The sequence below is a fragment of the Micromonospora sp. NPDC047620 genome, assembly GCF_043205005.1.
Lineage (GTDB): Bacteria > Actinomycetota > Actinomycetes > Mycobacteriales > Micromonosporaceae > Micromonospora.
On record NZ_JBIDDG010000002.1, the window covers coordinates 112,153 to 167,856 of the forward strand.

The 55,704-nt window shown below is 72.5% G+C and carries 53 protein-coding genes and 1 pseudogene (2 of these 54 cut by a window edge); 30 read left to right on the forward strand and 24 right to left on the reverse strand.

Annotated elements, in window-relative coordinates; translation table 11 throughout:
- On the reverse strand, positions 1-608 hold the 5' portion of the coding sequence (locus tag ACGF5C_RS02805; protein ID WP_350704163.1) for an ABC transporter ATP-binding protein. 448 nt of this gene lie to the left of the window's left edge; only the first 608 of its 1,056 coding nucleotides appear in the window; it begins with the start codon at positions 606-608; the stop codon falls past the left edge of the window.
- A 277-nt stretch (positions 609-885) separates the two neighbouring features.
- Between ACGF5C_RS02805 and ACGF5C_RS02810 the strand changes: the two genes are divergently transcribed.
- The 6 genes from ACGF5C_RS02810 (at position 886) to ACGF5C_RS02835 (ending at position 8,703) form a co-directional block, all read left to right on the forward strand.
- A complete protein-coding gene (locus ACGF5C_RS02810; protein WP_393296115.1) occupies positions 886-1,434 on the forward strand; it encodes a Uma2 family endonuclease in 549 nt (182 codons plus the stop codon).
- A gap of 33 nt (positions 1,435-1,467) precedes the next feature.
- Positions 1,468-2,904, forward strand: a complete 1,437-nt coding sequence (locus tag ACGF5C_RS02815) for a TldD/PmbA family protein (protein ID WP_393296117.1) — start codon at positions 1,468-1,470, stop codon at positions 2,902-2,904.
- 124 nt (positions 2,905-3,028) lie between these two features.
- Positions 3,029-4,483, forward strand: a complete 1,455-nt coding sequence (locus tag ACGF5C_RS02820; RefSeq protein WP_393296119.1) for a metallopeptidase TldD-related protein — start codon at positions 3,029-3,031, stop codon at positions 4,481-4,483.
- A gap of 357 nt (positions 4,484-4,840) precedes the next feature.
- Entirely contained in the window at positions 4,841-5,641 is an 801-nt protein-coding gene (locus ACGF5C_RS02825) for a hypothetical protein (protein ID WP_393296121.1), read from the forward strand.
- Positions 5,642-5,653: 12 nt separating this feature from the next.
- Positions 5,654-7,606 carry a fumarate reductase/succinate dehydrogenase flavoprotein subunit gene (locus ACGF5C_RS02830; protein ID WP_393296123.1) on the forward strand — a complete coding sequence of 651 codons (1,953 nt, stop codon included), beginning with the start codon at positions 5,654-5,656 and terminating at the stop codon, positions 7,604-7,606.
- Positions 7,606-8,703, forward strand: a complete 1,098-nt coding sequence (locus ACGF5C_RS02835) for a succinate dehydrogenase/fumarate reductase iron-sulfur subunit (protein ID WP_393296125.1) — start codon at positions 7,606-7,608, stop codon at positions 8,701-8,703. The genes ACGF5C_RS02830 and ACGF5C_RS02835 overlap by 1 nt, the downstream gene beginning before the upstream one ends.
- A gap of 76 nt (positions 8,704-8,779) precedes the next feature.
- On the opposite strand, the gene ACGF5C_RS02840 is transcribed toward ACGF5C_RS02835, so the two are convergent.
- Positions 8,780-9,220, reverse strand: coding sequence for a (deoxy)nucleoside triphosphate pyrophosphohydrolase (locus tag ACGF5C_RS02840; protein WP_393296127.1), 441 nt, complete (start codon positions 9,218-9,220; stop codon positions 8,780-8,782).
- 183 nt (positions 9,221-9,403) lie between these two features.
- Here ACGF5C_RS02840 and ACGF5C_RS02845 point away from each other — a divergent pair, with 183 nt between their 5' ends.
- On the forward strand, positions 9,404-9,709 hold the full coding sequence (locus tag ACGF5C_RS02845; RefSeq protein WP_393296129.1) for a 4a-hydroxytetrahydrobiopterin dehydratase: 306 nt from the start codon (positions 9,404-9,406) through the stop codon (positions 9,707-9,709).
- Between the two features lie 12 nt (positions 9,710-9,721).
- Here the strand turns inward: ACGF5C_RS02845 and ACGF5C_RS02850 are convergent, their stop codons facing one another.
- Together ACGF5C_RS02850 and ACGF5C_RS02855 are read right to left on the reverse strand one after the other, a co-directional pair.
- On the reverse strand, positions 9,722-10,114 hold the full coding sequence (locus ACGF5C_RS02850; protein WP_393296131.1) for a VOC family protein: 393 nt from the start codon (positions 10,112-10,114) through the stop codon (positions 9,722-9,724).
- Positions 10,111-10,302 (reverse strand): hypothetical protein, encoded by a 192-nt coding sequence (locus ACGF5C_RS02855; protein WP_393296133.1) that lies wholly within the window; start codon positions 10,300-10,302, stop codon positions 10,111-10,113. The genes ACGF5C_RS02850 and ACGF5C_RS02855 overlap by 4 nt, the downstream gene beginning before the upstream one ends.
- 87 nt (positions 10,303-10,389) lie before the next feature.
- On the opposite strand from ACGF5C_RS02855, the gene ACGF5C_RS02860 reads away from it, so the two are divergent.
- From ACGF5C_RS02860 to ACGF5C_RS02870, 3 genes are all read left to right on the forward strand, one after another.
- Positions 10,390-11,274, forward strand: coding sequence for a LysR family transcriptional regulator (locus ACGF5C_RS02860; protein ID WP_393296485.1), 885 nt, complete (start codon positions 10,390-10,392; stop codon positions 11,272-11,274).
- 79 nt (positions 11,275-11,353) lie between these two features.
- A complete protein-coding gene (locus ACGF5C_RS02865) occupies positions 11,354-12,091 on the forward strand; it encodes a class I SAM-dependent methyltransferase (RefSeq protein ID WP_393296135.1) in 738 nt (245 codons plus the stop codon).
- Between the two features lie 35 nt (positions 12,092-12,126).
- The gene (locus ACGF5C_RS02870; RefSeq protein WP_393296137.1) at positions 12,127-12,489 is read left to right on the forward strand and encodes a PH domain-containing protein; all 363 of its coding nucleotides are present in this window, start codon (positions 12,127-12,129) and stop codon (positions 12,487-12,489) included.
- Between the two features lie 64 nt (positions 12,490-12,553).
- On the opposite strand, the gene ACGF5C_RS02875 is transcribed toward ACGF5C_RS02870, so the two are convergent.
- The gene (locus ACGF5C_RS02875; protein ID WP_393296139.1) at positions 12,554-13,354 is read right to left on the reverse strand and encodes a hypothetical protein; all 801 of its coding nucleotides are present in this window, start codon (positions 13,352-13,354) and stop codon (positions 12,554-12,556) included.
- 318 nt (positions 13,355-13,672) lie between these two features.
- On the opposite strand from ACGF5C_RS02875, the gene ACGF5C_RS02880 reads away from it, so the two are divergent.
- A complete protein-coding gene (locus tag ACGF5C_RS02880; protein WP_393296141.1) occupies positions 13,673-14,188 on the forward strand; it encodes an NUDIX domain-containing protein in 516 nt (171 codons plus the stop codon).
- Here ACGF5C_RS02880 and ACGF5C_RS02885 read toward each other — a convergent pair.
- From ACGF5C_RS02885 to ACGF5C_RS02905, 5 genes are all read right to left on the reverse strand, one after another.
- On the reverse strand, positions 14,182-14,412 hold the full coding sequence (locus tag ACGF5C_RS02885; protein ID WP_393296143.1) for a hypothetical protein: 231 nt from the start codon (positions 14,410-14,412) through the stop codon (positions 14,182-14,184). The two genes, ACGF5C_RS02880 and ACGF5C_RS02885, sit on opposite strands and share 7 nt — an antisense overlap.
- A gap of 65 nt (positions 14,413-14,477) precedes the next feature.
- Positions 14,478-15,014, reverse strand: a complete 537-nt coding sequence (locus ACGF5C_RS02890) for a pyridoxamine 5'-phosphate oxidase family protein (protein WP_393296145.1) — start codon at positions 15,012-15,014, stop codon at positions 14,478-14,480.
- Between the two features lie 8 nt (positions 15,015-15,022).
- Positions 15,023-16,027: a hypothetical protein gene (locus tag ACGF5C_RS02895; RefSeq protein ID WP_393296147.1), complete on the reverse strand. Its 1,005-nt coding sequence runs from the start codon at positions 16,025-16,027 to the stop codon at positions 15,023-15,025.
- Positions 16,024-16,584, reverse strand: coding sequence for a DUF3995 domain-containing protein (locus ACGF5C_RS02900; RefSeq protein ID WP_393296149.1), 561 nt, complete (start codon positions 16,582-16,584; stop codon positions 16,024-16,026). Before ACGF5C_RS02900 ends, ACGF5C_RS02895 begins: the two co-directional genes overlap by 4 nt.
- The gene (locus ACGF5C_RS02905; protein WP_393296151.1) at positions 16,571-17,032 is read right to left on the reverse strand and encodes a hypothetical protein; all 462 of its coding nucleotides are present in this window, start codon (positions 17,030-17,032) and stop codon (positions 16,571-16,573) included. The genes ACGF5C_RS02900 and ACGF5C_RS02905 overlap by 14 nt, the downstream gene beginning before the upstream one ends.
- A gap of 784 nt (positions 17,033-17,816) precedes the next feature.
- Here ACGF5C_RS02905 and ACGF5C_RS02910 point away from each other — a divergent pair.
- Together ACGF5C_RS02910 and ACGF5C_RS02915 are read left to right on the forward strand one after the other, a co-directional pair.
- Positions 17,817-18,182, forward strand: a complete 366-nt coding sequence (locus tag ACGF5C_RS02910) for a hypothetical protein (protein WP_393296153.1) — start codon at positions 17,817-17,819, stop codon at positions 18,180-18,182.
- A 413-nt stretch (positions 18,183-18,595) separates the two neighbouring features.
- A complete protein-coding gene (locus ACGF5C_RS02915; RefSeq protein ID WP_393296155.1) occupies positions 18,596-19,021 on the forward strand; it encodes a DUF6924 domain-containing protein in 426 nt (141 codons plus the stop codon).
- A 569-nt stretch (positions 19,022-19,590) separates the two neighbouring features.
- On the opposite strand, the gene ychF is transcribed toward ACGF5C_RS02915, so the two are convergent.
- The gene (gene ychF, locus ACGF5C_RS02920) at positions 19,591-20,676 is read right to left on the reverse strand and encodes a redox-regulated ATPase YchF (protein ID WP_350703927.1); all 1,086 of its coding nucleotides are present in this window, start codon (positions 20,674-20,676) and stop codon (positions 19,591-19,593) included.
- Between the two features lie 134 nt (positions 20,677-20,810).
- Between ychF and ACGF5C_RS02925 the strand changes: the two genes are divergently transcribed.
- Complete coding sequence (locus ACGF5C_RS02925; RefSeq protein ID WP_357694370.1) at positions 20,811-21,371, forward strand: exonuclease; 561 nt, start codon at positions 20,811-20,813, stop codon at positions 21,369-21,371.
- Between the two features lie 3 nt (positions 21,372-21,374).
- On the opposite strand, the gene ACGF5C_RS02930 is transcribed toward ACGF5C_RS02925, so the two are convergent.
- Together ACGF5C_RS02930 and ACGF5C_RS02935 are read right to left on the reverse strand one after the other, a co-directional pair.
- Complete coding sequence (locus ACGF5C_RS02930; protein ID WP_393296158.1) at positions 21,375-22,109, reverse strand: Type 1 glutamine amidotransferase-like domain-containing protein; 735 nt, start codon at positions 22,107-22,109, stop codon at positions 21,375-21,377.
- 80 nt (positions 22,110-22,189) lie between these two features.
- Positions 22,190-22,672: a hypothetical protein gene (locus tag ACGF5C_RS02935; RefSeq protein WP_393296160.1), complete on the reverse strand. Its 483-nt coding sequence runs from the start codon at positions 22,670-22,672 to the stop codon at positions 22,190-22,192.
- A gap of 142 nt (positions 22,673-22,814) precedes the next feature.
- Here ACGF5C_RS02935 and ACGF5C_RS02940 point away from each other — a divergent pair, with 142 nt between their 5' ends.
- From ACGF5C_RS02940 to ACGF5C_RS02960, 5 genes and pseudogenes are all read left to right on the forward strand, one after another.
- Positions 22,815-24,275 carry an AlkA N-terminal domain-containing protein gene (locus ACGF5C_RS02940; protein ID WP_393296162.1) on the forward strand — a complete coding sequence of 487 codons (1,461 nt, stop codon included), beginning with the start codon at positions 22,815-22,817 and terminating at the stop codon, positions 24,273-24,275.
- Positions 24,272-24,772, forward strand: a complete 501-nt coding sequence (locus tag ACGF5C_RS02945; protein ID WP_393296164.1) for a methylated-DNA--[protein]-cysteine S-methyltransferase — start codon at positions 24,272-24,274, stop codon at positions 24,770-24,772. The genes ACGF5C_RS02940 and ACGF5C_RS02945 overlap by 4 nt, the downstream gene beginning before the upstream one ends.
- A 48-nt stretch (positions 24,773-24,820) precedes the next feature.
- Positions 24,821-26,604, forward strand: a pseudogene (locus ACGF5C_RS02950) (ABC transporter ATP-binding protein).
- Complete coding sequence (locus ACGF5C_RS02955; RefSeq protein WP_393296166.1) at positions 26,601-28,469, forward strand: ABC transporter ATP-binding protein; 1,869 nt, start codon at positions 26,601-26,603, stop codon at positions 28,467-28,469. The pseudogene ACGF5C_RS02950 and the gene ACGF5C_RS02955 overlap by 4 nt, the downstream one beginning before the upstream one ends.
- A gap of 130 nt (positions 28,470-28,599) precedes the next feature.
- The gene (locus tag ACGF5C_RS02960; protein WP_393296168.1) at positions 28,600-30,174 is read left to right on the forward strand and encodes a trypsin-like serine protease; all 1,575 of its coding nucleotides are present in this window, start codon (positions 28,600-28,602) and stop codon (positions 30,172-30,174) included.
- Between the two features lie 64 nt (positions 30,175-30,238).
- On the opposite strand, the gene ACGF5C_RS02965 is transcribed toward ACGF5C_RS02960, so the two are convergent.
- The gene (locus ACGF5C_RS02965) at positions 30,239-30,898 is read right to left on the reverse strand and encodes a nitroreductase family protein (protein WP_393296170.1); all 660 of its coding nucleotides are present in this window, start codon (positions 30,896-30,898) and stop codon (positions 30,239-30,241) included.
- 56 nt (positions 30,899-30,954) lie between these two features.
- On the opposite strand from ACGF5C_RS02965, the gene valS reads away from it, so the two are divergent.
- Positions 30,955-33,519: a valine--tRNA ligase gene (gene valS, locus ACGF5C_RS02970; protein WP_393296172.1), complete on the forward strand. Its 2,565-nt coding sequence runs from the start codon at positions 30,955-30,957 to the stop codon at positions 33,517-33,519.
- 35 nt (positions 33,520-33,554) lie between these two features.
- On the opposite strand, the gene ACGF5C_RS02975 is transcribed toward valS, so the two are convergent.
- The 5 genes from ACGF5C_RS02975 to ACGF5C_RS02995 all read right to left on the reverse strand — a co-directional run bounded on the left by ACGF5C_RS02975 (position 33,555) and on the right by ACGF5C_RS02995 (position 37,750).
- Positions 33,555-34,181, reverse strand: coding sequence for a hypothetical protein (locus ACGF5C_RS02975; protein ID WP_393296174.1), 627 nt, complete (start codon positions 34,179-34,181; stop codon positions 33,555-33,557).
- Positions 34,182-34,295: 114 nt separating this feature from the next.
- Positions 34,296-35,006: an ABC transporter permease gene (locus ACGF5C_RS02980; RefSeq protein WP_393296176.1), complete on the reverse strand. Its 711-nt coding sequence runs from the start codon at positions 35,004-35,006 to the stop codon at positions 34,296-34,298.
- Between the two features lie 2 nt (positions 35,007-35,008).
- Positions 35,009-35,968: an ABC transporter ATP-binding protein gene (locus ACGF5C_RS02985; RefSeq protein WP_393296178.1), complete on the reverse strand. Its 960-nt coding sequence runs from the start codon at positions 35,966-35,968 to the stop codon at positions 35,009-35,011.
- On the reverse strand, positions 35,965-36,843 hold the full coding sequence (locus ACGF5C_RS02990) for an ABC transporter permease (RefSeq protein WP_393296180.1): 879 nt from the start codon (positions 36,841-36,843) through the stop codon (positions 35,965-35,967). The genes ACGF5C_RS02985 and ACGF5C_RS02990 overlap by 4 nt, the downstream gene beginning before the upstream one ends.
- On the reverse strand, positions 36,836-37,750 hold the full coding sequence (locus tag ACGF5C_RS02995) for an ABC transporter ATP-binding protein (RefSeq protein WP_350703954.1): 915 nt from the start codon (positions 37,748-37,750) through the stop codon (positions 36,836-36,838). The genes ACGF5C_RS02990 and ACGF5C_RS02995 overlap by 8 nt, the downstream gene beginning before the upstream one ends.
- A gap of 223 nt (positions 37,751-37,973) precedes the next feature.
- On the opposite strand from ACGF5C_RS02995, the gene ACGF5C_RS03000 reads away from it, so the two are divergent.
- From ACGF5C_RS03000 to galT, 4 genes are all read left to right on the forward strand, one after another.
- Positions 37,974-39,476 (forward strand): glycosyltransferase family 2 protein, encoded by a 1,503-nt coding sequence (locus tag ACGF5C_RS03000; RefSeq protein WP_393296182.1) that lies wholly within the window; start codon positions 37,974-37,976, stop codon positions 39,474-39,476.
- Positions 39,477-39,614: 138 nt separating this feature from the next.
- The gene (gene cysC / locus ACGF5C_RS03005; RefSeq protein WP_393296184.1) at positions 39,615-41,144 is read left to right on the forward strand and encodes an adenylyl-sulfate kinase; all 1,530 of its coding nucleotides are present in this window, start codon (positions 39,615-39,617) and stop codon (positions 41,142-41,144) included.
- 129 nt (positions 41,145-41,273) lie between these two features.
- Positions 41,274-42,095, forward strand: a complete 822-nt coding sequence (locus ACGF5C_RS03010; RefSeq protein ID WP_393296186.1) for a DeoR/GlpR family DNA-binding transcription regulator — start codon at positions 41,274-41,276, stop codon at positions 42,093-42,095.
- Entirely contained in the window at positions 42,092-43,219 is a 1,128-nt protein-coding gene (gene galT / locus ACGF5C_RS03015) for a galactose-1-phosphate uridylyltransferase (protein ID WP_393296188.1), read from the forward strand. The genes ACGF5C_RS03010 and galT overlap by 4 nt, the downstream gene beginning before the upstream one ends.
- Before the next feature lie 347 nt (positions 43,220-43,566).
- Here galT and ACGF5C_RS03020 read toward each other — a convergent pair whose 3' ends face one another.
- The 3 genes from ACGF5C_RS03020 to ACGF5C_RS03030 form a co-directional block, all read right to left on the reverse strand.
- Entirely contained in the window at positions 43,567-44,109 is a 543-nt protein-coding gene (locus ACGF5C_RS03020) for a DapH/DapD/GlmU-related protein (RefSeq protein WP_393296190.1), read from the reverse strand.
- 73 nt (positions 44,110-44,182) lie between these two features.
- Complete coding sequence (locus tag ACGF5C_RS03025) at positions 44,183-45,169, reverse strand: LysR family transcriptional regulator (protein WP_393296192.1); 987 nt, start codon at positions 45,167-45,169, stop codon at positions 44,183-44,185.
- Positions 45,170-45,411: 242 nt separating this feature from the next.
- A complete protein-coding gene (locus ACGF5C_RS03030) occupies positions 45,412-46,629 on the reverse strand; it encodes an NADP-dependent isocitrate dehydrogenase (protein WP_393296194.1) in 1,218 nt (405 codons plus the stop codon).
- A gap of 138 nt (positions 46,630-46,767) precedes the next feature.
- Here ACGF5C_RS03030 and ACGF5C_RS03035 point away from each other — a divergent pair, with 138 nt between their 5' ends.
- Positions 46,768-47,574, forward strand: coding sequence for an MBL fold metallo-hydrolase (locus ACGF5C_RS03035; protein ID WP_393296196.1), 807 nt, complete (start codon positions 46,768-46,770; stop codon positions 47,572-47,574).
- Positions 47,575-47,633: 59 nt separating this feature from the next.
- On the opposite strand, the gene mdh is transcribed toward ACGF5C_RS03035, so the two are convergent.
- Positions 47,634-48,584 (reverse strand): malate dehydrogenase, encoded by a 951-nt coding sequence (gene mdh / locus ACGF5C_RS03040; protein WP_350703967.1) that lies wholly within the window; start codon positions 48,582-48,584, stop codon positions 47,634-47,636.
- A 185-nt stretch (positions 48,585-48,769) separates the two neighbouring features.
- The gene (locus ACGF5C_RS03045; RefSeq protein ID WP_350703969.1) at positions 48,770-49,630 is read right to left on the reverse strand and encodes a bifunctional methylenetetrahydrofolate dehydrogenase/methenyltetrahydrofolate cyclohydrolase; all 861 of its coding nucleotides are present in this window, start codon (positions 49,628-49,630) and stop codon (positions 48,770-48,772) included.
- A 430-nt stretch (positions 49,631-50,060) separates the two neighbouring features.
- Between ACGF5C_RS03045 and ACGF5C_RS03050 the strand changes: the two genes are divergently transcribed.
- From ACGF5C_RS03050 to ACGF5C_RS03070, 5 genes are all read left to right on the forward strand, one after another.
- A complete protein-coding gene (locus ACGF5C_RS03050; protein WP_363701144.1) occupies positions 50,061-51,665 on the forward strand; it encodes an ABC transporter substrate-binding protein in 1,605 nt (534 codons plus the stop codon).
- Between the two features lie 85 nt (positions 51,666-51,750).
- Positions 51,751-52,689, forward strand: a complete 939-nt coding sequence (locus tag ACGF5C_RS03055; protein ID WP_393296199.1) for an ABC transporter permease — start codon at positions 51,751-51,753, stop codon at positions 52,687-52,689.
- Positions 52,682-53,638: an ABC transporter permease gene (locus ACGF5C_RS03060; protein ID WP_350703975.1), complete on the forward strand. Its 957-nt coding sequence runs from the start codon at positions 52,682-52,684 to the stop codon at positions 53,636-53,638. Before ACGF5C_RS03055 ends, ACGF5C_RS03060 begins: the two co-directional genes overlap by 8 nt.
- A 113-nt stretch (positions 53,639-53,751) precedes the next feature.
- Positions 53,752-54,789, forward strand: coding sequence for an ABC transporter ATP-binding protein (locus tag ACGF5C_RS03065; RefSeq protein ID WP_393296201.1), 1,038 nt, complete (start codon positions 53,752-53,754; stop codon positions 54,787-54,789).
- Positions 54,773-55,704: the 5' portion of an ABC transporter ATP-binding protein gene (locus tag ACGF5C_RS03070; RefSeq protein ID WP_393296203.1), read on the forward strand. It continues 97 nt past the right edge of the window; the window shows 932 of its 1,029 coding nt (coding positions 1-932); its start codon is at positions 54,773-54,775; its stop codon lies off the right edge, out of view. The genes ACGF5C_RS03065 and ACGF5C_RS03070 overlap by 17 nt, the downstream gene beginning before the upstream one ends.

Below are 55,704 nucleotides of genomic sequence, written 5' to 3' on the forward strand. Positions count from 1 at the left end.
TCGAGGATCTGCGCCTGCACGGTCACGTCCAGGGCGGTGGTCGGCTCGTCGGCGATCAGCAGGTCCGGGTCGTTGACCAGCGCCATGGCGATCATCGCCCGCTGCCGCATGCCGCCGGAGAACTCGTGCGGGTACTGGTCGAAGCGGCGGGCCGGCTGCGGGATGCCGACCCGGCCCAGCATGTCCACCGCGCGCTGGCGGGCCTCGCGCTTGCCGGCCTTCGGGTGGTGCACCCGGTACGCCTCGGCGATCTGCCTGCCCACCGTGAAGTACGGGTGCAGCGCGGACAGCGGGTCCTGGAAGATCATCGCCATGTCCCGGCCGCGCAGCCGGCGTACCTCCTCCTCCGGCAGGCCGACCAGTTGGCGCCCGCCGACGGAGATCTCCCCGGTGATGGTGGTCCGCTTGGCGTTGTGCAGGCCGAGGATGGCCAGCGAGGTGACGCTCTTGCCCGAGCCCGACTCACCGACGATGCCGAGCGTGCGCCCCCGCTCCACCGCGAACGACACCCCGTCGACCGCGCGCACCACGCCGTCCTCGGTGTCGAAGCGGACCCGCAGGTCGCTCACCCGCAGGTACGGGTCCTGGCCGGAGCGCTGCTCCGGCACGCTGGGGCGGCCCGGTTCCCCGGACGACGCCGACTCCGGACTGCCCACGACCGCCTCCCTCAGTGACGAAGAGAACCTACAGGAAATCACTGAGGGTGAAAATAAGCTACATATCCGGGGCTGTCAGCGGGCCACAGCGTAACGACTCTGCAACGGGCTCCGACACCCCCACCAGCACATCCGCCGCCACGACTGGAACGCGACACCCGACGCCCGTCAGGTGCGACCATGGTTGCGGCAGTCACGGGAGGATCCCGTCAATGAGGTGGAGGTGACCATGACCGCAGCGGTGTTCGGCCACGACGGCCCATGGACCGAAGAGGAGTACCTCGCCCTCGGCGAGACGCGGGACCGCGTCGAACTCTTCGACTGGAGCCTCCACGTGACCCCAGCCCCCACCCCTCGCCACCAGCGGATATCGCGCAAGTTGGGGAACATCCTCGAAGCGGCTGCCGAAACGGTCGGGTTGGAGCTGCTGGAGGCGGTGAACGTCCGACTCCGACCTGGCCGGGTCCCCGTGCCCGATCTCGTGATCACCGGCCCCGTCGATCTCGACGATCCCTACATCGAGGCAGCCGACGTCCGGCTGGTGTGCGAGATCATCTCGCCGAGCAACGCTGCCACCGACAAGGTGCTCAAGATGCACTACTACGCGGCGGCCGGCATCGACTGGTACCTGCTGGTCGAGCAGGAGACCGGCGGGCTGCGCCTGTACCGCCGCCAGGGCCGCCACTACGTGGAGCAGTCGGCGACCAAGCGGGGTGAGACGCTGGAGCTGGCCGACCCCGTCCGGGCGACCATCCGGCCGGAGCAACTCGTCCCCTGACGGATGTCGGTGTGCTCGCCTAGGGTCGGGCGCATGACCGAGTTCGACGCGGCGGCCGCCGCGGTGCAGGCCGCGCTCGACGCGGGAGCCCGGTACGCCGACGCCCGGGTGATGCACCGCCGGTACGAGTCCATGTCGGCCCGCAACGGCGACATCGAGGAGCTGACCCAGGACGAGAGCATCGGGTTGGGCGTCCGCGCGCTGGTCGGGTCGAGCTGGGGCTTCCACGCCGTACCGGAGCTGTCCGACGCCGCCGCCCGCGAGGCCGGCCGGCGCGCCGCGCGGATCGCCGCAGCGAGCGCGCGGGTCCCGGGGCCGCCGATCGACCTGGTGCCGGCCGCGGCGGTAACCGCGAGCTGGGCGTCCCCCTGCGTGGTGGACCCGCTCGGCGTGCCGCTCTCCGACAAGGGCGACCTGCTGGTCGGTGCCACGCGGACGATGGCGGAGCACGGCGCCGACGTGGCCGAGGGCCTCTACCAGGTCTGGGACACGGCCAAGTGGTTCGTCTCCAGCGAGGGGCACCGGATCGACCAGCGGATCCGCGAGTGCGGCGGCGGCATCTCCGCCACCGCCGTCGGTGACGGGGAGACCCAGCGCCGCTCCTACCCGAGCTACCGAGGTCAATACGGCACCACGGGCTGGGAGCTGGTCACCTCGCTCGACCTGGCCGCGCAGGCGGCGCGGATCGCCGAGGAGGCCCGGGCGCTGCTCACCGCGCCGCCCTGCCCCGCCGGCGAGACCGACCTCATCCTCGGCGGCGAGCAACTCGCCCTGCAGATCCACGAGTCGGTCGGGCACGCCATCGAGCTGGACCGGATCCTCGGTTGGGAGGCCGCCTTTGCCGGCACCTCCTGGTTGGATCTGGCCCAGCTCGGGTCGCTGCGCTACGGCTCCGAGCTCATGAACGTCACCATCGACCCCACCATCCCCGGCGCGCTCGGCAGCTTCGGCTTCGACGACGAGGGCTCCCCGGCCGTCAGGCGCGACGCGGTGCGCGAGGGGCGCTGGGTGGGCGTGCTCGCCGGCCGGGACTCGGCCGCCGTCGCCGGCCTCGACCACGGCGGCAGCGTACGCGCCGACGGCTGGGCCCGGCTGCCGATGGTGCGGATGACCAACGTGGGCCTGGAGCCCGGCCCGCACACCCTGGAGGAGATCGTCGACGCCACCGACGACGGGGTGCTGATGGACGTCAACCGCTCCTGGTCGATCGACGACAAGCGGCTCAACTTCCAGTTCGGCTGCGAGATCGGCTGGGAGGTGAAGAAGGGCCGGCGCGGGCGGATGCTGCGCAACCCCACCTACACCGGCATCGGTCCCCTCTTCTGGCGCTCGATGGACATGCTCTCCTCGGAGACCGTCGCCTGGGGCACGCCCAACTGCGGCAAGGGCCAGCCCGGCCAGGTCGGCCACACCGGCCACCCGGCCGCGCCGGCCCGCTTCCGCAACGTCCGGGTAGGAGTTCGCGCGTGAGCGCGAGGAATGAGCGAGCGCAGCGAGCGAGTCCCGCAGTCGCGAACGAAAGGGATGCGGTGAGCGCGAGGAATGAGCGAGCGCAGCGAGCGAGTCCCGCAGTCGCGAATGACGAGGGTGCAGCATGAGTGAGCTGGAGATCGCCGGTCAGGTGGTGGAGTTGGTCCGCCGGCTCGGCGGGCCCGACGCGCAGGCCGAGGCGGTGGTCACCCGGGCCGACCTGGCGCTGACCCGGTTCGCCAACTCGTTCATCCACCAGAACGTGGCCGAGTCCGGCGTCGAGGTCCGGCTGCGGCTGCACGTCGGCGGGCGCACGGCCGCCGGCAGCGGCAGCGTGGTCACCGCCGACGGGCTGCGCGCGCTGGTCGAGCGCACCCTCGCCGCGGCGCGGCTCTGTCCGCCCGACCCGGCCTGGCCGGGCCTCGCCCCGCCGTCGCCGGCACCGACCGCCGCGACCTTCGACGAGGCCACCGCGTACGCCGAGCCGGACGTGCGGGCCGATCTGGTGCGCGCGTTCGTGGCGGCGGCCGGCGGGCTGGAGGCGGCCGGCTACTGCCGCACGGCGCACCGCTCCTCCGCGTTCGCCAATTCGGCCGGCCACTCGGCGTGGGGCCGCGCCGCCGAGGCGGCGATGGACGGCATCGCCCGCACCGGCGGCTCCGACGGCGTGGCCCGGTTCTGCGCCGACCGGCTGGCCGAGATCGACGGCGCCGCGCTCGGTGCCCGGGCCGCAGCCAAGGCGCGCGCTGCGGCCGACCCGGTCGAGTTGCCGCCCGGCCGCTACGAGGTGGTGCTGGAGCCGGCCGCCGTCGCCGACCTGCTCCAGAATCTCTCCTGGTTCGGCTTCAACGGCAAGCGGTACGCCGAGCGGCAGTCCTTCGCCGAGCCGGGGGCGGCCCAGTTCGACCCGGCGGTCACCCTGGTCGACGACCCGCTCGGCGGCTCCGGGCTGCCGTTCGACGTCGAGGGCACGCCCCGGCGCGCCGTGACCCTGGTCGAGGCGGGCACCACCCGGGCGGTGGCGCACGACCGGCGCACCGCCGTCGAGACCGGCGCGGCCTCGACCGGGCACGCGCTGGCCGGCGCCGCGACGTGGGGCCCGATGCCCCGCAACCTGCGCCTGCACGCGGCCGGACCGACGGGTGCCGGAGCCACCGGCGGCGGGCCGGCAGCGACGTCGGGCGCCGGCGCGGCGGACTCCGCCGTGCCGGGCACGGCGGGTGCGGGCGGCGGCGCGCCGGGTGTGGTGGTCGACGGAGACACCGCCGGGCTGGTCGGTCGGGTGCGGCGGGGGCTGCTGGTCAGCGACCTCTGGTACACCCGGGTGCTCGATCCGAAGAGCCTGGTCGTCACGGGCCTGACCCGCAACGGCGTCTGGCTGGTGGAGGACGGCGTGGTGACCCGGGCGGTCCGCGACCTGCGCTTCACCGAGTCCTACCCCCGTGCCCTCGGTCCCGGCGCAGTGCTCGGCGTCGGCGGCCGGGCGGTACGCCAGCCGGACCGGACGGACGGCGTCTGGTGGGAGGCCCCGCCGCTGCGGCTGGCCTCCTGGAACTTCACGGGCGGCGCCTCCAGCTGACCCCGCGGTCCGCTGCACAGATCGACCGGCCCGGCGGCCCGCTCCGCGACGGAGTCCGGGCCGGCGACGCTTCCAGGTGAGTCGCGCGCGTACGCCGGACAGGCGACAGGTGAGGTTCTTAACATCCGGACATCGATCATCGTTCGGGGCTTTCCACCGGCCGGGACACACGGGACACTGCCTTGCGCGGACGGCCCGCAAAGATCGGCGTAACGTGTGTCACTTAGCTGCGCCGTATCGCCGGCGCGGTCGTTGGTGTGCGCATGACGTGGCAAGCGGGTGCGGGTTCGCCGGTCCGCGTGCCGACCGGAAACTGATCCGCCCGCGCGTGCGGGCCCCGTCAGGGAGACGACTCGAATGACATCAACGGCAACGAGGCCGCGGGGGGCGCGCGCCGCCATCGCGGCGAAGACGTTGCGTACCGATCGCTGGTGGCTCGCCCCACTGCTCACCGTGATCGGGCTCGGCGCGTGGGTCGCGTACGCGACGGTCCGGGTCTTCATGCACGACTACTACTGGGTCGACGCGTACCACTACCTGACCCCGTTCTACTCCCCCTGTGTCACCGAACGGTGCGTCGAGGGCTCCTCGCACTTCGGCAGCTTCCTGCCCGGCTGGTGGATCATCCCGGACGCCGCGCTGACCCTGCCGTTCCTGCTGCTGTTCCGCCTCACCTGCTACTACTACCGCAAGGCGTACTACCGCTCGTTCTGGCTGTCGCCGCCCGCGTGCGCGGTGCCGGACGGGCACCAGTCCTACGGCGGCGAGACCAGGTTCCCGCTGCTCGGCCAGAACCTGCACCGCTACTTCTTCTACGCCGCCGCCGTCATCTCGCTGATCAACACCTGGGACGCGATCCTGGCCTTCCACTCGCCGAAGGGCTTCGGGTTCGGTCTGGGCAACATCATCCTGCTCGGCAACGTGGTCATGTTGTGGGCGTACACGATCTCCTGCCACTCCTGCCGGCACATCATCGGCGGGCGGCTCAAGCACTTCTCCAAGCACCCGGTGCGCTACCGGGCCTGGACCTTCATCTCCGCCCTGAACGTCCGGCACATGCAGCTCGCCTGGATCACCCTCGGCACCCTGGCCCTGACGGACTTCTACGTCATGGCGGTCGCGGCCGGCTGGTTCAACGACCTGCGGTTCATCAACTAGAGGGCCCCTGACATGACCAATCCTCACCACCAGACGAGCTCCACCACGCGAATCGAGCGGCACCACTACGACGTCGTCGTGATCGGGGCCGGCGGCGCCGGCCTGCGCGCGGCGATCGAGGCCCGCCTCGCCGGCAAGAAGACCGCGATCATCTCGAAGTCGCTCTTCGGCAAGGCGCACACGGTGATGGCCGAGGGCGGCGCCGCCGCCGCGATGGGCAACGTGAACAGCCGGGACAACTGGCAGGTGCACTTCCGCGACACCATGCGCGGCGGCAAGTTCCTCAACAACTTCCGGATGGCCGAGCTGCACGCGAAGGAGTCGCCGCAGCGGATCTGGGAGCTGGAGACGTACGGCGCGCTCTTCGACCGCACCAAGGACGGGAAGATCTCGCAGCGCAACTTCGGCGGCCACGAGTACCCGCGCCTGGCGCACGTCGGCGACCGGACCGGCCTGGAGCTGATCCGCACCCTCCAGCAGAAGATCGTCTCCCTCCAGCAGGAGGACAAGCGGGAGCACGGCGCGTACGACGCCCGGATCAAGGTCTTCGCCGAGACCACCATCACCGAGTTGCTGCTCGACGGCGACCGGGTCGCCGGCGCGTTCGGCTACTACCGGGAGTCCGGCGAGTTCGTCCTCTTCGAGGCGCCGGCCGTGGTGCTGGCGACCGGCGGCGTCGGCCGCTCCTACAAGGTCACCTCGAACTCCTGGGAGTACACGGGGGACGGGCACGCGCTGGCCCTGCGCGCCGGCGCGACGCTGATCAACATGGAGTTCCTCCAGTTCCACCCGACCGGCATGGTCTGGCCGGTGTCGGTGAAGGGGATCCTGGTCACCGAGTCGGTGCGCGGCGACGGCGGCGTGCTGAAGAACTCCGACGGCAAGCGGTTCATGTTCGACTACGTCCCCGACGTCTTCCGCAAACAGTACGCGGACAACGAGGCCGAGGCGGACCGCTGGTACAAGGACCCGGACAACAACCGGCGCCCGCCGGAGCTGCTGCCCCGCGACGAGGTCGCGCGCGCGATCAACAGCGAGGTCAAGGCCGGTCGGGGTACGCCGGCCGGCGGCGTCTACCTGGACATCGCCTCCCGGCTGCCGGCCGAGGAGATCAGGCGCCGGCTGCCGTCGATGTACCACCAGTTCAAGGAGCTGGCCGACGTCGACATCACCAAGGAGCCGATGGAGGTCGGCCCGACCTGCCACTACGTGATGGGCGGCGTGGAGGTGGACCCGGACTCGGGCGCCGCGTACGGCACCGTGCGGGGGCTCTTCGCCGCGGGTGAGGTCTCCGGCGGCATGCACGGTTCCAACCGGCTCGGCGGCAACTCGCTGTCCGACCTGCTGGTCTTCGGCAAGCGCGCGGGCGGCCACGCCGCCACGTACGCCGACAGCCTGCCGGCCCGCCCAAAGGTCCACGTCGCGGCGGTGGAGGCCGCGGTGGAGACCGCGCTGGCACCGTTGCAGCGGGACACCGGCGAGAGCCCGTACACCCTCCAGCAGGACCTCCAGGCGGTGATGGGCGACCTCGTCGGGATCATCCGGCGCGAGGGCGAGCTGGCCGACGCGCTGAGCCGGCTGGCGGAGCTGCGCGAGCGGGTGGCCAAGGTCAGCGCGAGCGGCGGCCGCCGCTACAACCCGGGCTGGCACCTGGCGCTGGACCTGCGCAACATGCTGGTGGTCTCGGAGTGCACCGCGAAGGCGGCGCTGGAGCGGCAGGAGTCGCGCGGCGGCCACACCCGGGAGGACTACCCGGCGATGGACCCGATGTGGCGCCGGGTCAACCTGGTCTGCTCGCTGGACGGCGACACCGTGCGCCTGGAGCGCAAGCCGCTGCCGAAGATGCGCGCGGAGCTGATCGGCCTCTTCGACCGCGCGGAGCTGGCCAAGTACCTCACGGACGAGGAGCTCGCCGAGTTCGACGCCCTCGTCGCCGACGCCGAGGCCGAGGAGGCGGGCAAGTAATGGCGGAGCAGAAGTCCCCCGGGGCCGGCAAGCCCGGCGCCAAGCGCCAGTTCCGCATCTGGCGCGGCGACGAGAACGGCGGTGACCTGCAGGACTACATGGTCGAGGTGAACGAGGGCGAGGTGGTCCTCGACGTCATCCACCGGCTCCAGGCCACCGACGCCCCGGATCTGGCCTGCCGGTGGAACTGCAAGGCCGGCAAGTGCGGCTCCTGCTCGATGGAGATCAACGGCAAGCCGCGGCTGAGCTGCATGACCCGGATGTCCACCTTCACGGAGGACGAGACGGTCACGGTCACCCCACTGCGCACCTTCCCGGTCATCCGGGACCTGGTCACGGACGTCTCGTTCAACTACGAGAAGGCGCGGGAGACCCCGGCGTTCGCGCCGCCGGCCGACCTGGCCCCCGGCGAGTACCGGATGCAGCAGGTCGACGTGGAGCGCTCGCAGGAGTTCCGCAAGTGCATCGAGTGCTTCCTGTGCCAGAACGTCTGCCACGTGATCCGGGACCACGAGGAGAACAAGCAGGCGTTCTCCGGGCCGCGGTTCTTCATCCGGGCCGCGGAGCTGGACATGCACCCGCTCGACGCGAGGACCGACCGCAAGGAGTACGCGCAGGCCGAACAGGGCCTCGGATTCTGCAACATCACCAAGTGCTGCACCGAGGTCTGCCCGGAGCACATCAAGATCACGGACAACGGGATCATCCCCATGAAGGAGCGGGTCGTCGACCGCAGGTACGATCCCCTCGTGTGGCTTGGTAGCAAGATCTTCCGGAGGGGTCAGGTGCCTCAGACCATCGTGACCAGCGGGCACGCCAGCGGTGCGGTGCACGGCAGCGCGGCCCACGGGGGCGTGCACTCGCACGCGGGCGGCTCGCACGACCCGCGGGCCGAGGTGCAGGCGCAGCGCGGCGTCAACTGGCACCGCGAGGTGCCGAAGCCGACGGCGCCGGCCGTGGACACCCACGGCAGGCTTCCGCTGACGGAGCTCACCTTCGACCGGGCGGCGGCACCGTCGCCGTTCGGCGAGGACGTGACCTTCCCGCTGCCGCCGGAGCACCTGAACTTCGCCCACCCGGAGCAGGACAAGCACTGAGGGCGTCGACGATGACGGGGGCCGCGGCTGTTGCCGCCGGCCCCCGTCCCGTTTTCGCCCGGGTGTCCGCTTCGGCTCAGCCGGGCGCGAGGATCGGGCGGAGGGCGGCGACGATGGGGGCGTCGGCCGGCAGCCAGGTGACGCTGTCCAACTCGTCGGCGGAGAGCCAGCGCAGTGCCGAGTGCTCCAGCGCCTGCGGCTGGTCGTCGTGCAGCAGGCGGGCCGCGTACACCTTGAGCACGGAGCGGCCGTGCGCCATCCGGACGTTGCGGCCGACCCGGTCGCCGATCTCCACGCGTACGGCGAGTTCCTCGGCGCACTCGCGGACGAGCGCGGCGGTCTCGCTCTCGCCCGGCTCCACCTTGCCGCCGGGGAACTCCCACATGCCCGCCACCTCGGGCGGGGCGGCCCGGGCGCAGGCGAGCACCTTGCCGTTCCTGATGATCGCCGCCCCGACGACGACCCTCAGGTCCCGTCGTTCGGCCTGCCCGCCGCCGTTAGCCCGTTCGGTCCGCACGGGCGTCCAGCGTGCCAGATCAATCGGCGGTTTGGGTAGCGTGGCCGACCGTCAGGGCAGGAGAACACGGAAGTGTGGGCGTGGACACACCCACCGTGCGACGACAGACTAGAGGGCACCGACAAGACACGGGACGGCGACGATTTGGCCACAAGCCGGCAACGGCGCCTGGGAGGTGCGGTGATGCGCGTGCTGTTCAACGGCCGGGCGAAGCACGACTACCTCAGCGACGCCCTCACCCTGCTCACCGGTTGGACCCGGGAGGGTGAGCAGATCCGACGGACCCTCGTGATCGACGACACGCAGCACGCGGCCCTCACCGAGCGGGTGAAGGTGGTCGCCGACGCGCTGCACCTGCGGCCCGAGATCAGCCGCCGCGCCGACCACACGCACATCAAGGTCGGGCACGGCAACGCCCCGCTGAGCGAGCGCGAGGTGCTGCTGGCCGCGCGCATCGAGGACGCGTACCGCGCGGTCACCCAGCCCTGACCTGTGCGCCGGCTACACGGCGTCCTGGGGGTACCAGCGCAGCTCGACGGAGTTGCCGTCCGGGTCCCGCACGTAGAGGGAGGTGGCGCTGCCGCGCGCGCCGAACCGGCCCACCGGCCCCTCCAGGACCGTGAACACCCCCGCGTCGACGGCGTGCTGCCAGTCCATCGGCTCCACCACCAGGCAGAAGTGGTCGACGTTGGATTCGCCCCGGTCCCGACGGACGAGGTCGATGATGGTCTCCGGGCTGACGCGTACCGACGGGAACGGGACCTTGCCGGCCCGCCACTCGTCGACCCGCACCGGGGCCAGGCCCAGCACGTCGCAGTAGAAGCCCAGCGCCCGCTCGACGTCGGAGACGTTGAGCACCAGGTGGTCGAAACCCGTGACCCGCACCGCGCTCACTTCGCCTCCAGGTCGTGGGCCTGGCGCAGCCAGTCGGTGAACAGGGCCGGGTCGACGTCGGCGAGGGTCCGCAGCTTCACTGCGGCCATCTGTCGGGCGCCCGGGACGAGCCGCCCCGACGGGTCGGTGATCTCCCGCAGCGGGGCGTCGAGGCCCGCCAGGTAGTCGGTCACTGTCGTCGTTTCCATGCCCCCCACGATGCGCCGACCGGCCCGGCCGACCAAGACGCGATCACACTACGATCGTTGAGCCGGATTCAACGACGGGACACCGACGTGCTGGAACGCCACGAGCTGGAGACCTTCCTGACCCTCGCCGAGGAGCTGCACTTCGGCCGGACGGCCGAACGCCTGCGGGTGACGACCGGGCGGATCAGCCACGTGGTCAAGAAGCTGGAACGTCGCATCGGCGCCCCGCTGTTCGCCCGCACCAGCCGGGTCGTGCAGCTCACCCCCATCGGCCGGCAGCTCGCCGACGACCTGGCGCCGCTGGTCGTCGGCATGGACGAGGCGGTACGCCGGGCCGTCGAGGCGGGGCGGGGCGTCACCGGGCGGCTGCGGGTCGCCTTCCTCGGCGAGTGGACCGCCCCGGTGCTGCTCAAGGCCGTCGCCCTGTTCGCGCAGCGCCACCCGGACTGCCAGGTCGAGGTGCACGAGGTCCAGCTCTTCAACTCGCGGCCGAGCCTGGTGGACGGCTCGATCGACATCCTGATGGCCGCGTACCCGTTCGACGGGATGGCCTGCGGGCCGGCGCTGCTGGAGGAGGAGCGGGTGCTCGCGGTGCCGGCGGGGCACCCGCTGACCCGGCAGGAGTCCGTCTCCCTGGAGGTGCTCGGCGACCACCCGGTGGTGCAGTACCCGGCGGTGACCTCGGCGGAGTTCAAGCGCGACCGCACGCCCGAGCACACCCCGTCGGGGCGGCCGGTGCCGAAGGGGCCGGCCGGCAACACCTTCTCGGAGATGCTGACGTTGGTCGCGATGGGGCGGGGCGTGCTGCCGGTGGGCGAGCACACCCGGCGCTACTACCCCCGCCCCGACGTGGCGTACGTGCCGATCCGTGACGCGCCGCCGATCCGGCGCGGCCTGGTCTGGCGGGAGAGCAACACCACGGCCCGGGTCCGCGAGTTCGTCCGGGCCGCGACCGACGCGAACGGACGCTGACCCGCACCACGTCGGCGGATGCCGGCCCTTCCGCAACGAAGTCGCCCGCACGCACCACCGGATGGCATGATCGGTGTCGATGAGGCACGGCGAGTTCCACCATCCGCGGCTGGTCCGGGTCTACGACGCCGAGTGCCCCTGGTCCCGCGACGACGACTGGTTCCTGGCGCTGGTCGACGAGACGCCCGCCGCCCGGGTGCTCGACCTGGGCTGCGGCACCGGCCGGCTCGCCCTCGCCATGGCCGCCGCCGGCCACACCGTCACCGGCGTCGACCCGGCCGGCGCCTCGCTGGCCGCGGCCCGCGCCAAGCCGGGCGCGGACCGGGTGACCTGGATCGAGGGCACCTCCGCGGTGCTCCCGGACCGGTCGTCCGACGTGGCGGTGCTGACCAGCCACGTCGCCCAGTTCTTCGTGGACGACGCCGAGTGGGCGCGTACGCTCGCCGACCTGGCCCGGGCGCTGGTGCCCGGCGGCCGGTTGGCGTTCGACTCACGCGACCCGGCGGACCGGCGGTGGGAACGCTGGAACCCGGTCGACTCGCGGCGGCGCATCACCCTGCCGGGCGGCGAGGTGGTGCGGGCGTGGACGGAGGTGACCGCCGTCGAGGGCGGCACGGTCGCCTTCACCCACCACTACCTCTTCGGTGACGGCGAGGAGCTGCTCAGCTCGGCCACCCTGCGCTTCCGCACCGAGGACGAGCTGCGGAGGTCGCTGCGGGCCGCCGGGTTCGCGGTCGAGCGGATCCACGGCGGCTGGAGCGGGGAGCCGGTCGGTCGGGGCGACGGCGAGTTCCTCGTCCTGGCCCGACGATATTGATCTTGGGTTGGCGCGCCCGGCCTACCGTGAGGGCCATGGCCAACGCGACGTACGACCGCAAGGAGCAGTTCCAGCAGATCCAGAGCGGACTGCTCCACGGGGAACAGATCATCGCCGTCTACGACGCCGTCGGCACGGGCACGGGCTTCATCGGCCTGACCGACCGACGCGTGATCATCCAGGACCGCTCCTTCGTCGGCAAGCGGCACGCCATCACCAGCATCCCGTACTCGAAGATCACCAGCGTCAGCGTGGTCAGCAACAAGTCCTGGGGCGGCTCGTTCTTCTCCACCGGCGCGATCGCGATCCACGTCGGCACGCACACCTACGAGGTGGAGTTCCGCGGCGCCCAGAAGAGCCACCACGTGCACAACGTGATATTGCACCACATCAGCTGAGCTGGCCGGCGCACTCCAGCAGGTCGAAGCCCGTCGACCTGCCGCGTCAGCGTCGCAACCGCCGTCAGGCGGGCCGCAGCCCGAGGGCGCGAACGGCATCGGCCAGAGTGGCCGCACGGGCGACGGGTGATCCGTCCCGCCCGGCCAGCCGGACGGCACAGCCGGCACGGCTGAAGGCGACGGCCACGGCCTCCCCGTCGTAGTGCGCGGCGAGCCGGGCGATCAACGGCACCGGATCGGCGACCGCGACCGGCGTCGGCCACTGCGGGACCGTGATCGGCGTGGCGGGATCGACCGGCACCGCGGCGGTGATCGCGAGGTCCAGATGTCTCAGGCAGTGTGCGACCGCCGCCTCCACCGAGTCACGCACCGGCGGGTCGAGCCGGTCGGTCGGCGTCCCGACCGGCACCAATTCGACGCTCCACGTGAGCCCCCGATCGGGCAGCGGATCGTGGAGTGCCGGCCGGTGCCGGCACGCGACGACGACAAGGGTGAGGTCGAGTCCGACAGCGAGCTTGACCATGGCGGCCAGCGGGGGCGCGTCGGGTGCCGTCGCGGCGACGACCAGCCGGGCGCCGGGCCGTCCGGCGCCCACCACGGCCAGGAACACGGCGGTCGGGTCGGCGACCGGGCGGTCCAGGACAACCACGCCCTCCCGCACCAGATGGGGCAGCGGAGAACCGCCGTCGGCGTCGGTGAGGTCGCACGGGCGTACCCGGAACGTGGCCGCCCGGTCGGCGAGCCGGTAGCGGCGGGCAAGCCGGTAGACCGACTCGCAGTCGGGCAACGGCGCGACCGGCGGCTCCTGGCCCGGCCGCCACACCTCGTGCCGGGCCTCGGAGCGCAGGTCGGTGACGGTCACCATCAGGGCCGAGTGCAGCCGGCGGCTGCCCCGACAGCGGGCGCAGACGAAGACCGAGGGCGCGAACCCGGCACCGCAGCAGTGAGCAGCCGTCGGTGCGCTCGTAGTCTTCGGCGACCTCCTCGGCGGTCACCCCTTCCACGGTCAGGAGGAGCGCCACGAGCACCCCTGTGGGGTCTCAGCGGTTCTGATCCAGGGCGAGCATGCTGACCTGTAGCGGATCAGACTGGTTGAGAAGGGGGCGCCCTGGCTTGTCTCAGCGAATCCGATCCGATGTCGGTTGTTACTCCTTCGCTTGCGGATCTTTGTATCGTGACGCGCATGGCCATTCCGGACTTCGTTGTCGCTCTGCGTGCCAAGGTCGGACATGTCCCGCTCCCGTTGTCGGGCGTGATCGCGGTGGTGCTCGACGATCAGGACCGGGTGCTTCTAGTGCGTCGGTCGGATAGCGGCGAGTGGGCGCTGACGACCGGATGCCTGGAGCCTGGCGAGCAACCGGCCGCCGGCGCCGTGCGTGAGGTCTGGGAGGAGGCGGGCGTCGAGGTCGTGGTGGAGCGGTTGCTGTCGGTCGAGGCGTTGGATCTGTCCGTGGCGCCCAACGGAGACCAGGTGTATTGGCTCACGGTTGGCGTGCGGTGTCGGCTGCTGCGTGGTGAGGCGGCCGCAAGCGATGACGAGTCGATCGAGGTGGGCTGGTTCGATCCTGCGATGGTGCCGCCTTTGCCGCCGCATCAGCAACGTTGTCTCTCGCTCGCGTTGGCCGACGCCGATCCCTGGATAGCGGGGTTGCGCGACGACGCGACGGGCAGCGCCCGCGCTCCTGTCCAGCTTCACTGAGAACCCACGACCCCGTGCGGTCCCGGCCGCCAGTGCACGACGACCCCGCCCGGCTGCGCGTCGACCACGGCCCGGAACGCCGCGCCGATGCGCGGACCGTTGTGGTCGAGCATCGGGACGTAGGTGTCCGGCGGCGGCGCGTAGCCCGCACGTCGTTGCGCATCGGGACGTGGCGGTAGACCGGTCGCGCGTACCGACAGCCCGACCAGTCCAGGTTCATTCATCCCACCTCCTCGTCCCGGTCGGAACCGCCGTTCGGCCTGCCGGCCAACTCCGGTCACCACGACGGTTAACTAGGTGCGGTGGTTGGCACTCCCCCTTCGCGCCGCCAGACCTGTCGGGGCGCATAGCCCTCGCGCCGCAGCCAGTGTTCGGTGTACACGATGCGGTCCGCCTCCACCACCACGAGCGTGTCGCGGGGCGGCTCGGTCAGCGACCGGCCTCGCTCGACGTGCTCGTTCTCCCACCGGAACGCCGACCAGTAGTACGCCCGGTCCGGATCGTCGGGTCTGAGCACCCGGGCCGAGCCGAACACCTGGGCGCCACGGCTGCTGGCCAGTCCCACCAGCGGCGCGAAGATGCCGACCGACACCCGGGGGTCGGCCGCGATGTTGCGCATCTTCGGCGAGGCCGGGGCGGCGGTGAACAGCACCGCGAAGCCGAGCGGGTAGTACCGCACGGGTGTGGCGAGTGGCCCGTCCGGCCCGGCGGTGGCGAGCACGCACATGTTCTGCGACGACAGCAGGTTGAGGATGCGCTCCGCCAGGCGTTCGCGCGGCAGCCGCCCGGTGGGGGTCGGCCCGGACAGCCACGGGTTCGTCGGCACCACCGGGCTCACTGCTGGTCGAGCAGGAACGGCACGTCCGGGCAGGTCAGGCACACGAAGATGCGCAGCGCGCCGTAGCGGCCGACGACCACGCCGGTCGGCTCGTACGGGTCGTCGTCGTCCGGTGCGCCGTCCGCCCGGGTCGGGCGCCACCGGTCGGCCCCGTGCTCGGAGGAGTCGATGACGAGGGCCAGCGTGGTGGGACCGGCGCAGCGGGGGCACGGCGTCGGGAGCAGGTCCGTGAGGCTCCACCGGGCGTACCCGCCGACCTTCCAACCGGGCGCCATGAAGGTGTCGAGGTACTCCTCGTCCGCCTCGGCGAGCGCCCGCAGTTCCGCCGGCAACTCCTCGACGTACGGATACTCGACGATCTGCTCCGGGTGCAGCCGGCACGGCTGGGGCACGTACCCTTCCGCCCCGGTCTCACCGCACGGCGGTTCCGTCAGCGTGGCGGTGACGTCCGCCTCCCGCCGCCACCGCAGCTCCACGATCGGCCCCCACGGCGGCGTGTCGTGCTCGAACGGGCACCACAGCACCTGCAACAGGTCCGCCCCGCCGGGCCGGGGCAGGTCGGGGACGTCCGCCGCGCGCAGTTGCGCCAGCGCCACCATCGGGTTCGGCCGGGGGTGGGGTCGCGGCCCGTACCGGTAGCCCACCGTCGGGCCGCCGTTCACCGAGCCCCAACCGCTGAATCCCGGGCCGACCAGCCGGGCGAGCTCCTCGTGCAGTTCGACCTCGCCGTCGGCCAGCACGTGCGGCACCGTACGGCGGCTCTCCGCCTCGCGCATCCGGGCCAACAGCTCCGCCGGGATCGGCACCTCCTCCTGCACCATGCACGGGGTGGCGCAGGTGGGCCAGGGCTCGTCGGCCGGCCACAGCAGCGGCCCTCCGACGTGGCTCTCGGTGGCCGTGACCGCCCCGCGACGGGGGTGCAGCCGGGTGGCCGTGCGGCCGAACTTCTCCAGCCCGGGGTAGCGGGCGAGCACGTCGAGTGCCAACGGCGGAGTGATCATGGCGAGATGGTAGGGCTCGCCGCATCCACGGCCGACGCCGGACCACCGGTCACAGTGGACCTCCGGTGCAGCCGCCATCCCGCCGCCGTCCAGCACACCCCCCAGAGCAGGAAGAACGGCGACCACAGCAGCAGGTCCCACCGTGCCAGTTCGCGAGCCAACGCGGCGTGCCCGGCCGGGGGCGGGCGGACTCCGGCCAGCAGCAGCGTGTCGCCGACGAAGCCGAACCCCAGCACCCCGATCGACCGGGCGATCATGAAGATCCCCAGCGCCCAGGCGATCGCGAGCAGCAGGCGGCGCGGGAGGGCCGCCCGCCAGGGTCGCAGCGTCGCCAGCGCGACCACGACGCCGACCACGGCGGCGGTGGCCAGCACCCAGTGGCTCGCCACGAACAGCGGGTCTCGCGCGAGCAGCCGTTCCCGCAGCTCCGGGGGCAGCGGGTCCTTGTCGGCGAGCGCGTTGGCCCCCAGCGCCTGAGCGAGCTTCATCGAGCCGTAGGCCGCGGCGCAGGCCGCCGCCCCGTACGCGCCCCAGCGCGCGCGATCAGGCCGCGACACGCTTCGTCGCCGTCGCGTAGGACCGGATCGTCTCCAGGAGCAGCCCGATCACGACGAGCCCGAGGATCGCGTGGTACCACTGCCAGCCCACACCGATGCCGACGAAGCCGTCCACGACCATGATCATCGCGCCGGCCCCGACGGCCAGCAGCATGCCGGCGAGCGCCAGCAGCATCATCGTCCTGGGCACCCGGCGCCCGAGCGTCGTCACCGTGGCGACGGCGAGGCACGCGGCCAACAACCCGGTAGCGGTCGCCGACCACTGTGCGGTGGCCACGCCCATGACGTCGCGGGCGTAGCTCTCGTGCTCGGCGGCCGACACGACCGGGCCGCCCGGAAACCCGAGCCGGGACTGTGCGGCGAAGACGGCCTTCCCTCCGGCGTACCCGAGGAACAGCACCGCCAGGGCGTACGCCGGCCATCGCCGGGGGTGAACCTGATCGTCCATAAACGTGACCGTAGCCGCGGCGGGCCGGGGTCAACTCCCGTGACCAGGGGATCCGTATCCCCCGAGGGAGGGAACAGGTGACGGGGCAGACGACATCGCGGGAGCGATGCCGGAGCCGGTGGAGCATGATCGGCTGCCGTGAGCAGCGGTCGCCGACCGGGCACTTGGGATCACGCACATGGGATCGAGCGTCATCACCATCGGCGGGTTGCTCTGTGCCGCATTGAGTTGCCTGGTCATCTGCGCCGCCGTGGCGATATGGGCGGTGACCTCCTCGAAGCGGAGGTGACGGCCGCCGGGTCGCGCGGGCAGGGGCGACCTCACCGCTCCCGGAACCGACCCGCGTTCCGCCGTCAGCTCGTGCCCCCTGTGTGCCCGGAGCGGTCAGCCGGGCCGGAGGCGCCAGCAGAGGGCTGGGACGATCCACGTCGTGCTCTCTCTACCTCAACCCGGCGACCTCACATCGCTGGTGCTCCGTACAGACTTCACCGACGACGCCGCCTGGGACGCCCTGAAGACGGCCTCACGTCCGGCACGTACCGTGGCTTCGACGGGGATTGACGCCCCGGCCTGGGCGACCTTCTGGCGGAGCCGTTGACGGAATCGGAACCCGCGCTGTCAGCTTGGGAATCGGATTAATCCACTGCTCCGAGTGGTGCTGGCCAGGGGTCGGTGCCGAGGCGAGGCGGTGGTCCAGTCGTGTGACCGACTGCCGTTGGCCGATGTTGACGGCTGCATCGGGCACAGACCGGGCACGACGCCGGGGCGGTGCATACTTCCCTTCATGACGCTGTCGCCGCCAAGTCCGGACGTTGTCGGTCCGCCCCGCCCCGACTTGAGAACTCCGTTCATGGTGACGGTCGCCTGGTACTGCGCGATCGTTCTGTCGTTCGGCGTGTACCTCAGCTTGCTGTCCGGGGACGTCTCGGCAGGTTGTCACGAGGGTTGCGATTCCGGCCGGTCGAGGATGCTGCTGTTCGGGCTCTACACGGCCACACCGGCGCTGTTCCTTGCCTTGTTGATCAGTCTGGTGGCGCTCTGGCTCCTTGTCGTTCGTAGCCGGAAGCGCTCTCCAGTGCTAGTAGGGACCCTGTCCGCCGTCCCTGCGCTGATCGTGTCCGGCATCCTCGCCGTCATCGCCCCGTCATGACTGTCAGCACAGAAGCGGTGTTGGTCCGGGCGCTGAGGGTTGGCCTCAGATAAGGACGGGCTCAAGGCTGATTCCGCTTGACCCAATTGCAGCGTTCAGCAGTGGTGAAGTTGAAGCGGAACTTCGGCTGTCTCTCCCATGAGCTGCGGCAACCTGGTCCGTGCACTGGTCACGCCTGCTCCTGGGCTCACGTCGTTGATGGCTGGTTGCCGACGTTTCACAGTGTCTTGTGCCCCGTGTGTGCCCCGGCAGACTCCTTGACCCCCAGGCAACCAACACGGGCCGCTGACCTGCCGTTCCATGGGTGCTTGGCCTGCTGAAACCGTCCATCAATGTCCTTGCTCGTCCGCTGGCGTCCGTCCCGATCGTCACCCGGTTAGTCACCCAGCGGGGGGCTGGGGAGAATTCTCATCGTGATCTCTCTACCTCAACCCGACGACCTCACGTCGCTGGTGCTCCGTACGGATTTCACCGACGAACCTGCCTGGGAGGCCGTGAAGGCGGCATTGCGCACCTGGGAGGGCGACGATAGCGCAACCTTCGTCAGCGACCCAAAGTACGCGGGCGTGAGCCTCCAGAGGTTGGTCGACGCGGACAACGCGGCAAGCCACGAAGATAAGCTGACCTACCTCTTCCTTGCCGACGCGACCACGATGGCCGATGTCGAATGCCCGCTTCTCGCACTCGACCTGGCCGACGAGCCCGGCCGCACCTTCCGGGTGCCGCCCCGATGGTACGCGGATGTCTCGGCCAACCTCACCATCGCGAATGTGGACTTTGCCGAGTTCGCCAACGCCGTCGACAGGTCCGACACGTACCGGGGCTTCGATGGGGCCTGACGTCCTGGTCTGGGGCCTACATGTGAGGCCGGTTGACGGAGATCGAAGCCGCACTGTCAGCTTGGGAATCGGATTGGTCTGCACGCTGCGTAGCGGTGAGCCTGCCTGCTCGGTGCATACGGTGTCGAGCGTGCTGAGGGCCAAGCCGCTGCTGCCCCGTCGTGACCTCTGTATCGGGCACGGATCGGGCACGCTGCCCACGCGACGGTGGGCCGGAAACGTTAGCTGAGAGGGGTGGTGCCGCCGGTAATACTCGACGCATGACCCTGCCGGAGATGCGCCTCGCGCTCTACCTCCTCGTAACGTTGCTTTTCAACGGCCTGACGATCGCGGTTGTTGCCCTAGAAGGCGGTTGGATGGCCGCGTTCGTACCCCTGACAGGAACCGTCTTCGCAATACAGCTCGGACGCACACTGCCGTGGAGAGACACGAACCGCCCTGAACCAGCAGGCTCGCAAGACCCCACAAAGTAAGTCGACGTTGGGTGGGATCATGCAGTGCCCGACCCCGAACCCCCGGTGTGCCCAGAACAAGGGCACACCCTCCTGACCTGCGGGAACCGGCCGGTTTCAGACGTTGAAGCGGAACTCCACGACGTCGCCGTCCTGCATCACGTACTCCTTGCCCTCGATGCGGACCTTGCCCGCCGCCTTGGCCGCCGCCATCGAGCCGGCGGCGACCAGGTCGGCGTAGGAGACCACCTCGGCCTTGATGAAGCCGCGCTGGAAGTCGGAGTGGATGACCCCCGCGGCCTCCGGCGCGGTCGCGCCGACCGGGACGGTCCAGGCCCGCGCCTCCTTGGGGCCGGCGGTGAGGTACGTCTGGAGCCCGAGCGTGCGGAAGCCGACCCGGACGAGCTGGTCCAGGCCCGGCTCCTGCTGACCGATCGACTCCAGCAGCTCGCGGGCCTCCTCCTCGGGCAGGTCCACCAGCTCGGACTCGATCTTGGCGTCCATGAAGACGGCCTCGGCCGGGGCGACCAGTGCGCGCAGTTCGTCGAGGAACTCGGCGTTGCCCAGCTCGGCCTCGTCGACGTTGAAGACGTACAGGAAGGGCTTCGTGGTGAGCAGGTGCAGCTCGCGCAGGTGCTCCAGCTCGATGCCCGCGTCCTTGGCACCCGCGTAGAGGGTGACGCCGGTGTCGAGCAGCTCGACGGCCTTCTTGGCGGCGGTCACCGCGGCGGCCCGGTCCTTGCGGAGCTTGGCCTCCTTCTCCAGCCGCGGCACCGCCTTCTCGAGGGTCTGGAGGTCGGCGAGGATCAGCTCGGTGTTGATCGTCTCGATGTCGTCGGCCGGGGAGACCTTGCCGTCGACGTGCACCACGTTCGGGTCGGAGAAGGCCCGCACCACCTGGCAGATCGCCGAGGCGTCGCGGATGTTCGCCAGGAACGCGTTGCCCCGGCCCTGCCCCTTGGAGGCGCCGCGCACCAGGCCGGCGATGTCGACGAACGACACGGGGGCGGGCAGCACCTTCTGCGAGCTGAAGATCTCGGCGAGCTTGTGCAGCCGCTCGTCCGGCAGCCCGACAACGCCGACGTTGGGCTCGATGGTGGCGAACGGGTAGTTCGCCGCGAGCACGTCGTTCTTGGTCAGCGCGTTGAACAGGGTGCTCTTGCCGACGTTGGGCAGGCCGACGATGCCGATGGTGAGACTCACGACGAGCCAGCTTACGCCGGTCGCCGCCGCCCTTGGACAGGCAGGTTCCACGCCGGCGGAAAAACAGCCGCCGGAGATCGCCCGACCGTTGCTACGGTGCCACGGTTCGGCGCGAGCGACCCCAAGGAGGCGGGATGAGCCAACTGCCGGAACTGTACGTCGCGGTCGACGTGGAGGCGGACGGGCCGATCCCCGGGCCGTACAGCATGATCTCGCTCGGCATGGCGGTCGCCGGCCGCCCGGAGCTGACCTTCTACACGGAGCTGAAGCCGATCTCCGACGAGTTCGTGCCGGCCGCGCTCGCCGTCTCCGGCCTGGACCGGGACCGGTTGCTCCGGGAGGCACCCCCGGCCGTGGAGGCGATGGGCGCCGCCGCGAGATGGGTCAACGGGCTACGCAAGATCGGCCGCCCGGTGTTCCTCGCCGCCCCCGCCGTCTGGGACGGCATGTTCGTGCACTGGTACTTCACCCGGTTCGTCGGGCACAGCCCGTTCGGCGCCACCGGTTCCGGTGTCGACCTGCGCAGCTACTGGATGGGGCTGACCGGCTGCGAGTGGGTGCGGACCCGCAAGGGCACGATCAAGCACGAGCTGGGCCTGACCGACGTGCCGCACACCCACCACGCCGGGGAGGACGCCGCCGAGCTGGCCCAGGTCTTCGACGCGGTCCTGCGTCGCCGCGGCCGGGAGCGGTAGGGGTCAGCCGAGCAGGCGCGGCCCGATCGGGGTCTCCCGCACGCTGCCGTCCGGGCCGCGGCTGACCTCGTACGCGCAGACGCCCGGGCGGTCCGCGACCGCCTCGACCAGCCGCTCGCCCCGGTAGAGCAGGCCGGTGCCGTCGTCGGTGCAGTGCGCGGTCGGCAGCGTGCCGTCGCCGACCAGCCGGTGCATCAGCGGCCGGCGCTGCTCCTCGCTGTCGTAGTGCACGCCGTTGCCGTAGGGCAGCCAGCCCAGCCCGTCGGTGAAGCCGCGCAGGGTGGTGCCGAAGCTGTCGGTGGCGCCGCCGGCGTGCCAGCAGATCGAGCCGGCGGAGACGCCGCCCAGCACGACGCCGGCCTCCCAGCACTCCCGCAGGACCTCACCGAGGCCGTGCACCCGCCACACCGCGCAGAGGTTCGCGACGCTGCCGCCGCCCACCCACACCACGTCCTGCGCGAGCAGGTGGGCGCGGATGTCGTCGACGTTCGGCATCGGGAAGAGCGCCAGGTGCGTCATCCGGAACCGGCTGCCGGCGAACGCCTCGTAGACCCGGGCCAGCGTGGTCGGCTGGTCGCCCTCGGCCTGGTTGAGGAAGCAGATCCTCGGCTCGGGCCCGGCCCCGGCCAGGTCGGCGGCGAGGTCGAAGACGGGGTTGACCCGCCGGGCCTCGCCCTCGCGGCGGGGAGCGTAGATGCCCATGCTGGTGGCGAGGATGGTCGGTTCGCTGGCGGGCACGGTCGTCCTTCCGTCGGTGTCGGCGCCGCCCATCCTGCCGCCCCGACGGTCAGCGGCGCGGGCCGGGCTGGCGCGGGCGGTCAGTCGCGGGGGCCGGGCTGGCGCGGGACGACCGGCTCGATCCGCAGGGCGCCCGGGGCCAGCTCCCCGGCGGCGGCGAGCGGCAGCGTGAAGCGGCCGTCGGCGGCGGGACCGGCCGCGTACGACTCGCGGAGCATCCAGCGCACCTCGTCGGCCGTCCAGCCCAGCCCGGGGCGGCCGGCGATCTCCCGGACCAGGCGCAGCGCCACCCGGGTGTCGTCGTCGTAGAAGCGCATGCACCAGTGGTGCACCCACATGCCCAGCGCGCGGAGCCCGTCGGCGTCCAGCGAACGCACCAGCCGACCGCAGGCGGTGTCGCCGAACGCCCGACCCGGGTCACCGGCCCGGTCCCGCTCGATCGCGCCGACGGCGGCCGGGGCGACCGCGCGCATCCGGTCGTAGAAGCCCTGCACCACCGCGTCGTCCAGCGGGGGGTGCCCGTCCCGTGTCGACGCCGCTTCCCGACCCGCCACGCTCGCCATTGCCGCACCCCTTCTTGAGTTGGTGGCCCGGACGGTACCGACCACAACCGACACTTTCCGCGCCGGACGTCCCGTTCCCACCCGCACGGCCGCGTCCGATTTCCGCGAGCCGAGGGCGCCGAGCAGGGGCATCATCGGTGACGTGGAATTGGACTTCGAGCGGTGCTACCGGGCCGTCGACAGCCGCGACCAGCGGTTCGACGGCTGGTTCTACACCGGCGTGACCTCGACCGGGATCTACTGCCGGCCGTCCTGCCCCGCGATGACGCCGAAGCGGCAGAACGTCCGGTTCTTCCCCTCGGCCGCAGCGGCCCAGGGCGCCGGGCTGCGCGCCTGCCGGCGGTGCCGGCCGGACGCCGCCCCCGGCTCCCCGCACTGGGACGTCCGGGCGGACGTGGTCGGCCGGGCGATGCGGCTCATCGCCGACGGGGTGGTCGACCGGGACGGCATCCCGGGGCTGGCCGCCCGGCTCGGCTACACCGAGCGGCACCTGCACCGGATGCTCCGGGCGGAGATGGGCGCCGGCCCCCTCGCCCTGGCCCGGGCGCAGCGCGCGCAGACCGCCCGCACCCTGATCGAGACCACCGGCCTGGGCATGGCGGAGATCGCGTTCGCCGCCGGGTTCGGCAGCGTCCGGCAGTTCAACGACACGGTCCGCGAGGTGTACGGGACGGCCCCGTCCGAGCTGCGTACCGCCCGCGGCCGGTGCGCCGCGCCGGGCGGGGCGGGCACCATCACGCTGCGGCTCGCGTACCGCCCGCCGCTGCACGCGGGGGCGCTGCTGGACTTCCTCGCGCTGCGCGCGCTGCCCGGCGTGGAGGAGGTGCGCGACGGGACGTACCGCCGGGGCCTGCGGCTGCCGCACGGCCCGGGCGAGGCGACCCTGACCCCGGCGGACGGGCACGTGACCGCGACCCTGCGGCTGACCGACATGCGCGACCTGGCCCCGGCGGTGGCCCGCTGCCGCCGCCTGCTCGACCTCGACGCCGACCCGGTCGCCGTCGACGGCACCCTCGCCGCGGACCCGGCCCTGGCCGGGGCGGTCGCCGCCGAGCCGGGCATCCGCCTCCCCCGCTCGGTCGACGGCTTCGAGATGGCCCTGCGCGCGATCGTCGGCCAGCAGGTCTCCGTCCGCTCGGCCCGCACCACCCTCACCCGCCTGCTGGACCACCTCCGCCCGCCCGCCCCCGCCCCTTCCGGCACCGGGGAGGGGCCCGGGCCGTGGCTGGCCGGCTTCCCCACCGCCGAGGAGGTGCTCGGGGCGCCGGACGAGGTGTTCGGAATGCCGGCGGGGCGGCGGGCGACGATCCGAGCCCTGGCCGGGGCCGTCGCCGACGGGTCGCTGGACCTGGCGCCCGGCGGGGACCGGGAGGAGACCGTCCGGCGGCTGCTGGCCCTGCCCGGGATCGGCCCCTGGACGGCCGGCTACGTCGCGATGCGCGCCCTCGGCGACCCGGACGTCCTCCTCCCCACCGACCTCGCGGTACGCCGGGGCGCCGCCACCCTCGGCCTGCCCGGCGACCCGAAGACCCTCGACGCGTACGCCGACCGCTGGCGCCCCTGGCGCTCGTACGCGGTGATCCGACTCTGGAGAGCAGCATGAGCATGAACGACAGCACCGTCGTCGACACCCCCGCCGGACCGCTCAGCATCGTGGCCGGCCCCGACGGGGCGGTCCGGGCGGCGGGCTTCACCGGCGAACCCGAGCACCTGCTCCCCCTGGTGCACCCGACGCTGCGGGCGCCGCTGCGGCGCCGGGTCGACCTCGGCCCGGTCACCGCCGCCGTCACGGCCTACCTGGACGGCGAGCTGACCGCGATCGACACCGTGCCGGTCCAGCAGCACACCGGCGGCGTGTTCATGGCGCACGCCTGGCAGGTGCTGCGCGAGGTGAAGCCGGGTGATCCGGTGACCTACACCGGGTTCGCCGGGCTGGCCGGCCGCCCCGCGGCCGTACGCGCCGCCGCGGCGGCCTGCGCCCGCAACGCGGTCGCCCTGTTCGTGCCCTGCCACCGGGTGCTGCGCACCGACGGGACGCTCGGCGGCTACCGCTGGGGGCTGGACGTGAAGAAGTGGCTTCTCGGGCACGAGCGGCCGTGACGGGAAGCTGACAGCGGCGCCGCACCCGTTTGCCGCTACCGTCGGGTAGTGCCTGCGGACGGCGACGGCAACCCGGCTCCCCGGGGGGTCGAGGCCGGCCCGCATCCGCTGCGCAACCTCTGGCGGCTGCGCCACTACCTGCGCCCCCACGCGGCCGAGTTCGGCTGGCTGCTGCTGGCCGGGCTCGCCGCCACCGGGGCGGGCATCGCCGTACCGCTGGTGACGCAGCGGGTGGTGGACGGCCCGGTCGCCCGGCAGGACCCGGCCGGGCTGTTCCGGCTGGCCGGGCTGGCGCTGCTGATCTTCATCCGGCGCTGGGTGCAGTCGTCGTCCTCGATGCGGATCGAGGCGGCGATCCGCGCCGACGTCTACGCCCACCTGCAGCGGCTGCCGGCCAGCTTCCACGACCGGTGGCAGTCCGGCCAGCTCCTGTCCCGGATCACCAGCGACCTCTCGGTGCTGCGCCGGTTCCTCTCCTTCGGCCTGTTCTTCCTGGTCCTCAACCTGGTGACCTACCTGGCCGTGGTGGCGCTGCTGATCCGGCTGCACCCCGCGTTGGGGCTGCTGGTGGCGGCGAGCGCGATGCCGCTGTTCCTGATCACCCGGCGCTACCACGCCGCCTCCCGCCGGATGCAGGACCAGCAGGGCGACGTGGCCACGCTGGTCGAGGAGACCGCGCAGGGGCTGCGCACGATGAAGGCGTACGGGCGGGGGCGGGAACTGGCCGCCCGCTTCGCGGCCGACGCCCGGGCGCTGCACGACACCGGGGTCGGCAAGGGCCGGCTGCTGGCCCGCACCTCCGCCCTGCTCGACCTGGTGCCGAACCTGACCCTGGGCGTGGTGCTGGTGGCCGGCGCGGCGGCCACCGCCGGGGGCGTGCTGACCATCGGCGAGCTGGTCGCGTTCGTCAGCCTCCAGCTGATGCTGATCTGGCCGGTGCAGTCGCTGGGCTGGATCGTCGCCAACGGCCAGGAGGCGGCGACCGCCGCCGACCGGGTGCTGGAGGTGCTGGACAGCCCGCCCGCCATCGTGGACACCCCGGGCGCGGTCGCCCTACGCCACGCCGAGGTGCGCGGCCGGCTGCGCTTCGAGCGGGTCTCGTTCCGCTACCCGGGCAGCGGGGCGCCGGTGCTGCGGGAGGTCGACCTGACCGTCGAGCCGGGCGAGACCGTGGCGCTGGTCGGGGCGACCGGCTGCGGCAAGAGCACACTGCTCTCCCTGGTGCCCCGGCTGCACGACGTGACCGGCGGCCGGATCACCCTGGACGGGCACGACCTGCGCGACCTGCGGCTGTCCTCGCTGCGCCGGCTGGTCGGGGTGGCCTTCGAGGAGCCGACGCTGTTCTCCATGTCGGTGTGGGAGAACCTCACCCTGGGCCGGCCGGAGGCCGGGGAGGACGAGGTCCGGGCCGCCCTCGCGCTGGCCCAGGCGGACTTCGCGTACAAACTGCCGTGGGGGCTGGCCACCCGGGTGGGCGAGCAGGGGCTGTCGCTCTCCGGCGGGCAACGCCAGCGGCTGGCCCTGGCCCGGGCGGTGCTCGGGCGGCCGGCGCTGCTCGTGCTGGACGACCCGCTCTCCGCGCTCGACGTGCACACCGAGGCGCTGGTGGAGGCCGCGTTGAAGCGGGTGCTGCGCAACACCACGGCCCTGCTGGTGGTGCACCGGCCCTCCACCATCGCCCTCGCCGACCGGGTGGCGCTGCTGGAGGGGGCCGGATCACCGCCGTCGGGCGGCACTCCGAGCTGCTCGCCGACGTGCCGGCGTACCGCGCGGTGTTCTCCGCCGAGCCGGCCCCGGCGCCGCCCGACGGTCGCGGCCTGGTGCGGTCGTGACCGGCGGGGCCGCCCAGCCGGGCGGGGCGGATCTCGCCCGGTGGCGCGGCGTCGCCACCGACCCCGACGCCGACCGCAGCCACGCCGAGGACACCGCGCCGGAGGCGGTGGCCCGGCTCCGGGCCCGCAGCCGGGTGCTGCTGCGCGACCTGCTGCGCCCGCACCGGCGCCGGCTCGGGCTGGCCGTCGCGCTGCTGCTCGGCCAGAACGCCGCCGCGATGGCCGGGCCGTACCTCGTCATGCTCGGCATCGACCGGGCCATCGCGCCGCTGCGGGCCGGCGAGCCCGGCCCGCTGCTGGCCGTCGCCGCCGCGTTCGCCGCCGCCACCGTCGTCGAGTACGCCGCCCGCCGGGGGTTCCTCACCCTCTCCGCGCGGATCGGCCAGGCCATCCTGCTCGACCTCCGCCAGCGGGTGTACGGCCACTTCCTGCGCCTGTCGGTGGCGTTCCACGAGCGGTACACCTCCGGCCGGATGGTCTCCCGGCTCACCAGCGACCTGGACTCGATCGGGGAACTGGCCGGCGGCGGCATCGACGGCCTGGTGCTGGCGGTGCTGTCGATCCTGTCGGTGGCCGGCATCCTGCTCTGGCTGGACCCGCCGCTGGCCGCGGTGACCCTGCTCGCGTTCCCATTCCTGTTCTGGCTGTCCCGCTGGTTCGCGCGGGCGTCGGCGGACGCGTGGCGGCGCACCCGGGAGACCGTGGCGCTGGTCATCGTCCACTTCGTGGAGTCGATGCGGGGCATCCGGGCGGTGCAGGCGTTCCGCCGGGAGCCGCGCAACCAGCGGATCTTCGCGGCGGTCAACGACGACTACCGGGTGGCGAGCCGGCACGCGTTCCGGCTGATGGCGGCGTACTCGCCGGGGATCAAGGTGATCGGCAACGTGACCGTGGCGGTGGTGCTCTGCTACGGCGGTTGGCGGGTGCTGGGCGGGGCGACCGAGATCGGGGTGCTGGCCGCGTTCCTGCTCTATCTGCGGCGGTTCTTCGAGCCGATGCAGGAGCTGAGCCAGTTCTACAACTCGTTGCAGTCGGCCACGGCGGCCCTGGAGAAACTGGCCGGGGTGCTCGACGAGCGGCCCTCGGTGGCCGAGCCGGACCGGCCCGTGCCGCTGCCCGCCGGGCCGGGGCGCGGGGCGGTCGCCTTCCGCGCGGTCACCTTCGGCTACCGGCCGGACGCGCCCATCCTCGCCGGGCTCGACCTCGCCGTCCCGGCCGGGCAGACCGTGGCGCTGATCGGGCCGACCGGCGCCGGCAAGTCGACCGTCGCCAAGCTGCTCGCCCGGTTCCACGACCCGCTCGCCGGCACGGTCAGCCTTGACGGCGTCGACCTGCGCGAGCTCGCCGACGCGGAGCTGCGCCGCGCGGTGGTGCTGGTGACCCAGGAGACGCACCTCTTCGGCGGGACGGTCGCGGAGAACATCCGGTTCGGCCGTCCCGGCGCCGACGACGCCGCCGTGGAGGCCGCCGCGCGGGCGATCGGCGCGCACGACTTCATCGCGGCCCTTCCCGAGGGGTACGCCACGCAGGTGCACCGGCGCGGCGGCCGGCTCTCCGCCGGGCAGCGGCAGCTCGTCGCGTTCGCCCGGGCGTTCCTGGCCGACCCGGTGGTGCTGGTCCTGGACGAGGCGACCTCCTCGCTGGACGTGCCGACCGAGCGGCTGGTGCAGCGCGCCCTCGGCACCGTCCTGCACGACCGCACCGCCCTGGTGATCGCGCACCGCCTCTCCACAGTGGAGACGGCCGACCGGGTGCTGGTGCTCGACGGCGGCCGGATCGTCGAGGACGGCCCGCCCGGCCGGCTCGCCGCTGCCGGCGGCCGTTACGCCGCCCTGCACCGGCAGTGGCGCGATTCGCTGGTGTGAGCTTTGGTCGCCGCCCCGCCGCCCACGGTCGGCGGGTCCCACGAAGATCACCGGTGCCACTAGACTCACCGCGCCGAGCGGAGCGTCCACCGGGTGGTCGTCCCGACGGCGGCGACGGGGGAGGTTGCGAGTGCGGTTCGGACGACGGGTGATGGTGGCCGGGGTGGTCGTCGCCTGCGCGCTGGGGGCGGCGGCGGTCGCCGGAATGCCGTTCGGCGACGCCGGCCGGACGCCGGCCACGCCCACCGCGCAGGAATCCCCGGCGTCGCCGGGCGACGACGCCGCCCCGACGGGCGCGCCGGCCGCCGACAGCGGGCTCGGCAGCCGCCCCGGAGGCGGCGCCACGCCGGGCGCGGCGGCGGCCCTCCGGGCCCGCCCGGCCGCCGAGGTCGCCGCCGACAGCCCCGCCTCGGTCTCCTACCTGCGCGACCGCTACCGGGTCGACGCCGACGAGGCGGCCCGGCGGCTCGCCCTCCAGGAACTGTCCGCGCCGCTGGCCGCCCGGCTCGCCACGGAGTTCCCCGCCGCGTACGGCGGGATGTGGCTGGACCAGGCCGCCGGCGGCGTGCTGACCGTCGCCGCCACCGGCGTCGAACCGGTCCGGGCGGCGCTGACCGGCATGCCGGACGCGGCACACGTCCGGGTGGTGCCGGTGCGCCACCCGCTGCGGCAGCTCACCGAGGCGGCGACCCGCCTGGCCACCGCGCTCGACGCCACGGCCGGTGCCGACGTGGTGGTGGACGAGCGGGCCAACGAGGTCGTCGTGCTGACCGGCGACCGGATCGCCGCCGACGATCCCCGGCTGGCCGAGGCGCTGCGCGCCGCCGGAGTGCCGGCCCGCGCGCAGGCCCGGGTCGCCGACACCGTGGTGCAGAAGGCCTGCGACCCGCGCGACTGCGCGCAGGCGCCGATGCGCGGCGGCATCCGGCTGGACGTGCCGCGCGACGACGGCACCGTGGGTGGCTGCACGACGGGCTTCAACGTGATCGTCGGGCTGCGCGACCCGTACGTGCTGACGGCGGGGCACTGCGTCGTCGGGGGGCGGCACCAACTGGTGGACCGCACCTGGCACCAGTTCCTCGGCCCGAAGGTGCCGATGACCGTCGAGTCGTCGAGGTCGGGGCTGGCCGAGAACGCCTACCCGTACGACTACGCGATCATGCCGTACCAGGCCGGCGCGATCGGGCGGTGGGCGTACCCGGCGGGGGCCACGCAGGTGCCCAGCCTGGTCAACTACTGGTGCGTGCTGGACAGCACCGGGTGCGCCATTCGGGGCAGCCGCGACGTGGCGATCACCGGACACGTGCCGTGGAGCGCCATCCAGCCCGGCTGGGTGGTCTGCGCCACCGGGGCGGCGTACACGCCGAAGGCCGGCGAGCAGTACGTCGACTCGGGGGCCGGGGCCGGCTACGTGCCCGGCACCCGCTGCGGGGAGATCATCGGCAAGACCAGCGGCGGCATCGACGTGCGCATCTGCGCCCGCCCGGGCGACAGCGGCGGCCCGCTCTTCACCGAGGCCGACGGCAAGGCGCTGGGCATCCTGTCGCACGGCGACCCGGGGCAGGGCGCGTGCACCAACCCGGACGAGCGCAACTCCTACGCCCCGGTCTCCACGATCCTCGACCGGGCGAACGCCCGCACCTACGGGGGCCTACGGATCCGGCTGGCCACCAAGGGCCCGCTGAGCGGCCCGGTCCCCCGCTGACCCGGCCGGCGGCCCGTCGACCGGGGTCGCCGGCACCGGGCCGATCAACCGTCGCGCCGGCGGCTCACCAGCGGTCGACGTGCAGGACCTCGTCCAGGGGCTGCCGCCGCGCCGGCCGGAAGCCCTCCCCGGTGTGGAACGCGGTGGGGATCAGCGCGGCCTGGCGTACGGTCGCGGGCAGCCCGAGCAGCTCGGCGACCTCCGCCTCGTACGCCAGGTGCAGCGTGGTCCAGGCGGTGCCGAGGCCGCGCGCCCGGGCGGCGAGCATGTAGCTCCACGCGGCCGGCAGCACCGACCCCCAGAGCCCGGCCTGGTTGCCGGCCGGCAGCTCGCCGGAGTCCACCTGGATGCACGGGACGAGCAGCACCGGCACCTGCCCCATCCGGTCGGCGAGCCAGGCCACGCTCTCCCCCACCCGGCGCTGCACCTCGGCCCGCTCCGGGTCGTCGGCGAAGAGCCGGGCGGCCGAGCGCTCCGAGGCGAGGTAGCCGTGCGCCGCGCGCTGGTAGATCCGGCCGATCAGGTCCCGCTTCGCCGGGTCGGTCACCACGATCCACTGCCAGCCCTGCCGGTTCGACCCGGACGGTGCCTGGAGGGCGATCTCCAGGCACTCGCGGACCAGTTCCATCGGCACGGGTCGGGTGAGGTCCAGCCGCCTGCGGACCGAGCGGGTGGTGGTGAGCAGCTCGTCGGGGCTCAGCGGGAGTGTCGGCACGACATCCATCGTGGCACGCCGGTTAACCCGTGGTCCGGCCGTTGACCGGTGCCTACCATCGACGGATGACTGATACGGCGAGGACGGCCCGCGCCGGCGTCCCCGAGCGTCCGACCCTGGACGGGCTCGAGGAGACCTGGGCGCGCCGCTGGCAGGAGGAAGGCACGTACGCGTTCGACCGCAGCAAGGAGCGGGCGGACGTATACGCGATCGACACCCCGCCGCCGACCGTATCCGGCGAGCTGCACATGGGCCACGTCTTCTCGTACACGCACACCGACATCGTGGCCCGGTTCCAGCGGATGCGCGGGCGGGCGGTGTTCTACCCGATGGGCTGGGACGACAACGGCCTGCCGACCGAGCGCCGGGTGCAGAACGTCCACGGCGTGCGCTGCGACCCGACGCTGCCGTACGACCCGTCGTGGGTGCCGCCGGCCGCCCCCGTCGACGACGCCGCCCGCCGGGACCCGACGCCGGTCTCCCGGCGCAACTTCATCGAGCTGTGCGAGCGGCTGACGGTCGCCGACGAGCAGGTCTTCGAGGCACTGTGGCGGCGGCTCGGGCTGTCCGTGGACTGGACGCTGACGTACACGACGATCGGGCGGGTGGCCCGGGCGACCTCGCAGCGGGCGTTCCTGCGCAACCTGGCCCGGGGCGAGGCGTACCAGGCGGAGGCCCCGACGCTGTGGGACGTCGGGTTCGCCACCGCCGTCGCCCAGGCGGAGCTGGAGGACCGGGAGCGGCCCGGGGCGTACCACCGGCTGCGGTTCGCCGGGCCGGGCGGGCGCGAGGTGCTGATCGACACCACCCGGCCGGAGCTGCTGCCGGCCTGCGTGGCGCTGGTCTGCCATCCCGACGACGAGCGGTACGCGGACCTGGTCGGCGGCACCGCGCGTACGCCCGTGTTCGGGGTCGAGGTGCCGGTGCGGGCGCACCCGCTGGCGGACCCGGCCAAGGGCACGGGCATCGCGATGGTCTGCACGTTCGGCGACCTGACCGACGTGACCTGGTGGCGGGATCTGCAGCTGGAGACCCGGGTGGTGATCGGCCGGGACGGCCGGCTGCTGCCGGAGGCGCCCGCCGGGGTGCCGGCGCAGCCCTACGCGGCGCTGGCCGGGCAGACCGTCAACGGTGCCCGGCGGACGCTGGTGCAGATGCTCGCCGACGCCGGTGACCTGGTCGGCGAGCCGCGCCCGATCACCCACCCGGTGAAGTTCTACGAGCGCGGCGACCGGCCGCTGGAGATCGTCTCGACCCGGCAGTGGTACCTGCGCAACGGCGGCCGGGACACCGCCCTGCGCGAGGAACTGCTGGCCCGGGGCGGGGAGCTGCGCTGGGTGCCGGAGCACATGCGGCACCGCTACGAGCACTGGGTGGGCGGCCTGACCGGCGACTGGCTGGTCAGCCGGCAGCGCTTCTTCGGCGTGCCGGTGCCGGTGTGGTACCGGCTCGACGACGCTGGCGAGCCGGACTACACCCACCCTCTCACGCCGGACGAGTCCGCGCTGCCGGTCGACCCGTCCAGCGACGCCCCGCCCGGGTTCGAGGAGTCCCGGCGCGGCCGGCCGGGTGGCTTCGTCGGCGACCCGGACGTGCTCGACACCTGGGCCACCTCGTCGCTGACCCCGCAGATCGTGGGCGGCTGGGAGACCGACCCGGACCTGTTCGCGCGGGTCTTCCCGATGGACCTGCGCCCGCAGGGGCAGGAGATCATCCGTACCTGGCTCTTCTCCACCGTGGTCCGCTCGCACCTGGAGCACGGGGTGCTGCCCTGGCGGGACGCGGTGCTCTCCGGCTGGATCCTGGACCCGGACCGCAAGAAGATGTCCAAGTCCAAGGGGAACGTGGTCACCCCGATGGTGTTGCTGGACCAGCACGGCTCCGACGCGGTGCGGTACTGGGCGGCGAACGGCAAGCCGGGCATGGACCTCGCCTTCGACCCGGCCCAGATCAAGGTCGGCCGGCGGCTGGCCACCAAGCTGCTCAACGCGTCGAGGTTCGCCCTCGGGCTGGGCGCCGCCGACGCCTTGCGCGCCCCGGCGACCGAGCCGCTGGACCGCGCCATGCTCGCCGAACTGTCCGGCGTGGTCGCCGCCGTGACCGCCGCGCTGGAGGCGTACGACCACACGGCGGCGTTGCAGGCGGCCGAGTCGTTCTTCTGGCGGTTCTGCGACGACTACATCGAGCTGGTGAAGGAGCGCGCCTACGGCTCCGGGCCGGGGGCGGACTCGGCCCGGGCGGCGCTGGCCACCGCGCTCTCGGTGCAGTTGCGGCTGTTCGCCCCGGTGCTGCCGTACGCGACCGAGGAGGTCTGGTCCTGGTGGCGCTACGGCTCGGTGCACCGCGCGCCCTGGCCGACCACGTACGAGGTGGGCCGGGCGATCGAGGGCACCGGCGAGCCGGAGCTGCTGCGGCTGGCCGGGGACGCGCTCAGCCAGGTGCGCCGGGCCAAGTCGGAGCGGAAGCTGTCGATGCGGGCGGAGGTGCCGCTGGCCGAGGCGCTCGGCCCGGCGGCCCTGCTGGACCAGCTCACCGTGATCGCCGACGACCTCCGCGCCGCCGGCCGGATCACGAAACTGGACCTGCTCCCCGACCGCACCACCGAGCTGGTGATCGCCTGCGCCTTCTGAGCACGGCCCCGCCGCGCCCATCGGGCGCGGCGGGGTCACCAGCCGCGCAGCAGGCGCAGGCCGAGGAGGAAGGCGACGACGGCGGGGCCGACCAGCAGGGTGATCGCCTGGAGCCGGTACGGCATCCGGTGCCGGGTCAGCTCGACGGCGTTGCCCAGCACGATCACCCCGGCCAGCATCAGGAACGCGCCCCACATCGGGGCGGTACCCACGTCGACCAGGCCGACGCGGGTCAGTTGCAGCGTCCCGCCGAGCAGCAGGGCGCCGGCCAGCGCCAGCAGGGCGGCCGCCCGGTGCAGCCCCCGGGCCAGCGGGTGGACCGGCCGCCAGTGGTAGGTGCCGGCGACCGCCAGGCACGGCAGGATGACCATCAGCGGCCAGCCTCTGCCGAACACGCCGAACATCAGCAGCGCCCCGACCGCGAACACCAGCGCGCCGAGGCAGGCGACCACGTAGCCGGCGAAGGCGCGCCCGCCGCCCCGGGCCAGCAGCGGCCCGCCGGCGGCGGCGATCAGCGCCCCGGGGATCAGCACGAACCCCGCCCACCAGTGGAAGTGCCCGCTGGCCTGGGCGGCCGTGGTGGTCGCCGCCGCCGCGAGCCCGGCGACCGCCAGGCTGACCAGCCGGTGCCGGCCGGCACCAGGGTAGGAATCGCGCGACATGACCAGACCCGCTTCCGCACTCACTTCCACAGCCTCGCCCGGCGGCGCGGCCCGTTCCATCCGGCCAGCCCTACCATCGGGGGTCGGGCCGCCCGGACGGCCGCCACGCGGGGGTCAGCTCGTCTCGCCGGCCACGCTGAACGAGCGGAGCCGGTCGATCGCCAGCACCGTGAAGCCCACGCTGATCAGCACGGTCATCACCGCCGCCACCGGCACCGAGACACTGGTCTCCAGCAGCCCGGTGGGGGCCAGCCGGTCGGCGAGGGCGATCACGTACTGCTGGATGGAGAGGACCTTGGTGCCGCTGACGAAGTTGCCGAGCAGCCCCTCCCAGATGAGCACGTAGACCAGGCCGAGCAGCACGGGCCGCCGGGTGAGCAGGCTCAGCGCCAGGAACAGCGCCGAGTACGCCAGCGCCCCGACCGCCGCGGCGGCGGCGAGCGCCAGGCCGAGGCGTACCGAGTGGGCGAGCACGCCCGCGACGTAGAGCGGCACCGCGACGGTGACGGCGCTGACGCCCGTGGCCACGGCCAGCTTCGGCAGCACGATCTGCCAGCGCGGCAGCGGCTTGGTCAGGATGTGCACGACCGTGCCGTCGTCGATCTCGGCCCCCAGCACGCCGGTGCCGACGATCAGCGCGACCACCGGCAGCACCACGGCCAGGCCGAGGCCGACCAGCACCGGCGGGCCCCACTCGCCCGGGTCCACCCCGAGCCCCCGGGAGAGCACGGCGAGCAGCACCAGCACCGCCGGCAGCGGCACCAGTAGGAGGAACCGGCGACGCCCGAACAGCCCCCGCGCGGTGATCCAGGAAACGGTAGACATGCTCAGGCCTCCACCAGGTAGGAGAAGACGCTCTCCAGGGACTCGTCCTCGGGCACCAGTTGCCGCACCCGGATGCCCTTGGCCAGGGCGATCTTCGGCAGCGCGCGGGTGAACGCGCCGTAGTCGCCGGCCCGCACGGTCAGCCCCGCGCGGCCCAGCTCCACCCCGGTCACCGACGCCTCCGCCATCAGCGCCACGGCGAGCGCCCGGTCGTCGGTGGAGTGGACGGCGAAGACGTGCGGCCGGTTGGTCATCAGCCGGCGGATGGTGCGGAAGTCGCCGGAGGCGGCGAGCCGGCCGGCGACCATCACCTGGACGGTGCCGGAGACCTGCTCGACCTCCTCCAGGATGTGCGAGCTGAACAGGATGGTGCGGCCGGCGTCGCCGAGGCGGTGCAGCAGCTCCATCATGTGCAGCCGCTGACGCGGGTCCATCCCGTTGAACGGCTCGTCGAGCAGCAGCACCTGCGGCTCGTGCACGAGCGCGGCGGCCACCCGGGCGCGCTGCCGCATGCCCTTGGAGTACGTGCCGATCCGGCGGTCCTGCGCCCCCTCCATCTCCACCAGGGCGATCGCCCGGCGGGCCGCCGCCGCCGGGTCCGGCAGCCGGTGCAGCTTCGCGCTGGCCAGCACGAACTCGTGCGCGGTGAGGAAGTTGTGCACCGCCTCCCGCTCGCTCACCAGGCCCAACCGGCGGTAGACCTCCGGGTTGCGCCAGGTGGGCCGGCCGTCCAGGGTCACCGCGCCGCGCGACGGGGCCAGGAAGCCGGCCATCATGTGCAGCAGGGTGGTCTTGCCCGCGCCGTTCGGGCCGAGCAGCCCGGTGACGCCGGGGCCGAGGGTCATACTGACGTCGTTGACCGCCACCACGTTGCCGTACCAGCGGGAGACACCGGCGAGGTCCAGGGTGCTGGCGGCGGCGGTCGCGGCCCCCGCCGCGGGCTCGGCGCTCGTCGTGGTCATCGGGCGGCCACCTTCCGGTATCGCAGCAGCAGCAGGGCGACGCAGCCGGCCACGAGCAGCACGGCGGCGGCGGCGTAGACCGGGCCGAAGTCGCCGATCATGAGCCCCTCCTGTCCCTTGGGGAGCAGGTCGCCGAGGGCCCAGTCGCCGACGCCCCGCACCAGCGTGGACGGCGAGGCGAGGAAGGCCAGTTCGTTGACCGTCCGGGACGGCATGATCGACAGGGTGCCGACGATCGGGGTGGTCATCAGGAACACCGCCACGATCCCCCCGGCCGCGAACGCCCGCTTGCCGGTCAGCGACGCGACCAGCAGGCCGACCGAGGCGAAGACCATCGCCCAGAGCCCGGCGTAGAGCAGGCCCGGCAGCAGGTCGAGCAGCTCGTTCCAGACCCCGCGCATGCCGTCGTCGGTGGTGAAGGCGGCGCCCAGGAACATCACCAGCTGCGGGCCGCCGAGCAGCAGCCAGAGCGCGGTCACCAGCGCCAGCAGCTTGGCCAGCGGGTAGTCCGACCGGGGCAGCGGCCGGGAGAAGTAGAGCGGCAGCACCCCGCTGTGCAGGTCCCGGGAGACCAGCTCGGGGGCGACCACCGCGACGAAGAAGATGACCAGCCAGCTCATGTTGTCGGCGAACTGGGCGTACGTCATCACCGCCTCGCCGATCTGGCTGCGCACCGCGGTGAGGCCCGCGGCCACCACGGTGACGATGCCGACCACCAGCCAGGGGAAGATCTTGGCCTTGGCGCTGCGCCCGAACCCGAACGCCGTACGCAGACCGTGCAGGTAGAGCGCGCCGAAGACCTGCCGGCGACCCAGGCGGGGGCCGGTGTAGCGCTGGTATCCGATGTCGTGGATGACACCGGTGGGCTCAGGCATGGCTGGGCTCCCTCGTGGCGAAGAGCTCGGCGACCCGGTGCCGGCGCTGGTCCAGCCGGTGCAGCGGCAGGTCCAGCTCGGCGACCGCGCCGAGGATGAGGTCGTAGGTGGCGTCGTCGGCGAGCTCGACGAGCAGCAGCCGCCCGTCCCGGCGTACCGGCAGGCGCAGCGCGGCGAGCCGGGCGGCCAACTCCTCGGTGCCCTCGCTGACCTCGACGGCGAGCACGTCGGTGGCCGAGGTCATGGCGGAGATGTGGTCGGCCCGCAGCAGCCGCCCGCCGTCGATGGCGACCAGCGTGTCGCAGATCCGCTCCACCTCGCCGAGCAGGTGCGAGCAGACCAGCACGGAGATGCCGAACTCGGTGCCGATCCGGTGCACCAGGGCCAGCATGGCGTCCCGGCCGGCCGGGTCGAGGCCGTTGGTCGGCTCGTCGAGCAGCAGCAGGTCGGGGTCGTGCACCAGGGCCTGGGCGAGCTTCACCCGCTGCTTCATGCCCGTGGAGTAGCCGCCGACCGGGCGGTAGCGCTCCTCGTAGAGCCCGACGTGCCGCAGCGCCTCGGAGGCCCGCTCGCGGGCCACCGTACGCGGCAGCCCGCTGATCCGGCCGAGGTGGGTGACCAGCTCGGCGGCCGAGAGGTCCGGCGGCAGGGCGTCGTGCTCGGGCATGTAGCCGACCCGGGCGCGGACCCCGGCGGAGTCGGTGGTCGGGTCGAGCCCGAGCACCCGGACCCGCCCGCTGGTCGGGGCGAGGAGGCCGAGCAGGATCTTGATCAGCGTGGACTTGCCGGCGCCGTTCGCGCCGACCAGTCCGATGATCCCCGGCTCGACCGCGACGGTCAGGTCGGCCAGCGCGGTGACCCCACCCCCGTACGTCTTGGTCAGCGACTCGGTCGCGATCAGTGTCACGACGTCCAGCGTAGGAGGCCGACGCCCCTGCTGGGAGCGGCACGCCCCCGGCGCTCCCCTGATCCTTGCGGCCCGCGCCCCCTAGGGCCCGCGCCCCGCGCCGGGGAACCTCCGCGGAATCTCCGCGCAACCCGGACGGCGGGTAAGGCGTCCACTCTAGAGCGGTGCACGCTGCCCGGGTGGACCGGAGTCCGCCGGGGTCGACCGACACACGGGAGAAGGCATGATCGGCGGTACGGGGTCGCCCAAGGTGAGCGTGGTGGTGCCCACGCACGACAGCGGGCCGCACATCGAGAAGCTGGTGGCCTCGCTGCTGCGCCAGTCCCTGCCTCCGGCGGAGTTCGAGGCGGTCTTCGTCGACGACGGCTCGACCGACGGCACCCCCGCCCGGCTGGCGGAACTCGCCGCCGCGCACCCGCACTTCCGGGTGCTGCGGATCGAGAACTCGGGCTGGCCGTCCCGGCCGCGCAACCTCGGTGTGGCGCACGCCCGGGGCGAGTACGTGCTGTTCGCCGACGACGACGACTGGCTCGGCGACGAGGCGCTCGAACGGCTGCACGACTGCGCGCGGAGGCACGACGCCGACGTGGTGGTCGGCCGGATGGCCGGGCACGGGCGCGGCGTGCCGCGCGAGCTGTTCCGGCGGAACCGGTTCGACGCCACGCTGGCCAACTCGCCGCTGATCGACAGCCTCACCTGCCACAAGATGTTCCGCCGCGCCTTCCTCGACGAGTATCGGCTGCGGTTCCCGGAGGGCCCGCCGCGGCGCCTGGAGGACCATCGGATGGTGGTCCGGTCGTACCTCCTGTCGAGGCGGACGTGCGTGCTGTCGGACTACACCTGCTACCACCACGCCCGCCGCGGCGACGCCGGGAACATCACGGCCAGCCGGCTGGACCCGGCGGAGTACTACGCCAGCCTGCGGGAGGCGCTCGACATCGTCGACGCGCACACCGAGCCGGGGCCGCTGCGCGACCGGCTGCACCGGCGATGGCTGCGCAACGAGATGCTCAACCGGGTGCGCGGGCAGCGGATGCTCGACGCCCCCGAGGAGTGGCTCGCGCAGGTCGTCCGGGAGATCCAGGGGGTTATCCGGGAGCGGTTCGCGCCCGGGGTCGCCGCCGGCCTACCCCCGCTGCAACGGGTGCTGGCGCACCTCGCCGAACAGGGCCGGGTCGCGGACCTCCGCCGGCTGGCCGAGTGGGAGACGGGCGTCGGCGCCGCCGGCGCCGTCGACCGCCACGAGGTGGCCGGCACGACGCTGACGGTCACCGTCTCCGCCCGGCTGGAATCCGCCGGCCGGCCCGTCACCTTCGCCGCGGACGGCGACCGGGACCTGCTGGTGCTGCCCGTCGACGGCCTCGACCCGGGGCTGCGGGACATGACGGACATGCTGGGCCGGAGCAGGCTGGACGTCGTCGCCCGGCGCCGGGAGACGAGCGAGGAGGTCTTCCTGCCGGTCACCTCCGACACCCGCTGGGTGCCCGGCCCCGCCGGCGAGCGGCACCTCGTGCACCGTGCCGTCGCCACGGTCGACGGCGCCGCCCTCGACGCGGGCACCTGGTCGCTGAAGGCCCGGGTCACCTGCGCCGGGTGGACCGAGGACACCCGCCTGCCGCTGGTGCTGCGCCCGGCCGGCGACGGCGCCGCCCCCGTGGTGGAGGACGAGCGGGCGCTCTGGACCCGGTTGCGCCGGGCCGTCCGGCGCCGGATCGGACGGCGCTGACCGGAACGCCGGCGGTGGCCCGCCCACCGCCGAGGGCCGCCGGCCGGGCCGCCGGGCGCGGCGCGGCGTGGAGTGGCGCTCTCGACCGATCGCCGACAGGCTGAGAAACTGTGTGCCGGTCAGCGGGTTGGGGGATGGATGAGCAACGGCTGGGTGGTGCCCGACGAGGTGCTCCGGGACGCGCCGGCGTACACGCCGCGCCCCGGCGAGCTCGCCGACCTGGAGCTGCTGCTGACCGGGGCGTACGCCCCGCTGACCGGCTTCATGACCCGCGCCGATCTGGTTTCGGTGAGCCGCCGGGGGCGGCTCGCCGACGGCGCCCCGTGGCCGGTGCCGGTGACGCTCCAGGTGCCGGCGGCGCTCGCCGAGGGCCTGGACCCGCGCGACGAGGCGCGCCGCACCCTGGTGCTGACCGACGGCGAGGGCGCCCCGGTCGCGGCGCTGGAGGTCGCCGACGCCTGGCAGGTCCGCGACGGGGTGGCGGGCGTCGGGGGTGCGGTCCGCCGGCTCGGCGACGGCGGTCACGGCCCGTTCCAGCGGCTGCGCCGCACCCCCGAGGAGGTACGCGCGCTGCTGCCGCCCGGCCGGGTGCTCGGGGTGGTCGCCGACCGCCCGCTGCACCGGCCGCAGCTCGCCCAGATCGCCCACGCCGCCCGCACCCTCGGCGCCCACCTGCTGGTGATGATCCCCGTCGGTGAGGACGGCGTCGGTGGGCTGCCCCCGGAGGCGCTGGTGCGCGGCATCTTCGCCGCCCGGGACCGGATGCCGCCGGCCACGCTGGTCGCCGTGCCGCTCAGCCGGCGCCGCGACGAGATCAGCGACGCGCTGCTGCGGGCCCGGGTGTCGGCGGCGTACGGGGTGACGCACCTGCTCTCCACCGGTGAGATGCTCTCGGGCGCGGGCCTGCGGGTGCTGGTGCCGCGCGAGCTGGCCTACGACAACCGCGACGGGCAGTGGCGCTGGCGGGAGGACATCCCGCCGCGCAACCGGCGCCTGGCCCTGACGCAGGCGGAGATCGACGACCTGCTGGACCGGGGCTTCCCGCTGCCCGAGTGGCACACCCCGCCGGCGGTGGCGAGGGAGCTGGCCCGGGCCCGTCCGCCCCGGCGGCACCGGGGCCTGGTGGTCTTCCTGACGGGGCTCTCCGGCTCCGGCAAGTCGACGATCGCGCGCGGCCTCGCCGACGCGCTGCGCGAGCAGGGCGACCGGACGATCACGCTGCTCGACGGCGACGTGGTGCGCCGGGAGCTCTCCGCCGGCCTGGGCTTCGGGAAGGCCGACCGCGACCTCAACGTGCGGCGGATCGGCTGGGTGGCCGCCGAGATCGCCCGGCACCGCGGCGTCGGCATCTGCTGCCCGATCGCCCCGTACGCCCAGGCGCGCGCGACCGCTCGGGAGATGGCCCTGGCCGCCGGGGCCGGTTTCCTGCTGGTGCACGTCGCGACCCCGCTGGAGGTCTGCGAGCAGCGCGACCGCAAGGGCCTGTACGCCCGGGCCCGGGCGGGCCTGCTCACCGGGATGACCGGCATCGACGACCCGTACGAGGAGCCGACCGACGCGGACCTGGTCGTCGACACCAGCGACCTGACGGTCGACGAGGCGGTCCAGGCCGTCCTGCACCACCTGACCGAGACGGGCTGGGTGGAACCCCGGCTCCAGTCCATCTGATCCGCCCCCGTTTCCTTCTGTTGATCCGCCCCTGTTCCTTCCGTGGGTCACCCCGCCCCGCTAGTGTTCGTCTTTGTTCGAACACGTTTGACCGCGTGCGGGCGCGCGGGGAGCACGGAGGTGCGACGGATGCTGGCTCAGCAGCGCCAGGCGGCCATCCTGGACCGGGTGCGCGCCACGGGCGGGGTTCGGGTCACCGACCTGGCCGTCGAGTTCGGCGTCTCCGACATGACCATCCGGCGCGACCTGGAGGCGCTGCACGAGCGTGGCCTGCTGGCCAAGGTGCACGGCGGCGCCACGGTCGCCGGCCCCGGCTCGACCGACGAGCCGGGGTTCCGGGCCAAGTCGGTGCGGCAGCTGGCGGAGAAGGCGGCCATCGCGGGGCGGGCCGCGGAACTGGTCCGCCCGGGCGCGGCCATCGCCCTGTCCGCCGGCACCACCACCGCCGAGCTGGCCCGCCGGCTGGTCGACGTGCCGGGCCTGACCGTGGTCACCAACTCGCTGCCGGTGGCCGAGATCCTGCACGTCGGGGGCCGCCCGGACCAGACCGTGGTGCTCACCGGCGGGGTGCGTACGCCGTCCGACGCCCTGGTCGGGCCGCTGGCCGTCGGCGCGATCCGGTCGCTGCACCTGGACCTGCTCTTCCTCGGGGTGCACGGGATCAGCGAGCGGGCCGGGTTCACCACGCCCAACCTGATGGAGGCGGAGACCGACCGGGCGCTGGTGGCCGCCGCCGACCGGCTGGTGGTGCTCGCCGACCACACCAAGTGGGGCACGGTCGGCATCTCCGCCATCGTCGAGCTCTCCGCCGCCCACGTGCTGGTCACCGACGACCGGTTGCCTCCCGAGGCGCGGCGGTCGCTCGACGAGCGGGTGGGCGAACTGGTGGTCGTGCCGGCGGCGGACGGGGCGCGGGCGGCCACGCCGACGGCGACGGGGGCGGCGCGATGAAGCGCACCGCGATCGAGCTGGCCGACGGCCGCGAGCTGATCTACTTCGACGAGCGGGACGACGCCGTCCGCGACCAGCCGGACCGGCGCGAGCTGCCCCCGCCGCCGCCCGCGTCGCAGCTGCGCCACGACCCGCTGACCGACGAGTGGGTGGCGGTCGCCGTGCACCGGCAGACCCGCACCTTCCTGCCGCCGGCCGACCAGTGCCCGCTCTGCCCCACCACCGCCGATCGGCTCAGCGAGATCCCCGCCCCCGACTACGACGTCGCCGTCTTCGAGAACCGGTTCCCCTCCCTGAGCGGCCGGGTGGCCGACGAGCCGGCCGAGATCACGCCGTTCACCCCGGTCCGGCCCGGCCGGGGCCGTTGCGAGGTGGTCTGCTTCACCGACGACCACGACGCCTCCTTCGCCGGCCTGCCGCCGCGCCGGGTACGTACCGTGCTGGACGCGCTCGCCGACCGGACCGCCGTGCTGAGCGAGCTGCCCGGCGTGGAGCAGGTCTTCCCGTTCGAGAACCGGGGCGTGGAGATCGGGGTGACGCTGCACCACCCGCACGGCCAGGTCTACGCGTACCCCTTCGTGACGCCGCGCACCCGGGCGATGCTGGCCGCCGCCCGCCGGCACGCCGACCGCACCGGCGGGCGCAACCTCTACGCCGACGTGCTCGCCGCCGAACGGGCCGCGGGCGACCGGGTGGTCGCCGCCAACGAACACTGGACCGCGTACGTCCCGGCGGCGGCGCGCTGGCCGTTCGAGGTGCACGTCGCCCCGCACCGGCCGGTGCCGGACATCCCGGCGCTCCACGACGCCGAGCGGGACGCCTTCGGCCCGCTCTACCTCGACGTGCTGCGCCGCTTCGACGGGCTGTTCGACCTGCCGATGCCCTACATCGCCGCCTGGCACCAGGCCCCGGTACGCATCGACCGCGAGTTGGGCCACCTGCACCTGCAGCTGTTCAGCATCCGGCGGGCCGGGGACAAGCTGAAGTACCTGGCCGGCTCGGAGTCCGGCATGGGCGTCTTCATCAACGACATCGCCCCGGAACGCGCCGCCGAACTCCTCCGCACCGTTCGAAAGGAGGGGCACCTTCCTAACGCCCACGGTAGAGGAAGGGCCCCTTCCTAACGTCCGACGGCACCAGCGCGTCACGCAAAGGGTGGTGCAGACAGGGCGCGGGGGGCCCGGGACAGGGCCCCCCGCAGGGAAGGGACGGCTGGCTGTGCGCGACAGCCGGGAAGGCTGGCTGATCGGCACGCTTGCCGCGAGGCGACCGCGGTCAACCTTCCTGGACGCGACTGGCATCTCGTCCACCCAGGTCAACGAGGCGCGCCGAAGTAGGTGACGCCAGCGGCGTGTCACCCCAGACACGCCGCCGCCCCCGAATGCTCAGGGCCCTGGATGTCGCCGGCCACGACGTCGTCGGCAGGGGAACTCGGCGGCGAGCGGGGCTCGGTGTGGCCCCGGACAGGTCGTCACCACCGTCGTCGTACGGTTGCCTTACGGCCGGTCACCAGGCTCGCCGCCGGAACGTCGTCGGTCACGACCGCGCCGGCGGCGACCACGGCGTCACGGCCGATGCTGACGCCGGGAAGGATCGTGGCACCGGCGCCGATCCACACGTTCTCCGCCACATCGATGGGCCCGCCGCTCAGCCATCCCCGTCGCTCCTCAGGATCGACTGGATGCCCGACGGTGATGAACGTGGCCCTTGGTCCGACCATCACGCGCTCGCCGAGCCGGATGCCGGCGTAGTCCAGGAACGTGCAGTTCTGGTTGATGAACACGCGCTCCGCGAGGTCCAGGTGAAGGCCGTGGTCCGTGTAGAAGGGCGGATAGATCGTGACTCTCCTCGACAGCGGCCTGCCGAGGATCTGTTCGAACAGTGCCGCCCTGCCCGCTTCGTCGTCGAAGGGCAGGACGTTCAGGCGGGAGGTGAGTTCGGTGACCCGCAGGACCCTCTCGGCCATGGCCTGGAACTCGGCGCCGTGGATTCGCATGAGACGGTCGCTGGACATGCCAGGATCCTTTCTGGTGACCGGACAGGACTCACCGGGCGCTGGTGGCGGCGGCTGCCAGCAGCCGATCAGGTCACCTCTGTCGGGGCCGGGACCCGCGAGCGCTTGCGCTGCCGCTGTCGCCGCTCCGTGGCGTCGCCGCCCAGGATGGGCGCCAGACCGTCCCGGGGAGCGCGGGCAGGGCTCGGAGGTGGGTGATGATTCCCCGGAGTCCTGGATGTGGATTCGTTCTGGGGAGGATGAGGGAGAGCGGGTACGCGAGGGTCGGCTCCACGACAGGGATGCGGCGCAGGTCGTAGTTCGTCGGCCAGATGTACCGGTCGCGTGCCCCCACGAGAGTGGCCACGTCCGCGGAGGCCGCGAGGGTGTCCAGGAGCACGTCGTCGCCGAAGTGCGGGCCTGCCGCGTCGATGCGTAGGTCGAATTCGGTGGTGAGCTGGTCGTAGAAATCCGCCCATTCGCTTCGGGGCGCGATACCCGGCACCCATATCCGGTGCTTACGCAACTGCGGTGGCGTCAGTCTTCGCGCTGAGGCGAGCGGATGTCCCGGGCCGACGAGAAGTTCCAGCGGAGAGTCGAACGCGTGAATCATCTGCACGTCGGGCGGCAGCGCGTCCAGGGCAGTGACGGAACGGAACGAGGCATCGACATCGCCCGCTTCGACGGCGGCGACCGCCAGGCGCGGGTCGTCGACCCGGAGGGTCACCACGTCGAGTTTGATCTCGGGATGCGACCGCCAGTAGTCGTGCAGAACGACGGCCTGCGCGCTTCGCAGGCCGAGGACGTCGATCCGCAGGGCCCGGAAGCCCGGCCTGACCGCGGTGATGGCGCGCTCGACACCCGCGACGATGCTCCGCGCGTGGGGGAGAAACGCCTGACCGTCGAGCGTCAGCTCGACCCCTCGGGCGGTACGTGTCAACAGACGGACTTCCAGCTCGCGCTCCAGGGCGGCGATCCGCTTGGAGACTGCCTGCTGCGTCACGCCCAGCTCCTCGGCCGCACGCTGCAACTGCCCGAGCTCGGCCGCCCGGACTAACGATCGCAACGCCTCGGTGTCCACCGGTTCACCCTAGGCGCGCACAACTGATCGTTGTGGCTCGCCGTGGGCCGGTTGTTCGACCAGGCTCCGGCGTGACTGGCCCGCGCCCCGGCCCCTGCCTGGGCGAGGAGTCGGGAAGGCGGGGAAGCGACAGGCGGAGAGGGCACGGGAGGAAGGGCAGGAGCCCGCCGGCGGGTGCCGGCGGGCTCCTGTGTGACGCGGCGGCAGCACCACAACGGTGCCGCCGAGGGGCGCCTGGAGGATCAGGCGGAGAGCTTGCGCGCCAGGTTCTCGTCCAGGGCGTTCATGAACTCGTCGGTGGTCAGCCACGGGGCGTCCCGCGAGATGAGCAGCGCGAGGTCCTTGGTCATCTGGCCGCCCTCGACGGTGTCGATGATGACCTGCTCCAGGGTGTTGGCGAACTCGGTGACCGCCGGGGTGCCGTCCAGCTTGCCCCGGTGGGCCAGGCCCCGGGTCCAGGCGTAGATGGAGGCGATCGGGTTGGTCGAGGTCTTCTCGCCCTTCTGGTACTGCCGGTAGTGCCGGGTGACGGTGCCGTGCGCGGCCTCGGCCTCGACCGTACGGCCGTCCGGGGTCATCAGCACCGACGTCATCAGGCCCAGCGAGCCGAAGCCCTGCGCGACCGTGTCGGACTGCACGTCACCGTCGTAGTTCTTGCAGGCCCAGACGAAGCCGCCCTCCCACTTCAGCGCGGCGGCGACCATGTCGTCGATCAGCCGGTGCTCGTAGCTGATGCCGGCGGCCTCGAACTCGGCCTTGAACTCGTTCTCGAACACCGCGGCGAAGATGTCCTTGAACCGGCCGTCGTACGCCTTGAGGATGGTGTTCTTCGTCGACAGGTAGACCGGGTAGCCGCGGTCCAGGCCGTAGCGCATCGAGGCGCGGGCGAAGTCCCGGATCGACTCGTCGAAGTTGTACATGCCCATGGCGACGCCGCCGCCGGGGAAGTTGGCGACCTCCATCTCCACGGGCGCGGAGCCGTCGGTCGGGGTGTAGGTGATGGTCACCGTGCCCGGGCCGGGGACGACGAAGTCGGTGGCCTTGTACTGGTCGCCGTGGGCGTGCCGGCCGATGATGATCGGCTTGGTCCAGCCGGGGACCAGCCGCGGCACGTTGGACATGATGATCGGCTCGCGGAAGACGACGCCGCCGAGGATGTTGCGGATGGTGCCGTTCGGCGACCGCCACATCTTCTTCAGGCCGAACTCCTCGACCCGGGCCTCGTCGGGGGTGATGGTCGCGCACTTGACGCCGACGCCATGCTGCTTGATGGCGTTGGCGGCGTCCACGGTGACCTGGTCGTCGGTCTCGTCGCGGTACTGAATCGACAGGTCGTAGTAGTGCAGGTCGACGTCGAGGTAGGGCAGGATCAGCTGCTCCCGGATCTGCTTCCAGATGATCCGGGTCATCTCGTCGCCGTCGAGCTCCACGACCGGGTTGTTTACCTTGATCTTCGCCATCGGCCGGCGCTCCTCTCGGGGGACACGTGCTCAAGCAGTACGAGCGTACTGGAAACTGGTCGGCAGCCCCCAGCCGGCCTCGGTCGGGCCGGAAAAACGGGGTGGCACGGCACGGGACCGCGCTGACACCATCGCCCGATGCCACCGCGCCGCATCCTCGGGTCTATCACGGTCACCGCGCTCACCGACGGCGAGGGGCCGTTCTTCCAGCCCCGCGCGGAGGCGTTCCCGGCCGCCACGCCCGAACACTGGCGCGCAGCCGACCGGCGGGACCCGGCCACGGTGACCGCCGACGGGCGATGGTGGCTGCCGTTCCGCAGCTTCGCGATCCGGGCCGGGGACGGCCCGGTGACCCTGGTCGACGCCGGGATCGGCCCGGCCGGCGCCCCCGCGTCGAGTTGGGCGCCGGTGCCCGGGCGGCTGCCGGCCGAACTCGCCGCCGCCGGCATCGACCCGGCCGACGTGCGTACGGTGGTGCTCACCCACCTGCACTCCGACCATGTCGGCTGGGCGGTCACCGGTTCGCCGGGCACGCCGTACTTCCCGAACGCCGACTACCTGCTCCAGCGGGCCGAGCTGGCCGCGGCCGAGAGCATCAACCCCGGGCTGCCGGCCGGCATGGTCGCGCCGTTGCGCGCCGCCGGCCAGCTCCGGGTGGTCGACGGCGAGGTGCGGCTCGATCCGACGGTACGACTGCTGCCGACGCCGGGGCACACGCCCGGACACCAGTCGGTGCTGCTGGAGGTCGGCGACGAGCGGCTGCTGGTCACCGGTGACCTGCTGGTGCACGCCGTGCAACTGGTCGACCCGGAACTTGCGTACGCCCACGAGGAGGACGCCACGGCGGCCCGCGCGTCGCGGGTGGAGCTGCTGCGCGACCTGGCCGCGCGCGGCCCCGCGGTGCTCGCCACCCCGCACCTCGGCGAGGCGTTCGTGGCGCTGTAGGGGCGCGACGACGAGGGGGCACGCCGGCGGACCGGCGTGCCCCCTCGTCAGGTGACGGATCACATGTTGGCGACGTCGGCCTGCTTGGCGCGGACGGCCTCGGCGGCCTCCTTCAGGCTGGCCAGCTCGTCGGCGTCCAGGTCGGTCTCGACGACCCGCTTGACGCCCTCGGCCCCGATCTCCGCCTCGACGCCCAGGTAGACGCCGGAGATGCCGTACTCGCCGTCGACCCAGGCGCAGACCGGCATGACCTCGCCGGAGTCCTCCGCGACGGCCTTGGCCATCCGGGCGGCGGCGGCGGACGGGGCGTAGTACGCCGAGCCGGTCTTGAGCAGCGCGACCACCTCGGCGCCGCCGTTGCGGGTCTTGACGACCAGCTCCTCGATCTGCTCGGCCGGCATCGCGTCGCGCAGCGGCTTGCCGTTCACCGTGCTCTTCGACGGCACCGGCACCATCGTGTCGCCGTGCGAGCCGAGGGTCAGGGTCTTCACCGACTTCACCGGTACGCTCAGCGCCTCGGCGACGAAGTTGGTGAACCGGGCGGTGTCCAGCATGCCGGCCTGACCGAGCACCCGGTTCTTCGGGAACTGGGTGGCGAGCTGGGCCAGCGCGGTCATCTCGTCCAGCGGGTTGGACACGACAATGACCACGGCGTTCGGGGCGTACTTGGCGACGTTCTCCGAGACCTGGCGGACGATCTTCGCGTTCGTCTCCAGCAGGTCCATCCGGCTCATGCCCGGCTTGCGCGGCAGGCCGGCGGTGATCACCACCACGTCCGAGCCCTCGATCGCCTCGTAGCCCTCGCCGTTCGGGCCCGTGGTCACGCCCACGACCTTGGTCTCGAAGCCCTCGACCGCGCGCGACTGGTTGAGGTCCAGGGCGAGACCCGCGGGCTTGCCCTCCACGATGTCGGTGATCACGACGGTGTCGAAGACGTCGTACTCGGCCAGGCGCTGCGCGGTGGTGGAGCCGTAGAAGCCGGCCCCGACGACAGTGACCTTCTTACCCATGGTCGTCCCACTCCCTGCTACCAGTCGGTTTTCCGGACCGTATCAGTCATCCTGGCACCGATCCGGTCAGGGGCGGACGGTTATGACCCCGATGGGCCGCGCAGGCGGGTGCAGTCGCCGTCGCAGGTGTAAGGAAGGGACCCTTCCTCTACCCCAGACGTTAGGAAGGTGCCCTTCCTTACGCCTCAGTCGCGTTCGGCGCGCTCGACGACGTTGGTCAGCAGCATCGCGCGGGTCATCGGGCCGACGCCGCCCGGCATCGGCACCAGCTTGCCGGCCACCTCGGCCGTCTCCGGGGCGACGTCGCCGGTGTAGCGGCCCTTGCCGTCCGGGCCGATCACCCGGGTGATGCCCACGTCGACCACCACCGCGCCCGGCGTGACCATGTCGGCGGTGAGCAGGCCCGGCACCCCGGCGGCCACGATGACGATGTCGGCGGCACGGGTGTGCGCGGCGAGGTCGAGGGTGCCGGTGTGGCACAGCGTCACGGTGGCGTTCTCGCTGCGCCGGGTCAGCAGCAGGCCGAGCGGTCGGCCGACCGTGTTGCCCCGGCCGACCACGGCGACCTTCGCCCCGCGCAGCGCCACGTCGTGCCGGCGGAGCAGCTCGACGATGCCGCGCGGGGTGCAGGGCAGCGGGCCCTCGTAGCCGAGGACGAGCCGGCCGAGGTTGACCGGGTGCAGGCCGTCGGCGTCCTTGTCGGGGTCGATCAGCTCCAGCACCCGCTGGGTGTCGAGGTGACCCGGCAGCGGCAGCTGGACGATGTAGCCGTGGCAGGCCGGGTCGGCGTTGAGCTCGGCGAGCACCGCGTCGACCTGCTCCTGGGTGGCGTCGGCCGGCAGCTCCCGGCGGATCGAGGCGATGCCCACCTCGGCGCAGTCGCGGTGCTTGCCGTTGACGTACGCCTGGGACCCGGGGTCGGCGCCGACCAGGACGGTGCCCAGCCCGGGAGTGATGCCGCGTTCCGCCAGTGCCTTGACCCGCGTCCGCAGCTCGTCCTTGATCTCGGCCGCGGTCGCCTTGCCGTCCAGAAGCGTCGCCGTCACGCCCAGATCGTCTCACGGTCGAGGCCCGGTGATCCGACGACCTGCGCCAGCCAGCCGTCCGACCACGAAGAGTGACGTGCACTTCATCACTGTGAGTTATCGCGCGTGGTTTCGGTCACAGCCGGATCCGGGACGCCGAGGCTGCGGCGGGGACGGTGCCGGTCAGCTGGGACGGGACGGCGCAAGAGGGTCAAGAGGCGACGGCGGTGGCCACCTGCCCCACCACAGCCCGCAGGTGAGGCAACATTTGTCGACCCGACGGCCATACCAGGAGAGGTCTCCCGCCACAAGACCCTCGGCGCGGCTCCGTTATCGCTTCGCAACGCGCTCGTTGTCGAACGCCAACCCGCGACCTACCGTTGCCCAACGTTGCGCAACGTAAACCCAGCGCCGGGTCTGACTGCGCAGCGTGAGGAGATGAGGAGGCTACATGCGCGTGCGCAGGCTCGCTACCTGGACCGCCCTCCCGCTCGCGGTGACCCTGGGCCTGGTGGCCTGCGGCTCGGGCGGCGACGGCGGATCCGGCGAGAGCAACCCCGACGCGGCCGTGCGGATCGAGATCGCCGAGCCGCAGCACCTGGTGCCGACCAACACCAACGAGACGAGTGGCTCGCAGGTGCTCAGTGCCCTGTTCAGCCCGCTGGTCGACTACGACGAGGCCAACAAGCCGTACGAGGTGGCGGCCGAGTCGGTGACGTCCGAGGACAACACGACCTGGACGGTCAAGCTCAAGGACGGCTACACCTTCCACAACGGCGAGAAGGTCACCGCCGACAACTACCTCGACGCCTGGAACTACGGCGCCTACGCGCCGAACGGGCAGAACTCGAGCTACTTCTTCGAGAAGATCGCCGGCTACGAGGACCTGCAGGGCGAGACGCCGAAGGCCAAGACGCTGACCGGCCTGAAGAAGGTCGACGACCTGACCTTCACCGTCACGCTGTCCGAGCCGTACAGCGAGTTCAAGACCATGCTCGGCTACACCGCCTTCTACCCGATGCCGAAGGCCGCGTTCTCCGCGCCCGGTGTGCTGGCCGAGGGGTACGAGCAGGCACCGGTGGGCCAGGGCCCGTTCAAGATGAAGGGGACCTGGCAGCACGACGCCAAGGTCGAGGTCGAGAAGTACGACGCCTTCCCCGGCGAGAAGCCGAAGGTGGCCGGCGTCGAGTTCCGGATCTACCAGCAGCCGACCGCCGCGTACGCGGACGTGCTGTCGGACAACCTGGACGTCATCAAGACCATCCCGACCGAGAACCTGTCGACGGCCGGCACCGACCTCGGTGACCGGTTCAAGCAGAGCCCGGCCTCGTCGCTCCAGGTGCTGGCGTTCCCGACGTTCCAGAAGGAATTCAGCAACCCGGACGTGCGCAAGGCCATCTCGATGGCGATCGACCGGGACGAGATCACCAAGTCGATCTTCAAGGACTCGCAGCAGCCCGCCCGCTCGTTCGTCTCGCCGGTCGTCGCGGGCTACCGCGACAACACCATCGGCGAGGCCGGCGAGTTCGACCCGGCCAAGGCCAAGGCGCTGTACCAGGCCGCGGGCGGCCCGGCGAAGATCGAGCTGTCCTACAACGGCGACGGCGGCCACAAGGACTGGATCGACGCGACCTGCAACCAGCTCAAGGCCAACCTGGGCGTGGACTGCGTGGGCAACGCCGAGCCGAAGTTCGCGGACCTGCTGACCAAGCTCAAGGCCAAGCAGCCGGTCGGCCTGTTCCGGATGGGCTGGGTCATGGACTACCCGTCCATGGAGAACTACCTGGGCCCGCTGTACAGCAGCAACGGCTCGTCGAACTACTACGGCTACAGCAACCCGGCGTTCGACAAGCTGCTCGCCGAGGGCGCCAGCGCCGCGAACGAGGACGAGGCGGTCAAGAAGTACCAGGCGGCGGAGGACCTGCTGGCCAAGGACCTGCCGGTCATCCCGCTGCGGTACGGCCAGAACAACTTCGGCCACTCGACCAAGGTCAAGAACGTGGAGATGGACCTCTTCGACCGGATCGACCTGCTGAAGATCGAGGCCGTCAAGTAACAGCGCGGTACGACGGGTCGGGTCACCGGCGGACGGTGGCCCGACCCGCCATCCTCTTCACCCTTTTTCAGAGAGACTGCCAAGTATGTTCCGCTTCATCCTGAGGCGTCTGCTCCAGATGGTCCTCGCGTTCTTCGGAACCACGCTGATCGTCTACGCGCTGATGTTCGCCGGCCAGGGCGACCCCATCCAGGCGCTGGCCGGGGAGCGCCCGGTCACGGCCGCGCAGCGGGCATACCTGACGGAGAAGTTCCACCTCGACCAGACCGGGGTCGGCGGCTTCTTCTACCGTTACTTCGACTACATCAAGAACCTTCTGCAGGGCGACCTCGGACAGTCGCTGACCGGGCGCTCGATCGGCGACATCCTCGCCGCCGCCTGGCCCGTCACGGTCAAGCTGGCGCTGATCGCCATGGCCGTCACCATCGTCTTCGGGGTCACCGCGGGCGTCCTCGCCGGCATCCGGCGGGCCAGTATCTTCGACAACTCGACGCTGCTGCTGACCCTGCTGGTGCTCGGCATCCCCACGATCGTGCTCGCCCCCCTCGCCCAGTACCTGTTCGGCGTCAAGTGGCAGCTCTTCCCGCCCACCGCCGGCGCCGACCCCGACCTGTACGCGCTGCTGCTGCCCGGCATCGTGCTCGGCTCCCTCTCGCTGGCCACCGCGCTGCGGCTGACCCGGACCTCGGTGGCGGAGAACCTGCGCGCCGACTACGTCCGGACCGCCCGCTCCAAGGGACTGGCCAAGCGGCGCATCGTCAGCGTCCACGTGCTGCGCAACTCGCTCATCCCGGTGGTCACCTTCCTCGGCGTCGAACTGGGCAACCTGATGAGCGGCGCGATCATCACCGAGGGCGTGTTCAACATCCCCGGTGTCGGCTTCAACCTCTTCCGTGGCATCCGCACCGAGGACGGCCCGCTGGTGGTGGGCATCGTCAGCGTGCTCGTCGTGGTCTACCTCCTCTCCAACCTGGTGGTGGACGTCCTGTACGCCGTACTCGACCCGAGGATCCGCTATGAGTGACTTCGAGACTGTCGCTGCTTCGGAGAACCAGGCCGCGCGGCGGGGGCCGTCGGGCGAGCCGGGCGCGCCGGGTCAGGCGGGCGTACCGCAGAAGCCGCGCAGCCTGGCCGGCGACGCCTGGCGCGACCTGCGCCGCAACCCGATCTTCTGGGTCAGCCTCGCCCTGGTGGTGCTGGTCGCCGCCATGGCCGCCGTCCCCGGCCTGTTCACCTCGAACGACCCCCGCGACTGCGTGCTGGCCCGCCAACACGCCGGCCCGTCCGGCGGGGCGATCTTCGGGTACGACTTCCAGGGCTGCGACACGTACTCCCGGGCGGTGTACGGCGCCCGCGCGTCGTTGCTGGTCGGTGCCCTCTCCGCCCTGCTCACCGGCCTGATCGCGCTGGTCGTCGGGATGGTCGCCGGCTACTTCGGCCGCTGGGTCGACGCGGTGCTCTCCCGGGTGATCGACATCGTGCTCGGCATCCCGCTGCTGCTCGCCGCGATCGTGCTGCTGAAGCGGGTGAACAGCGACAGCTCCGCGGTGCGGATCGGTGCGGTGATCTTCGTGCTGGCGATCCTTGGCTGGACCACCGCCGCCCGCGTCGTCCGCTCCTCGGTGATCACCGCGAAGGAGCAGGACTACGTGGCGGCGGCCCGGATGCTCGGCGCCGGCGACGGCCGGATCATGCTGCGGCACATCCTGCCGAACGCGCTCGCCCCGGCGATCGTGGTGCTGACCATCGCGCTCGGCTCGTTCATCGCCGCCGAGGCGACGCTCTCCTTCCTCGGCATCGGCCTGAAGGCGCCGACGATCTCCTGGGGCATCGACATCGACGCCGGACGGGTGCACATGCGGGAGTCGGCCACCCCGCTGGTCGTCCCCTCGACGTTCCTCGCGCTGACCGTGCTGGCGTTCATCATGCTCGGCGACGCGATCCGCGACGCGTTCGACCCGAAGCTGCGGTGACGGATGCGAACGAGCGCAGCGAGCCCCGCAGTCGCGAGCGAAAGGCAGGAACCCGTGCGAGCGCGAGGAGTGAGCGCAGCGAGCCCCGCAGTCGCGAGCGAAAGGCAGGAACCGTGAGCCAGTCCGCCGTCCGGCCGACGCCGGCCTCCCCGACGCCCGAGGGCGGGCACCTGTTGGACGTACGGGACCTGCACGTCGAGTTCCGCACCGGCGAGGGCGTGGCCAAGGTGATCAACGGGGTCTCGTACCACCTCGACCCCGGCGAGACGCTCGCCGTGCTCGGCGAGTCCGGCTCCGGCAAGTCGGTCACCGCGCAGGCGATCATGGGCATCCTCGACACTCCCCCGGCGCTGATCCGCTCCGGTCAGATCCTCTACCAGGGTCGGGACCTGCTGAAGCTGTCGGAGGAGCAGCGCCGGCAGGTGCGGGGCAAGGAGATCGCGATGATCTTCCAGGACGCCCTCTCCGCGCTGAACCCCGTCTTCCCGGTGGGCTGGCAGATCGGCGAGACGCTGCGCCAGCGCGAGGGCATGTCCAAGGCGGACGCCCGCCGGCGGGCCGTCGAGCTGATGGACCTGGTGAGGATCCCGGCCGCCGCCAACCGGCTCGGGGACTACCCGCACCAGTTCTCCGGCGGTATGCGCCAGCGCGTCATGATCGCGATGGCGCTGGCCATGAACCCGAAGGTGCTGATCGCCGACGAGCCGACCACCGCGCTGGACGTCACCGTGCAGGCCCAGATCATGGACCTGCTGGCCGACCTGCGCCGCGATCTCGACATGGCGATGATCCTGATCACCCACGACCTCGGCGTGGTCGCCGGCGTCGCGGACCGGATCGCCGTCATGTACGCCGGCCGGATCGTCGAGCACGCCGACGTCCGCTCGCTGTACCGGGCGCCGGCCCACCCGTACACGAAGGGGCTGCTGGAGTCGATTCCGCGGATGGACGTGCGGGGTCAGCAGCTCTCCACCATCAAGGGGCTGCCGCCCAACCTGATGCGGATCCCGTCCGGCTGCCCCTTCCACCCCCGGTGCCCGTACGTGCAGCAGGTCTGCGTGGACGTGGTGCCGCACGACCTGGTCCTCGGCGACGGCCGGACCAGCGCGTGCCACTTCGCGCAGGAGGTCCGTGATGACAGCGCCCGCTAGCCCGACCAAGGTCCGGGGCGAGACGATCCTCGCCGTCGACAACCTCGTCAAGCACTTCCCGATCCGCCAGGGCGTGCTGTTCCAGAAGCAGGTCGGCGCGGTCAAGGCCGTCGACGGGGTCAGCTTCGAGCTGCGCCGCGGCGAGACCCTCGGGGTGGTCGGCGAGTCCGGCTGCGGCAAGTCCACCCTGGCCCGGCTGCTGATGCGGCTGGAGACGCCGACCGCAGGCCGGGCCACCCTGGAGGGCCGGGACCTGTTCAGGGCCTCCGGCGGCGAGCTGCGCCGGCTGCGGCGCAACATGCAGATGGTCATGCAGGACCCGTACACCTCGCTGAACCCACGGATGACGGTCGGCGACATCATCGGCGAGCCGTTCGAGATCCACCCCGACGCGGCGCCGAAGGGCAGCCGGCGGCAGCGGGTGCAGGAACTGCTCGACGTGGTCGGCCTCAACCCGGAGCACATCAACCGGTACCCGCACCAGTTCTCCGGCGGTCAGCGGCAGCGCATCGGCATCGCCCGGGCGCTCGCCCTGCGGCCCGAGATCATCGTCTGCGACGAGCCGGTCAGCGCCCTGGACGTGTCGATCCAGGCGCAGGTGATCAACCTGCTGGAGCAGCTTCAGGACGAGTTCGGCCTGTCGTACATCTTCATCGCCCACGACCTGTCGGTGGTCCGGCACATCTCCGACCGGGTCGCGGTGATGTACCTCGGAAAGATCGTGGAGATCGGTACCGAGGACGAGATCTACGAGCGGGCCACCCACCCGTACACCCAGGCGCTGCTGTCGGCGGTGCCGGTGCCGGACCCGGACGCCCGCGACCAGCGCACCATGATCCGGCTCACCGGGGACGTGCCGAGCCCGGCCGACCCGCCGAGCGGCTGCCACTTCCGCACCCGCTGCTGGAAGGCCCA

Coding starts and splice junctions, on each gene's coding strand:
- ACGF5C_RS02810 (WP_393296115.1), top strand. CDS start 886: ATGACCGCAGCGGTGTTCGGCCACGACGGCCCATGGACCGAAGAGGAG.
- ACGF5C_RS02815 (WP_393296117.1), top strand. CDS start 1,468: ATGACCGAGTTCGACGCGGCGGCCGCCGCGGTGCAGGCCGCGCTCGAC.
- ACGF5C_RS02820 (WP_393296119.1), top strand. CDS start 3,029: ATGAGTGAGCTGGAGATCGCCGGTCAGGTGGTGGAGTTGGTCCGCCGG.
- ACGF5C_RS02825 (WP_393296121.1), top strand. CDS start 4,841: ATGACATCAACGGCAACGAGGCCGCGGGGGGCGCGCGCCGCCATCGCG.
- ACGF5C_RS02830 (WP_393296123.1), top strand. CDS start 5,654: ATGACCAATCCTCACCACCAGACGAGCTCCACCACGCGAATCGAGCGG.
- ACGF5C_RS02835 (WP_393296125.1), top strand. CDS start 7,606: ATGGCGGAGCAGAAGTCCCCCGGGGCCGGCAAGCCCGGCGCCAAGCGC.
- ACGF5C_RS02845 (WP_393296129.1), top strand. CDS start 9,404: ATGCGCGTGCTGTTCAACGGCCGGGCGAAGCACGACTACCTCAGCGAC.
- ACGF5C_RS02855 (WP_393296133.1), bottom strand. CDS start 10,302: ATGGAAACGACGACAGTGACCGACTACCTGGCGGGCCTCGACGCCCCG.
- ACGF5C_RS02865 (WP_393296135.1), top strand. CDS start 11,354: ATGAGGCACGGCGAGTTCCACCATCCGCGGCTGGTCCGGGTCTACGAC.
- ACGF5C_RS02870 (WP_393296137.1), top strand. CDS start 12,127: ATGGCCAACGCGACGTACGACCGCAAGGAGCAGTTCCAGCAGATCCAG.
- ACGF5C_RS02875 (WP_393296139.1), bottom strand. CDS start 13,354: ATGGTGACCGTCACCGACCTGCGCTCCGAGGCCCGGCACGAGGTGTGG.
- ACGF5C_RS02880 (WP_393296141.1), top strand. CDS start 13,673: ATGGCCATTCCGGACTTCGTTGTCGCTCTGCGTGCCAAGGTCGGACAT.
- ACGF5C_RS02885 (WP_393296143.1), bottom strand. CDS start 14,412: ATGAATGAACCTGGACTGGTCGGGCTGTCGGTACGCGCGACCGGTCTA.
- ACGF5C_RS02895 (WP_393296147.1), bottom strand. CDS start 16,027: ATGATCACTCCGCCGTTGGCACTCGACGTGCTCGCCCGCTACCCCGGG.
- ACGF5C_RS02905 (WP_393296151.1), bottom strand. CDS start 17,032: ATGGACGATCAGGTTCACCCCCGGCGATGGCCGGCGTACGCCCTGGCG.
- ACGF5C_RS02910 (WP_393296153.1), top strand. CDS start 17,817: ATGACGCTGTCGCCGCCAAGTCCGGACGTTGTCGGTCCGCCCCGCCCC.
- ACGF5C_RS02925 (WP_357694370.1), top strand. CDS start 20,811: ATGAGCCAACTGCCGGAACTGTACGTCGCGGTCGACGTGGAGGCGGAC.
- ACGF5C_RS02935 (WP_393296160.1), bottom strand. CDS start 22,672: ATGGCGAGCGTGGCGGGTCGGGAAGCGGCGTCGACACGGGACGGGCAC.
- ACGF5C_RS02945 (WP_393296164.1), top strand. CDS start 24,272: ATGAGCATGAACGACAGCACCGTCGTCGACACCCCCGCCGGACCGCTC.
- ACGF5C_RS02965 (WP_393296170.1), bottom strand. CDS start 30,898: ATGGATGTCGTGCCGACACTCCCGCTGAGCCCCGACGAGCTGCTCACC.
- valS (WP_393296172.1), top strand. CDS start 30,955: ATGACTGATACGGCGAGGACGGCCCGCGCCGGCGTCCCCGAGCGTCCG.
- ACGF5C_RS02975 (WP_393296174.1), bottom strand. CDS start 34,181: ATGTCGCGCGATTCCTACCCTGGTGCCGGCCGGCACCGGCTGGTCAGC.
- ACGF5C_RS02980 (WP_393296176.1), bottom strand. CDS start 35,006: ATGTCTACCGTTTCCTGGATCACCGCGCGGGGGCTGTTCGGGCGTCGC.
- ACGF5C_RS02985 (WP_393296178.1), bottom strand. CDS start 35,968: ATGACCACGACGAGCGCCGAGCCCGCGGCGGGGGCCGCGACCGCCGCC.
- ACGF5C_RS02990 (WP_393296180.1), bottom strand. CDS start 36,843: ATGCCTGAGCCCACCGGTGTCATCCACGACATCGGATACCAGCGCTAC.
- ACGF5C_RS03000 (WP_393296182.1), top strand. CDS start 37,974: ATGATCGGCGGTACGGGGTCGCCCAAGGTGAGCGTGGTGGTGCCCACG.
- cysC (WP_393296184.1), top strand. CDS start 39,615: ATGAGCAACGGCTGGGTGGTGCCCGACGAGGTGCTCCGGGACGCGCCG.
- ACGF5C_RS03010 (WP_393296186.1), top strand. CDS start 41,274: ATGCTGGCTCAGCAGCGCCAGGCGGCCATCCTGGACCGGGTGCGCGCC.
- galT (WP_393296188.1), top strand. CDS start 42,092: ATGAAGCGCACCGCGATCGAGCTGGCCGACGGCCGCGAGCTGATCTAC.
- ACGF5C_RS03020 (WP_393296190.1), bottom strand. CDS start 44,109: ATGTCCAGCGACCGTCTCATGCGAATCCACGGCGCCGAGTTCCAGGCC.
- ACGF5C_RS03030 (WP_393296194.1), bottom strand. CDS start 46,629: ATGGCGAAGATCAAGGTAAACAACCCGGTCGTGGAGCTCGACGGCGAC.
- ACGF5C_RS03035 (WP_393296196.1), top strand. CDS start 46,768: ATGCCACCGCGCCGCATCCTCGGGTCTATCACGGTCACCGCGCTCACC.
- mdh (WP_350703967.1), bottom strand. CDS start 48,584: ATGGGTAAGAAGGTCACTGTCGTCGGGGCCGGCTTCTACGGCTCCACC.
- ACGF5C_RS03050 (WP_363701144.1), top strand. CDS start 50,061: ATGCGCGTGCGCAGGCTCGCTACCTGGACCGCCCTCCCGCTCGCGGTG.
- ACGF5C_RS03055 (WP_393296199.1), top strand. CDS start 51,751: ATGTTCCGCTTCATCCTGAGGCGTCTGCTCCAGATGGTCCTCGCGTTC.
- ACGF5C_RS03060 (WP_350703975.1), top strand. CDS start 52,682: ATGAGTGACTTCGAGACTGTCGCTGCTTCGGAGAACCAGGCCGCGCGG.